At 61.6% G+C, this 56,614-nt stretch carries 52 protein-coding genes (1 of these 52 cut by a window edge); 25 read left to right on the top strand and 27 right to left on the bottom strand.

The features are described 5' to 3' along the window. The 4 genes from B1722_RS23020 to B1722_RS23005 all read left to right on the top strand — a co-directional run. Window positions 1-511: the 3' portion of a methyltransferase gene (locus B1722_RS23020; protein WP_041068058.1), read on the top strand. Its footprint begins 239 nt before the window's first position; the window shows 511 of its 750 coding nt (coding positions 240-750); its start codon lies beyond the left edge, outside the window; it ends in the stop codon at window positions 509-511. A gap of 12 nt (window positions 512-523) precedes the next feature. Next, window positions 524-1,135 (top strand): DUF4136 domain-containing protein, encoded by a 612-nt coding sequence (locus tag B1722_RS23015; protein WP_086794455.1) that lies wholly within the window; start codon window positions 524-526, stop codon window positions 1,133-1,135. Window positions 1,136-1,186: 51 nt separating this feature from the next. After that, on the top strand, window positions 1,187-1,744 hold the full coding sequence (locus tag B1722_RS23010) for a DUF4136 domain-containing protein (RefSeq protein ID WP_007963018.1): 558 nt from the start codon (window positions 1,187-1,189) through the stop codon (window positions 1,742-1,744). A gap of 253 nt (window positions 1,745-1,997) precedes the next feature. Beyond that, window positions 1,998-4,001, top strand: a complete 2,004-nt coding sequence (locus B1722_RS23005; protein ID WP_086794453.1) for a pilus assembly protein TadG-related protein — start codon at window positions 1,998-2,000, stop codon at window positions 3,999-4,001. Here the strand turns inward: B1722_RS23005 and B1722_RS23000 are convergent. Beyond that, window positions 3,998-6,745: a PAS domain-containing protein gene (locus B1722_RS23000; protein WP_086794451.1), complete on the bottom strand. Its 2,748-nt coding sequence runs from the start codon at window positions 6,743-6,745 to the stop codon at window positions 3,998-4,000. The two genes, B1722_RS23005 and B1722_RS23000, sit on opposite strands and share 4 nt — an antisense overlap. Beyond that, on the bottom strand, window positions 6,742-7,188 hold the full coding sequence (locus tag B1722_RS22995; protein ID WP_041068044.1) for a TadE/TadG family type IV pilus assembly protein: 447 nt from the start codon (window positions 7,186-7,188) through the stop codon (window positions 6,742-6,744). The genes B1722_RS23000 and B1722_RS22995 overlap by 4 nt, the downstream gene beginning before the upstream one ends. Before the next feature lie 76 nt (window positions 7,189-7,264). Between B1722_RS22995 and B1722_RS22990 the strand changes: the two genes are divergently transcribed. Together B1722_RS22990 and B1722_RS22985 are read left to right on the top strand one after the other, a co-directional pair. Then, entirely contained in the window at window positions 7,265-7,735 is a 471-nt protein-coding gene (locus B1722_RS22990; protein ID WP_086794449.1) for a prepilin peptidase, read from the top strand. A 118-nt stretch (window positions 7,736-7,853) separates the two neighbouring features. Further along, the gene (locus B1722_RS22985; protein WP_041068038.1) at window positions 7,854-8,639 is read left to right on the top strand and encodes a response regulator transcription factor; all 786 of its coding nucleotides are present in this window, start codon (window positions 7,854-7,856) and stop codon (window positions 8,637-8,639) included. Window positions 8,640-8,700: 61 nt separating this feature from the next. On the opposite strand, the gene B1722_RS22980 is transcribed toward B1722_RS22985, so the two are convergent. The 3 genes from B1722_RS22980 to B1722_RS22970 all read right to left on the bottom strand — a co-directional run bounded on the left by B1722_RS22980 (window position 8,701) and on the right by B1722_RS22970 (window position 9,722). Continuing rightward, the gene (locus tag B1722_RS22980; RefSeq protein ID WP_025111740.1) at window positions 8,701-9,108 is read right to left on the bottom strand and encodes a response regulator; all 408 of its coding nucleotides are present in this window, start codon (window positions 9,106-9,108) and stop codon (window positions 8,701-8,703) included. Window positions 9,109-9,174: 66 nt separating this feature from the next. After that, window positions 9,175-9,387: a Flp family type IVb pilin gene (locus tag B1722_RS22975; RefSeq protein ID WP_086794447.1), complete on the bottom strand. Its 213-nt coding sequence runs from the start codon at window positions 9,385-9,387 to the stop codon at window positions 9,175-9,177. Between the two features lie 119 nt (window positions 9,388-9,506). Continuing rightward, a complete protein-coding gene (locus tag B1722_RS22970) occupies window positions 9,507-9,722 on the bottom strand; it encodes a Flp family type IVb pilin (RefSeq protein WP_371260371.1) in 216 nt (71 codons plus the stop codon). Window positions 9,723-10,057: 335 nt separating this feature from the next. On the opposite strand from B1722_RS22970, the gene cpaB reads away from it, so the two are divergent. Genes cpaB through B1722_RS22930 form a run of 8 tightly spaced genes read left to right on the top strand, consistent with a single transcriptional unit; the run spans window position 10,058 to window position 17,511 of the window. Continuing rightward, the gene (gene cpaB, locus B1722_RS22965) at window positions 10,058-10,990 is read left to right on the top strand and encodes a Flp pilus assembly protein CpaB (RefSeq protein ID WP_041068030.1); all 933 of its coding nucleotides are present in this window, start codon (window positions 10,058-10,060) and stop codon (window positions 10,988-10,990) included. 20 nt (window positions 10,991-11,010) lie between these two features. Next, window positions 11,011-12,234 (top strand): type II and III secretion system protein family protein, encoded by a 1,224-nt coding sequence (locus B1722_RS22960; protein ID WP_086794445.1) that lies wholly within the window; start codon window positions 11,011-11,013, stop codon window positions 12,232-12,234. Continuing rightward, on the top strand, window positions 12,231-13,421 hold the full coding sequence (locus B1722_RS22955; RefSeq protein ID WP_041068023.1) for a pilus assembly protein: 1,191 nt from the start codon (window positions 12,231-12,233) through the stop codon (window positions 13,419-13,421). Before B1722_RS22960 ends, B1722_RS22955 begins: the two co-directional genes overlap by 4 nt. Continuing rightward, window positions 13,418-14,686, top strand: a complete 1,269-nt coding sequence (locus B1722_RS22950) for a CpaF family protein (protein ID WP_041068020.1) — start codon at window positions 13,418-13,420, stop codon at window positions 14,684-14,686. The genes B1722_RS22955 and B1722_RS22950 overlap by 4 nt, the downstream gene beginning before the upstream one ends. Window positions 14,687-14,704: 18 nt before the next feature. Beyond that, the gene (locus tag B1722_RS22945) at window positions 14,705-15,589 is read left to right on the top strand and encodes a type II secretion system F family protein (protein WP_086794443.1); all 885 of its coding nucleotides are present in this window, start codon (window positions 14,705-14,707) and stop codon (window positions 15,587-15,589) included. A 1-nt stretch (window position 15,590) separates the two neighbouring features. Then, window positions 15,591-16,475, top strand: a complete 885-nt coding sequence (locus tag B1722_RS22940; RefSeq protein WP_086794441.1) for a type II secretion system F family protein — start codon at window positions 15,591-15,593, stop codon at window positions 16,473-16,475. Window positions 16,476-16,498: 23 nt separating this feature from the next. Continuing rightward, entirely contained in the window at window positions 16,499-17,221 is a 723-nt protein-coding gene (locus B1722_RS22935) for a tetratricopeptide repeat protein (protein ID WP_086794427.1), read from the top strand. 17 nt (window positions 17,222-17,238) lie between these two features. Continuing rightward, the gene (locus tag B1722_RS22930) at window positions 17,239-17,511 is read left to right on the top strand and encodes a DUF3613 domain-containing protein (RefSeq protein ID WP_041068008.1); all 273 of its coding nucleotides are present in this window, start codon (window positions 17,239-17,241) and stop codon (window positions 17,509-17,511) included. Between the two features lie 66 nt (window positions 17,512-17,577). Here the strand turns inward: B1722_RS22930 and B1722_RS22925 are convergent, their stop codons facing one another. From B1722_RS22925 to B1722_RS22910, 4 genes are all read right to left on the bottom strand, one after another. Next, window positions 17,578-19,248: a ShlB/FhaC/HecB family hemolysin secretion/activation protein gene (locus B1722_RS22925; protein WP_041068005.1), complete on the bottom strand. Its 1,671-nt coding sequence runs from the start codon at window positions 19,246-19,248 to the stop codon at window positions 17,578-17,580. 134 nt (window positions 19,249-19,382) lie between these two features. Then, entirely contained in the window at window positions 19,383-21,125 is a 1,743-nt protein-coding gene (locus tag B1722_RS22920) for a collagen-like triple helix repeat-containing protein (protein WP_086794421.1), read from the bottom strand. Between the two features lie 300 nt (window positions 21,126-21,425). After that, a complete protein-coding gene (locus B1722_RS22915; RefSeq protein ID WP_086794418.1) occupies window positions 21,426-22,280 on the bottom strand; it encodes a MaoC/PaaZ C-terminal domain-containing protein in 855 nt (284 codons plus the stop codon). Between the two features lie 2 nt (window positions 22,281-22,282). Further along, the gene (locus B1722_RS22910; protein WP_086794416.1) at window positions 22,283-23,635 is read right to left on the bottom strand and encodes a 3-oxoacyl-ACP reductase; all 1,353 of its coding nucleotides are present in this window, start codon (window positions 23,633-23,635) and stop codon (window positions 22,283-22,285) included. A 236-nt stretch (window positions 23,636-23,871) separates the two neighbouring features. Here B1722_RS22910 and B1722_RS22905 point away from each other — a divergent pair, with 236 nt between their 5' ends. The 3 genes from B1722_RS22905 to B1722_RS22895 all read left to right on the top strand — a co-directional run bounded on the left by B1722_RS22905 (window position 23,872) and on the right by B1722_RS22895 (window position 27,714). After that, entirely contained in the window at window positions 23,872-25,149 is a 1,278-nt protein-coding gene (locus B1722_RS22905) for an acetyl-CoA C-acetyltransferase (protein WP_041067993.1), read from the top strand. Window positions 25,150-25,383: 234 nt separating this feature from the next. Beyond that, window positions 25,384-26,280, top strand: a complete 897-nt coding sequence (locus B1722_RS22900; RefSeq protein ID WP_041067990.1) for a PA4780 family RIO1-like protein kinase — start codon at window positions 25,384-25,386, stop codon at window positions 26,278-26,280. Between the two features lie 231 nt (window positions 26,281-26,511). After that, window positions 26,512-27,714, top strand: a complete 1,203-nt coding sequence (locus B1722_RS22895; protein ID WP_086794413.1) for an MFS transporter — start codon at window positions 26,512-26,514, stop codon at window positions 27,712-27,714. Here the strand turns inward: B1722_RS22895 and cueR are convergent. The 3 genes from cueR to B1722_RS22880 form a co-directional block, all read right to left on the bottom strand. Then, window positions 27,668-28,081, bottom strand: a complete 414-nt coding sequence (cueR, locus tag B1722_RS22890; RefSeq protein ID WP_041067985.1) for a Cu(I)-responsive transcriptional regulator — start codon at window positions 28,079-28,081, stop codon at window positions 27,668-27,670. The genes B1722_RS22895 and cueR overlap by 47 nt on opposite strands. Continuing rightward, window positions 28,078-30,471, bottom strand: coding sequence for a heavy metal translocating P-type ATPase (locus tag B1722_RS22885; protein WP_086794409.1), 2,394 nt, complete (start codon window positions 30,469-30,471; stop codon window positions 28,078-28,080). The genes cueR and B1722_RS22885 overlap by 4 nt, the downstream gene beginning before the upstream one ends. A gap of 163 nt (window positions 30,472-30,634) precedes the next feature. Continuing rightward, window positions 30,635-31,018, bottom strand: a complete 384-nt coding sequence (locus tag B1722_RS22880) for a hypothetical protein (protein WP_041067979.1) — start codon at window positions 31,016-31,018, stop codon at window positions 30,635-30,637. Between the two features lie 148 nt (window positions 31,019-31,166). On the opposite strand from B1722_RS22880, the gene B1722_RS22875 reads away from it, so the two are divergent. Together B1722_RS22875 and B1722_RS22870 are read left to right on the top strand one after the other, a co-directional pair. Then, window positions 31,167-31,367, top strand: a complete 201-nt coding sequence (locus B1722_RS22875; protein WP_086794406.1) for a heavy-metal-associated domain-containing protein — start codon at window positions 31,167-31,169, stop codon at window positions 31,365-31,367. A gap of 232 nt (window positions 31,368-31,599) precedes the next feature. Further along, window positions 31,600-32,802, top strand: coding sequence for a multidrug effflux MFS transporter (locus B1722_RS22870; RefSeq protein ID WP_086794404.1), 1,203 nt, complete (start codon window positions 31,600-31,602; stop codon window positions 32,800-32,802). 3 nt (window positions 32,803-32,805) lie between these two features. Here B1722_RS22870 and B1722_RS29620 read toward each other — a convergent pair whose 3' ends face one another. The 3 genes from B1722_RS29620 to B1722_RS22860 form a co-directional block, all read right to left on the bottom strand. Continuing rightward, window positions 32,806-32,979 (bottom strand): hypothetical protein, encoded by a 174-nt coding sequence (locus B1722_RS29620; protein ID WP_169842458.1) that lies wholly within the window; start codon window positions 32,977-32,979, stop codon window positions 32,806-32,808. A 153-nt stretch (window positions 32,980-33,132) separates the two neighbouring features. Further along, complete coding sequence (locus B1722_RS22865) at window positions 33,133-34,146, bottom strand: zinc-binding alcohol dehydrogenase family protein (protein WP_086794401.1); 1,014 nt, start codon at window positions 34,144-34,146, stop codon at window positions 33,133-33,135. Between the two features lie 32 nt (window positions 34,147-34,178). Continuing rightward, window positions 34,179-34,472 carry a putative quinol monooxygenase gene (locus B1722_RS22860; RefSeq protein ID WP_086794397.1) on the bottom strand — a complete coding sequence of 98 codons (294 nt, stop codon included), beginning with the start codon at window positions 34,470-34,472 and terminating at the stop codon, window positions 34,179-34,181. Between the two features lie 118 nt (window positions 34,473-34,590). Here B1722_RS22860 and B1722_RS22855 point away from each other — a divergent pair, with 118 nt between their 5' ends. The 3 genes from B1722_RS22855 (at window position 34,591) to B1722_RS22845 (ending at window position 38,077) form a co-directional block, all read left to right on the top strand. Continuing rightward, window positions 34,591-35,520 carry a LysR family transcriptional regulator gene (locus B1722_RS22855; RefSeq protein ID WP_086794394.1) on the top strand — a complete coding sequence of 310 codons (930 nt, stop codon included), beginning with the start codon at window positions 34,591-34,593 and terminating at the stop codon, window positions 35,518-35,520. Window positions 35,521-35,836: 316 nt separating this feature from the next. Continuing rightward, window positions 35,837-36,568 carry a helix-turn-helix transcriptional regulator gene (locus tag B1722_RS22850; protein ID WP_041067961.1) on the top strand — a complete coding sequence of 244 codons (732 nt, stop codon included), beginning with the start codon at window positions 35,837-35,839 and terminating at the stop codon, window positions 36,566-36,568. Between the two features lie 129 nt (window positions 36,569-36,697). After that, window positions 36,698-38,077 (top strand): MFS transporter, encoded by a 1,380-nt coding sequence (locus B1722_RS22845; protein WP_041067958.1) that lies wholly within the window; start codon window positions 36,698-36,700, stop codon window positions 38,075-38,077. 108 nt (window positions 38,078-38,185) lie between these two features. On the opposite strand, the gene B1722_RS22840 is transcribed toward B1722_RS22845, so the two are convergent. The 3 genes from B1722_RS22840 to B1722_RS22830 form a co-directional block, all read right to left on the bottom strand. Further along, window positions 38,186-39,139 carry an adenosine deaminase gene (locus B1722_RS22840; RefSeq protein ID WP_003221371.1) on the bottom strand — a complete coding sequence of 318 codons (954 nt, stop codon included), beginning with the start codon at window positions 39,137-39,139 and terminating at the stop codon, window positions 38,186-38,188. Window positions 39,140-39,221: 82 nt separating this feature from the next. After that, window positions 39,222-40,187: a 2-oxoglutarate and iron-dependent oxygenase domain-containing protein gene (locus B1722_RS22835; protein ID WP_041067955.1), complete on the bottom strand. Its 966-nt coding sequence runs from the start codon at window positions 40,185-40,187 to the stop codon at window positions 39,222-39,224. 143 nt (window positions 40,188-40,330) lie between these two features. Then, window positions 40,331-41,404: a BMP family ABC transporter substrate-binding protein gene (locus tag B1722_RS22830; protein ID WP_047600450.1), complete on the bottom strand. Its 1,074-nt coding sequence runs from the start codon at window positions 41,402-41,404 to the stop codon at window positions 40,331-40,333. A 274-nt stretch (window positions 41,405-41,678) separates the two neighbouring features. Between B1722_RS22830 and B1722_RS22825 the strand changes: the two genes are divergently transcribed. Then, a complete protein-coding gene (locus B1722_RS22825) occupies window positions 41,679-42,770 on the top strand; it encodes a calcium:proton antiporter (RefSeq protein ID WP_041067949.1) in 1,092 nt (363 codons plus the stop codon). Window positions 42,771-42,895: 125 nt separating this feature from the next. On the opposite strand, the gene B1722_RS22820 is transcribed toward B1722_RS22825, so the two are convergent. From B1722_RS22820 to B1722_RS22780, 9 genes are all read right to left on the bottom strand, one after another. Then, a complete protein-coding gene (locus B1722_RS22820; RefSeq protein ID WP_086794391.1) occupies window positions 42,896-44,254 on the bottom strand; it encodes an 8-oxoguanine deaminase in 1,359 nt (452 codons plus the stop codon). Window positions 44,255-44,501: 247 nt separating this feature from the next. Next, entirely contained in the window at window positions 44,502-45,188 is a 687-nt protein-coding gene (locus B1722_RS22815; RefSeq protein WP_041067945.1) for an SDR family oxidoreductase, read from the bottom strand. Window positions 45,189-45,436: 248 nt separating this feature from the next. Then, complete coding sequence (locus B1722_RS22810) at window positions 45,437-46,363, bottom strand: ABC transporter permease (RefSeq protein ID WP_041067942.1); 927 nt, start codon at window positions 46,361-46,363, stop codon at window positions 45,437-45,439. Next, complete coding sequence (locus B1722_RS22805) at window positions 46,363-47,469, bottom strand: ABC transporter permease (RefSeq protein ID WP_041067939.1); 1,107 nt, start codon at window positions 47,467-47,469, stop codon at window positions 46,363-46,365. The genes B1722_RS22810 and B1722_RS22805 overlap by 1 nt, the downstream gene beginning before the upstream one ends. Before the next feature lie 14 nt (window positions 47,470-47,483). Beyond that, complete coding sequence (locus B1722_RS22800; protein ID WP_041067936.1) at window positions 47,484-49,031, bottom strand: ABC transporter ATP-binding protein; 1,548 nt, start codon at window positions 49,029-49,031, stop codon at window positions 47,484-47,486. A 606-nt stretch (window positions 49,032-49,637) separates the two neighbouring features. After that, window positions 49,638-50,219, bottom strand: a complete 582-nt coding sequence (locus B1722_RS22795; protein ID WP_086794373.1) for a YigZ family protein — start codon at window positions 50,217-50,219, stop codon at window positions 49,638-49,640. Window positions 50,220-50,226: 7 nt separating this feature from the next. Then, complete coding sequence (locus B1722_RS22790) at window positions 50,227-50,877, bottom strand: TetR/AcrR family transcriptional regulator (protein WP_027613646.1); 651 nt, start codon at window positions 50,875-50,877, stop codon at window positions 50,227-50,229. 87 nt (window positions 50,878-50,964) lie between these two features. After that, complete coding sequence (locus tag B1722_RS22785) at window positions 50,965-52,353, bottom strand: uracil-xanthine permease family protein (RefSeq protein ID WP_086794371.1); 1,389 nt, start codon at window positions 52,351-52,353, stop codon at window positions 50,965-50,967. A gap of 129 nt (window positions 52,354-52,482) precedes the next feature. Beyond that, on the bottom strand, window positions 52,483-53,403 hold the full coding sequence (locus tag B1722_RS22780; RefSeq protein ID WP_041067925.1) for a LysR family transcriptional regulator: 921 nt from the start codon (window positions 53,401-53,403) through the stop codon (window positions 52,483-52,485). A 138-nt stretch (window positions 53,404-53,541) separates the two neighbouring features. On the opposite strand from B1722_RS22780, the gene B1722_RS22775 reads away from it, so the two are divergent. Both B1722_RS22775 and B1722_RS22770 read left to right on the top strand, forming a co-directional pair. Beyond that, window positions 53,542-54,891, top strand: coding sequence for an aspartate aminotransferase family protein (locus tag B1722_RS22775; RefSeq protein ID WP_086794369.1), 1,350 nt, complete (start codon window positions 53,542-53,544; stop codon window positions 54,889-54,891). Between the two features lie 76 nt (window positions 54,892-54,967). After that, window positions 54,968-56,461 (top strand): CoA-acylating methylmalonate-semialdehyde dehydrogenase, encoded by a 1,494-nt coding sequence (locus B1722_RS22770; protein WP_041067919.1) that lies wholly within the window; start codon window positions 54,968-54,970, stop codon window positions 56,459-56,461. The last annotated feature ends 153 nt before the right edge of the window (window positions 56,462-56,614 follow it).

Below are 56,614 nucleotides of genomic sequence, written 5' to 3'. Positions count from 1 at the left end.
TCAACGCTTCGCCGAAGCCGGGCAGAGCGCGACGTTCATCCAGGCGCCGTGGCAGGAGCTGCTCGGTCAGCTCACCGAACCCTACGATCTGGTGATCTGCCACGCCGTACTCGAATGGCTGGCCGAACCCCATGCGATCCTGCCGGTGCTGCATCAGTTGACCAGCCCCGGCGGCTGGCTGTCGCTGGCGTTCTACAACCGGGATGCGCTGATTTATCGCAACCTGCTCAAAGGCCATTTCAAGAAAATGCGCAAAAACACCATGGCCGGTGAAAAGCAAAGCCTGACCCCGCAGCAGCCGCTTGATCCGCGGGAGCTGGCAACGCAACTCGAAGGGTTGTGGCAGGTCGAAACCCAGAGCGGGATCCGGGTTTTTCACGACTACATGCCCGTGGAATTCCAGGCCCGCGCCGAACTCGTGGATTTGCTGGAGATGGAGCTCGCTCACCGTCGCCACCCAAGCTTCGCCGGGCTTGGGCGTTACTTGCACTGGATCTGCCGGCCGATCTGATCGGAGCACCGCATGAAAGCTCAATCCGGTTTATTGCTGATCTGCCTGGGGCTGGCCGCCTGCCAGGGCAGCAACCCGTACGTCGCGCAGTCACGGCCGTTGCCGCCGGCACCGCCGCAAGCGGCCAACACCTTCGATCGCAGTGCTTATCCGGCACCGCCACGCGATTACGGGCGCTATCGCAGTTGGGCCTGGCTCAACGGCCAGTTGCCGCCGGGCACAGCCTGGGCCGACTCGGCGCAAGTGGCCGAAGCGGTGAGCAATGCGCTGGATCAGCGCGGATTGCGGCCTTTGCACGACAACCACCCGGCCGACCTGTTGGTCAGCGCCAACCTGCGTCTGGAAACCCGCTTGCGTCAGGTGCAGGACGACTACGGCTACTACGGCGGATACGGTGGCTATGATCGCTACGGACACGGTTACGGCATGTACAACAGCGTGCCGATCGTTCGCACCTATCAGGAGCAGGTCGTGGTAGTGCAGGTCAATCTGTTCGACGCCGGCACCGGGCAACCGGTGTGGAGCGCCAGCGCCGAAACCGCCAACCAGGGCAGCCAGCTGGTGCGCACCGATGCCATTCGCGAGGCTCTGGAAAAAGCCCTGTCGGCCTATCCGCCGAGCTAGACTTCATATGAGAACGCTTCGCAGGTTCAGGCCTTCAACCGGAGAAAAATCATGTTCCGCCGTCTCGCTTTATTGGCCATGGCCGCGCTGCTCAGTGCCTGCGCCGCCAATCAGGTCAACCATGACTTCGATGCCAGCCGCGACTTCGCCGCCTATCGCAGTTGGAGCTGGAAAGAACCCGCGCTGCAATATCGCCCGGATGATCCACGGATCAAAAGCGACCTGACCGAGCAACGCATCCGCCAGGCCGTCAGTGATCAGCTCGACCAGCGCGGTTTGCGTCCCGCCGCTGCGGGAGCCAAGGGCGACCTGAGCGTGCAGACCTACCTGATTGTCGAGGATCGCCAGCAGCAAGTGACCACCAACTACGGCGGCGGTTGGGGTGGCCCGTGGAACGGTTACTGGGGCGCGCCGATGTACAACGAAACGCGCAACATCACCTACAAGGTGGCAACGATCCAGATCGACCTGCTCGACGGCAAGGACGGCAAACTGGTGTGGCGCGGCAGCGACGAGCAGATGCTCAGCAGCACGCCGAATCCGCAGGATCGCAGCAACGCGGTGCGCGAAACTGTCAGCCGGATATTGGCCAACTATCCACCGCGCTAGTGCGCTGTAAAAAAAACGGGAGCCCAGGAGGCTCCCGTTTTTTTGCCCCGCCACAAATCCCCTGTGGGAGCGAGCTTGCTCGCGAAGACGGCGTGTCAGCCACATCCATGTTGAATGACACCGCGCATTCGCGAGCAGGCGAGGTCTGCAGGGTTTTGTGCGGCATCAAATGGCGCGTTGCCACTAGCGCCGTCTACACTCAAACCCACCATCGGAGGTAGCGCTCGGCAACGCGCCAGCAAAGGAGTGCGCCATGTCGCCTCGTACGCAGTTCAATGGCAAGGCCCGGCAACGCGGGGCGATCGGCTTGATGGCGGCTGCGACCCTCAGTCTGGCGCTGGTGTTGATGCTGTTGGTGGTCGACACCGGTCGGCTGTACATGGAGCAGCGCAAGTTGCAGCGGGTGGTCGACAGTGCGGCGCTGGAAGCCGTCAGTCGCGGCGGCAACTGCCAGTCCGGTCTCAGCGCCGCGACTTACGCCGGGCAAAGCGCGGTGCGTAATGGCTACACCGTCGATGGCAACAACACGCTGGTGACCACTTGCGGCAGCGTACAGACCGCCGCCACCGGACTGCGCGCGTTCACTGCCGATGCGACGCAGTCGACGGCGGTGAAAGTCGCTGCCAGTCGCACAGTGACCACCAGTTTTGCCGGTGGGGTACAAGCGCTGTTCACGGGCTCGGCGGTCAGTCTGAACACCACGCTGAATGCTTCGGCTGTCGCCGCCCAGCCGACGCCGACGGTCGCGCAACTGAACATCCGCAGCAACCTTGCGAGCATCAACACAGCACAATCGAACATCCTCAATCCGCTGTTCTCCGGGCTGCTCGGCGGCAACGTCAACCTCACGGCACTGGGCTGGGATGGCCTGCTCAATACCGACATCAACCTGCTCAGCTACCTCAACCAACTGGCAATCAACCTCAACGTCGCGGCCGGTAACTACACGCAACTGCTCAACACCCAGGCCACGGTCACCCAACTGATTCAGGCGGCCGCGACGGTGGTGCAGCTCAATGGTGCGACCGCCACGGTGATCACTGCGCTGGGTCAGTTGCAGGTTGCGGCGATCAATGCGGCGCCGGTCAAGCTCGGCGACATCCTGCAGTTACAGACCGGTACCACGGCAGCCGGGCTGGATGCCAACCTGCAACTGCTGCAATTGATTCAGGGCGTGGTGCAACTGGCCAACAGCAAAAGCGCGGTGGCTGCGACCTTGCCGATCAGCGTGCTGGGGCTGGCGAATGTCACGGTGCGGGTCAAGGTCATCGAGCCGCCGCAGTTCTCGGCCATTGGCGATCCGGCGCGGGCCAAGGCCAATCCGTTGGGGCCGGACCGGATTTATGTGCGTACGGCGCAGATTCGCACGCTGCTCTCGGTGAATCTGCCGGTGCTGACCGGGGTGACCGGGTTGACCAATGCCGTATTGGGGCTGGTCGGTACTTTGACCCCGACCCTCAATGCGCTGTTGAGTCTGAATCTGGTGGCGACCCTCAACTCGGTCGGTTGTCTGCTGGGTGCCGGTTGCGAACAGCTTGATCCGCTGCTGTTGCCATCGCCGCAAATCGACATCGCCCTGGATGCCGGTGGGGCGGTCAGCTACGTCACCGATTACAGCTGCCCGGCAGGCCAGGGCACTGCGGGCACGAAAAGCCTGACCGCCCACACGATCACCTCGATCGCTGACCTCAAGGTCGGCAAGATCGACCCGACCAATGCTTTTTCCTCGCTCGCCGAACCGACGGTTACACCGTTGCCACTGGTCGATCTTGGCACCGTGACTTGCCACAAAATCCTCGGCATTGGCAGTTGCGACGAGAGCACCCACGTGCAGTACGGGGCGGGCGGTATTGCGATCATGGTCAACACCAGTGTCGCGCAAAACGCTCAGGATCTGCTGTATTCCAGCAGCACGCCGTTCGCCACGCCGGCCAACCTCAAACTGCCGCCAAGCGTGATTTCGGCGGCGCCGTCGAGCAATATCGTCAACAGCCTGGCGAACACGTTGGCGGGGATCAATCTGATCGTCTACAAACCACAGGGCAGCAATCCACTGGGCGCCATCGTCACTGGCGTGGCCAGCCTGATCAGTGATGTCACGGCGATTTTGCAGCCACTGATTACCAACCTCGTCAGCCCGTTGCTCGACCCCTTGCTCAACAACCTGCTGAAAAGCCTGGGTATCAACCTGATGGACGTCGACGTCGGTGCCAACATGACTTGCGGCCAGACCGGCAAGGCTTATCTGGTGATCTAGACGCCCGGCGCTATCGGCAACTCGATGCAGAAACGTGCGCCCTCCAGCGAGTTGCGCACGCTCAAATGGCCGCCCATGTTTTCAATGATGCCGTAGCTCACCGACAGCCCCAGACCGGTGCCGACGCCCACCGGTTTGGTGGTGAAGAACGGTTCGAATATGCGCTCCAGCAAACGCGGGTCGATGCCGCCACCGTTGTCCTCAACCCACAGCCGCACCTTGCTTTCATCGCGCTCGGCGTAAATCGAAATCCAGGGTTTGAATGACGCGTCCTTCTCGCGTTTGCCGAGCAGCGCATCGCGGGCATTGACCATCAGGTTGATCAGCACCTGTTCCAGTTGATCGACATAACCGCGCACCTGCACGCTGAAAGCGGTTTCGCTGATCCGCAGGTCGACACCTTTGCCGCGCATGCCTTCGGCGAGCAACGACAGCGTCCCTTCGATGGCCGAGGCCGGGTTGAACAGTTGCTGCTCGACCTCCGAGCGGCGGCCGAACACGCGCATGTGATCGACCACTTTCGCCGCACGCTGCACTTGAGCGTCGATGCGATTGAGTTTGTCGGTCAGGTAGTCGATCTGCACATCGCCGTTGCCCAGACGCTTGAGCACGTTGACGATGGCCATGCGCATCACGTTCAGCGGCTGGTTGATTTCGTGGGCCAGGCCGGTGGCCATTTCGCCGAGGGTGGCCATTTTCGCGCTTTGTGTGAGTTGCTGTTGCGAGCGGCGCACCTCGGTGTTGTCGCGGCCCACGGCCTGCACTTCGAGCAGGCGCCCGTGTTCATCGAACACCCCGCGATCGGACCACACCCACCAGGCATGCTCGCGTCCGGGCAGTTGCAGGCTGATTTCGGCGGTGCTCACCGGCAGCTCTGGAGTCAGCAGCGCCAGGCGTTGCACGAAGGCGGCGCGTTGTTCGTCGGACATCCAGCTGCCCAGATCCACCCCCGGCAATTGCTCCGGCGAGCATTCCAGATAAGTCGCCAGTGGCCGGTTGCCGAAGGTCAGGGTCAGGTCCGGACGATAACGGCAAATCATCGCCGGCGAGTCTTCCACCAGAATCCGGTAGCGCTCTTCGCTCTGTTTGACCTGTTCGGCGGCGAGGGTCGCTTCGGTGACGTCCAGCCACAGGCCGACGGCTTCGACCGGCAGGCCCAGGTCATTGCGCAGCAGCTTGGCTTCATCGAGCAGCCAGTGGTATTCGCCGCGCGCGTCGCGTAAACGAAAGCGCCCGCGCACCGAGCCTTCGCGCAGCAGTTGGCGGGTACGGGCGAAATACAGATCGCGGTCTTCAGGATGAATCAATTGCACCCAGTCAGTGCCAATGCCCTCGTCCGGCGTCCAGCCCAGCAGCGGCTGCAAACTGGCGCTGAAGAAATTGGGACGTAGCGCGCCCTCGACGTAACGCTGCACATAAATCACCGCTGGCGAACTGGCGATCAGGTTGTCCAGTCGCGCGTGCGCAGCTTCGGCTCGCTGCTGCTGGTTCCGGATGTCGCTGATGTCGAGCATGAACCCCACCAGTCGCCGCTGTTCACCACTGCCGGCGACCTGACCTTGCACGCGATACCACTGCGGTGTTTGTCCTGATTCGCTGCGGTGCAGACGAACGCTCAGGCTCAGGGCTTCGCCGTGCAGTTGCAGGGCGTGCAGACGGCTGCGCAGTTCTTCGCGGTCGGCCGGATGAATCAGCGCCAGCCAGTCTTGCAGCGAGATTCGCGCGCTGTCCGCCGGCAGCGCAGCGAGCAGCGACGGCGCCAGCAACACGTCGTCCCCGAGCATTTCCCACCAGCCGGTACCCAGCAGGGTTTGCAGCGACTCGAGGCGCTCGGTGTAGTGATGATGTTGCTGATCCCGCAGACGGCTGAGCAGCGGGCCGGCGAGGGCGCCGGTCAGTGACATCCAGTCGCGGTCGCTCAGGTGTGGCGCGACAACGTCCACGGTGTAGAAACCACAGAGCAGCCATGCCGCCACCCCGCGATCATCGCTGTAGGGCACGGCGAAACCATCGGCGTTGCCGAAGATCGCTGCAACGCGCGAGTGTTCGAACAAACCGTGATGCGCGCCGAGACGCTGCGGTGCACTGCCGTTGAGGCTGTCGAGCGGCGTGCCCAGACGCTGGCCGTCCTGCCACAGCATGGGGGCATCGTGGGCGCGATAGTGTTGAAAAATCTGCCAGCCCTGTGCCTGTTCGTCGAGCAGGGCGATGGCCAGGCACGGGATTCGCCAGCGCTGGGCGATGGCCTGCAACTGCTCGCTGAGCACCACCGGCAGGCGCATCAGGCTGCAGGTGCGCAGGTGGTCGCTGATCTGCCCGGCAAGGGCCTGACAGGATTCGCGGTGGCGCGATTGCTGGCGCTCCAGCAGCAGGTCGCCGATGTCCATCAGTTGCAATACCCAACCCGCCGCCGAAGGCTGCACCCAGCCGCGCAAATGCAGGGTCTGGTCACTGAGCCCGGGGAAATCCAGGTCGAGCATTTGCCCTTGCCAGTCCTGCGGCCGGCCTTCGATCGCCAGCGTACTGTGGGCGAGTAAATACGCCGCCAACGGTAGCGGCGAATCGTGGGGCGGCTGTTGCGCCAACAGATGACGCAACGGCCCGGCCATCTGCAGTACGCCGCCGTCGTGATCCAGGTGCAGGTGCAAACCCTGCGGCGGTGAGCCGAGGTGGTCGGGCAGTTCACTGGCGGGCGCCGGCGCGCGTTTGAGCAGGCGTCCGAACAGATGGTCGCCGGAGGTCAAAATTTCAGGCTCGACGCGGCGGAGAGGGTGGCGGGCAGGCTCGGCACGGCACCCACGCCCGGCAGCACCAGAAACGGAATGACCTGATTGAGCTTGCTGGTGGGGTAATCGACTCTGACCGTCAGCGTACCTTGAGTGGCGTCATACACCGCTGAGGTGTCGACGCCGACCACCAGGTTCAGCGCGGGTGGCACCCACTGCAACTGCTGGGTCAACGCGGTGTTGGCAGTGCTCACCACCACGGAGGCATAACCAGGCGTGTTGGGGTCGACTCCGACGCTGCGGCGCACCGCTTCGGATGTCGCCTCGTTGAAGGTCTGCATCAATACAAACGGCAGGCTGTAACTGACCAGCGCGTAAAACACGGCGAAAAAAATCACGAATACCAGGGCGAATTCGATCGCCACTGCGCCTGCCTGTGATTTTGCGAAGCCGGTTTTCATGACTGCGTCTACCCTGACGTTCACTGCGTAGTATCAGCATAGAATCAATCAGCAAAATCGGACGGGATTTAACCGGATGCAGAGTTTCGTTCTCCTGATCTGGCTGGCGGTTTGCGCCGCCCAGGATGCCCGACACCGGCGTATCGCCAATGCACTGACATTCGGCGCGGGAGCTCTGGCGCTGATCTATCTGCTGGTGACTGGCACGACCTGGCTCGGTGCCGAAGCGCAGCAGGGACTGTGGGCGGGCGTGATCGCTCTGGTGTTGACCCTGCCGGGTTATTTCATGGGGCGCATGGGGGCCGGCGATGTGAAACTAATGACAGCCATGGGCCTTGCGACGAACGGTTTATTCATTCTTTGTGCGTTTATCGGCGCCGGCGTCGCCAGTCTGATCTGGCTGCTTGTTGCGCCAAGAGTCTGGCTTCATATGAGTCAACGACTTAGAGAACATCTTCGATATATGGAGCCTGGAGTGTCAAAGAAGCTGCCATTTGCACCGTTCGTGCTGCTGGGCGTACTGGCTTCGATTCATTGGATCCATTAGTCGCCAGGTGCCACTAGTTCTATGTACATAGTCGGAAAGTGCGTCTACTTTCAAATGAAGTCGTTACATTGCCAAAGTGCAGAAAAAGTCAGCTTTGGCCCGAGCAATGGAGTGGTTCGTGAACAAGCTTACGTCGGCGGTAAAAGTGCTCGTGGTCGATGATCAGCCGTTGATCGTCGAAGAGTTGTGCGAGTTTCTCGAAAGCAGCGGGTACCGCTGTGTGCCGTGTGAATCCAGTGCGCAGGCGATCGAGCGTTTCAGCGAAGACGCGGAAATCGGCCTGGTGCTGAGCGATCTGCACATGCCGGACATGGACGGCATTCAGCTGGTGCAGGAACTGCAACGAATCTGCGGCAAACACCGGGTGTTCGAAGCGATCATGCTCACCGGCCGCGCCGATAAACAGGACGTGATCAAGGCCCTGCGCGCGGGGATCGCCGATTACTATCAGAAGCCGATCGAGCTGGATGAACTGCTTGAAGGCGTGAAGCGTCAGGAAGCGGCTCTGCAGGAGCGGCACAAGAATGTGCAGTTGGGCCACCTGAACCAGAAGCTGCAGTTTCTTTCCGAATCCATCGATGATCTTTACCAGGACCTGGACAAGGTCCGGCGTAACCCGGCGGCGGTGGTCAAAGACATGCTCGGTGGCGACAGCGCCGAAGCCGAGCAGGAGATTCCGGCGATCTTCAATCAGTTGTCGCCACGGCAACTGGATGTGGCGCGGCTGGTGGGCAAAGGGCAGACCAACTATCAGATTGCCTGCGAGTTGGGCATCACTGAAAACACCGTGAAGCTGTACGTTTCCCAGGTGTTGCGCCTGACCCACATGCACAACCGCACGCAGTTGGCATTGGCCCTTTCACCCAGTGCTTCGGCCGCCCGTCAGCGTGTAACCGCACACTGATTCTGTTTGCCTGCCCCTTCCCGGGCAGGCAGTCAATTCTGCCAAAAAACCTTCGCCTGTATTACCCGGCCTGTGTCTTGGGTTTGGGGAACAGATTGTCCAGGGTTTCCAGCAGCCGCACGTGGTAGATCGGCTTGCGAAACAGGTCCAGAACCTGCAGGCGCAGCATGTCGCTGACGTCCTCCATGTCGGCATGTCCGGAGGTCACGATCACCGGCAGATGCTGGCGCGACGTGTGCTCGCGCAGGCGCTTGATCAGCGACATGCCGGACTCCTCCGGCATACGCAGATCGGTGATGACCAGGGCAATATCCGGATGGCGGGTGAGGTGATGCAGGGCGAGTTTCACCGACGTGGCGGTGTGGCAGACAAAGCCCTCGCCCTCCAGTAGCTCGGCCAGCTCAAGCAACGCGTCCTCTTCGTCGTCAACCAGAAGCAACTGTTGGCGGGGGAGTGAGGAAGCAGTCATGGGCAGTCCCTGAAAAGCTGAAAGTGCAATCGAGTGTAGCGCGACATTCGCCAGACGCGACTCACATCAGGGGGTTTGCACCGGAGCGGTCTGCGCGGTGCCGCCGAGGGATACCAGGACGCTGTTGAAAATCGCAAAGATTTTCGCGCCCAGTGGTGTGATGAACACCACCACAACGACCGCTACCATCGCCACCACGATGGCGTACTCGATGGCGGATGCAGCCTCTGTACTTGTCAGAAACGACCTCAGGCGCAATAGCAGATATTCGAGGATCATTGACATTCTCCTTCGTAACGGCGGGTGATCGGACTTGTGAAATCCGAAGATTTGCCAGTGCCTGAGCGCTGCTGCTGGTCAGCCTGGACCCGGACACTGGACGACGGGAGGGATGTTGATCAAGGCGTCGTTCTGACCTGTGCCGTGCCACCGAGCTTGGTCAGCACCACGTTGAAAATGGCCAGCACCTTGTCGCCGATGGGCGACACAAACACCACGACCACCACCGCCACCATTGCCACCACGATCGCGTATTCGATGGCCGACGCACCTTCTTCACTTCTGCACAGCAGCCTGGCCCTGGCCAGTAGATAGTCGATGATCATCCGAAACATACGTCCACTCCTTCGCGCCTCTGGCGCCGATCCAACGCTACAGCGGCATGCTTTCACCGTGCTATCAGAGCATTGTCAACAAACCCCCGGTCAACAACTGTAAGAACGGATTAATCACAAAGGATTAACCGGATTGTTAATTGAGCCAATCCCTACAGTTAATTGGCCATGACTCATACTTTAGTGAGTTATTTTCCTGTCACTAATGGCGTTTTGGCTCGTATCAGCTAGCTTGGAAATAGCGAAATCGTTGCATGTTCATAGCTGCCTGATCGCGAAAAATTCTCTCGGCAGGAAGTACAGGCTGTCGGTGCAGCAGGAAAGGGAGAGCCGTCATGAACAGTCGCGTCACCATGGGCCTTGCAGCCGTGCTGCTGTTGGGCGCAATCATCGTCGGTTACTGGGGCCTGGTGCTCAGTCGGCAACCGGCTCCGGTTGCCCAGGCGCCTGTCGCTACGCCCGTCGTGGTGGAAAAAACCGTCGCTGCCGCCGAAGATCAGACCCGTCAGCCCGTGGTCGTGTTGTTGCACGATGTTCCGCCGTTCACTCCGCTGACCGCTGCCGATGTGACCGTGGAAAAATTGCGCAATGCGCCGGCCGGCAGCCTTGCCAGTGTTGATCAGGCAGTGGGCCGTACCCCGTGGCGGCATTTGAGCGCCGGCACCTGGCTCAACGATGAAAGCTTCGAGGCGGGCGGCTCACTGGCGCGGATGATCCACAGCGACGAGCGCGCTCTGACGGTGGCCGTGGATGAAGTGATCGGCGCTGCCGGGCAACTGCTCCCCGGCGACTATGTCGATGTGCTGCTCTACCTGCGCCAGGATGCGAGCAATCTGCAGCAGTCGGCGCAAATCGTCCTGCCGGCCATGCGCGTGCTTGGCGTGGGTGAACAATACGGCCTGACCAACGACGGCCAGCCCGCCAGCCCGGCCCTCAGCGCCGACGACAAACTCAAACAGGATCAACGCCGGATCGCAGCGCGCACCGTGGTCCTGGCCGTACCTGAACAATTGCTCAGCCGGATGATGCTCGCCACCCAGGTCGGCACCTTGCGTCTGGCCGTGCGCAGCAGCGAAGAGCAGCGGCTGGCGAAATACTGGGCCGGTGAACAGCAGGCGCCGGCGCACCTGGATAACGCCAACAGCCAACTCTTCCAGTTCACGCAACTGGCCTTGGGCGCCGCGCCGAAAGCGCCGTCCTCAGGTGGTCATGAACGCAAGCCGATGGAAGTGATCCGCGGCAATCAGCTTTCCCAACAAGCCCCATGACTGAGCAAGGATCCACGTGCATGCAGAGTCGATTCAGGCCGTTATTAAAACCGGTAGTCCCGGCCTTGATACTGATGGGACTGACGATGAACGCGGCCATCGCGGCCACCGGCAATTGCTCGGCGCTCGGTCGCCTGCCAGCGGTGATCGAGATCGGCGAAGGGTTCCAGCAGGACATCCAGTCGCCCGTGGCAATCACCCGGGTGGCCATCGGTGATCCGAAGATCGCCGATGTGCATGACACCGGCAGCGCTTCTTTTTTGCTCACTGGCGTGGCCCCCGGCGCCACCAGCCTGATGGTCTGGACCTCGTGCTCCAGTGAGCCGCGTCAGAGCATGGTGTTCGTGCAAGGCAGCGCCACAGCGGCGTTGACCAGCACCAGCAGACTGCCTTCCGATGACCCGACGCTGCCTTCGCAAGTGCAGACCGACATTCGCTTCGTCGAAGTCAGCCGCACCAAACTCAAGGAAGCCACGGCCTCTTTGATCGGCGTGCGCGGCAATTTTCTGTTTGGCTCGCCCGGTACGCTGCCCGATGTCGGTGGTGTGCCGACACCGAAGTTGCCGGTGAATAACGGCCAGTTCAATTTTTCCTGGATCGGCGGCAAGACCATGGCGATCATCAACGCGCTGGAAGGCAGCGGCTTTGCCTACACCCTCGCGCGGCCGAGTCTGGTCGCGCTGAGCGGGCAGAGCGCAAGCTTTCTGGCCGGTGGCGAAATCCCGATTCCGGTGCCCAGTTCCGGCAGCGATACGGTGACCATCGAGTACAAGGAGTTTGGCATCCGCCTGACCCTGACGCCGACCGTGATCGACCGCAATCGCGTGGCGCTGAAGGTCGCGCCGGAAGTCAGCGAACTGGATTACGCCAACGCCATCAATATCGCCGGCACCCCGGTGCCGGCCCTGACCGTACGCCGTACCGATACCAGCGTATCGCTGGCCGACGGCGAAAGTTTCGTCATCAGTGGCTTGATCAGCACCAGCAACACCTCGCAAGTGAACAAGTTTCCGGGATTGGGTGATATCCCGGTGCTCGGCGCGTTTTTCCGTGATTCGCAGATCAAGCGCGAGGAGCGCGAACTGCTGATGATCGTCACCCCGCACCTGGTGCAGCCATTGGCGGCCGATGCGCAGCTGCCGTCGCTGCCGGGCGAAAAATTGCGCAACTACGACCCGAATTTCTACCGCATGTTCTTCCTCGAAAACGGCAACTTCGACAAGCGCAGTGGGTTGTCCCAATGAACCAGAACCTGAGCCAGACCTTTCTTGCGATCACCCGTAACAGCACCGATCTGGAGTGGCTGCAAGGCGCTCTCGCGCCGCTGGGCCAGGTGGTCAGCGCCGGGGCCGGGAGCCTGGACGAGTTGCTGGCGCTGGTCGATGTCACCTTCGCCAGCCTGGTGTTCGTCGGCCTCGACCGTGACCACGTGGTGGCGCAGAGTGCGTTGATCGAAGGTGCGCTGGAAGCCAAACCCATGCTCGCCATCGTTGCTCTGGGTGATGGCATGGACAACCAACTGGTGCTCAATGCGATGCGTGCCGGCGCCCGGGATTTCGTCGCGTACGGTTCGCGGGCCAGTGAGGTCGCCGGGCTGGTGCGGCGCCTGAACAAACGTCTGCCACCGGTGACCACCAACACCCAACTGGGTGGCCTCACCGTGTTGTACGGCACCCAGAGCAATTCCGACGGTGCGCTGCTGGCCAATCACATGGCGCTGGTGGTGCAAAAGAGCGGTCAGCAAACCTTGCTGCTGGATCTGGGCCTGCCCCGGGGCGACAGTCTGGCGCTGCTCGGGCTCGAGAGTTCGTTTCACTTCGGCGATGCCCTGCGCCACTTGCGCAGGCTCGATGCGACGTTGATCGACAGTGCCTTCACCAGCACGGAAGCCGGCCTGCGGATTCTGGCGTACGCCAGCAGCGACGAGCCGCTGGACAGTACCAGTGCCGCCGAGCTGTACATGTTGCTCAGCGCCTTGCGTCAACACTTCCAGCACATCGTCGTGAACCTCACCGGGCAGTCCGACAGTGAAGCCTTGCGCACGTTTGTCAGCCATTGCGACAAGCTGATCTGGTACACCGATCAGAACGTGCTCAACTGCCGTCGCAACCTTGCCGTGCTCAACCAGTGGCGCGAGAAAGGCATGAAACTCGACCACGCACGCTTGCTGGTGGACGGTTACTTGAGCAGCGTCGCCCCGGACGCCGAAACCCTTGGCAAGACCTTCAACCTGGAAGTGATCGCGGTGTTGGCAGCCAACGCCGAAGTGCGTTTGAACGCCAAGAACCAGGGCGTCAGCCTGTTCGAACTGGCCCCGCGGGAAAAACTCACACAAAGCCTGCGCACCCTCGGCGAACGCCTGGCCAAGCGTTCAGAGGGCCTGGCCAAACCGAAGGTCACCTGGTTCGACCGCTTGCGAGGCACCTCATGAGCGCGGAAAAACTGTTCGGCGCGGTGCAGCACGGCGCGACCGGCAACACCGATCACGAAGGCCTGAAACTGGTCCTGCATCGCTACATCATTGACGCCATCGAAGAGTCGGGGAAAAACCTGCTGGAAGGTTCGCGCCAGTTGCTGGCGCAATTTGTCACCGACAAGGTCGCCGAATACATCGCCCGTCTGCACCTGGCGATTTCCCGCTACGAGATGGAGCGCCTGGCCGAAGAAATCGTCGACGAACTCACCGGTTTCGGCCCGCTGGAGGTGCTGCTGCGCGATCCGTCGGTGACCGAGATTCTGGTCAACGGCCCGCACCGGGTGTTCATCGAGCGCGACGGCGTGCTGCATCAAAGTGACCTGCGCTTTATCGATGCGCATCACGTCGAGCGGGTCATGCAACGGATTCTCGCGCCGCTCGGGCGACGCCTCGACGAGTCCTCGCCGATGGTCGATGCACGCCTGCCGGATGGCAGTCGGGTCAACGCGATCATCCCGCCGATCGCTCTCGATGGCCCGTGCCTGTCGATTCGCAAGTTTCGCAAGGACATGCTCAAAAGCAGTGACCTGATGGCGATGCAGACCATCGATCTGGCGATTTTCGAGTTTCTTCAAGAGGCGGTGGGCAAGCGCTGCAACGTGCTCATCAGCGGCGGTACCGGCACCGGCAAGACCACGCTGCTGAACATCCTCAGCCAATTGATCAACCCCCACGAACGGCTGGTGACCATCGAAGACGTCGCCGAATTGCAGCTTGGCCACCCGCACGTCGTGCGCCTGGAAACCCGCCCGCCAAATGCCGAGGGTCACGGCGAAGTCAAGGCCAGCGACCTGATCCGCAACGCCCTGCGCATGCGTCCCGACCGGATCATCCTCGGCGAGATTCGTGGGGTCGAGGTGGTCGATGTACTGACCGCGATGAACACCGGCCACGACGGCTCGATGAGCACCGTGCACGCCAACAATGCGCAGGATGCGCTGCTGCGCCTGGAGACGCTGGTGGGGCTGACCGGACGCTCGATCGCCGAGCGTACCCTACGCCAGATGATCTGCGCCGCCCTCGACGTGATTATCCAGCTGACCCGCATGCCGGACGGCCGCCGCTGTGTCAGCGAGGTGGTGGAAGTGGTCGGCATCCGCGAAGACGTCTACGTCACCAACACCTTGTTTCGCCTTGATCGGCGTACCGGTTTCGGCTTCCTGCGCGAAGCGGTCAATCCGGCGGGCGACAAGTTGCGCCACGAGATGAACCTGAGCTGAGAGCATGGGACGCACATCATGATCGGACCGGCCATTCTCATCCTGCTTTGTCTGATTCTGCTCGGGCTGTCGATCTGGCTGTTCGTGCACGGCATCCACAAGAGCGGCAACGAACGGGTGCTCAATCGCCTTGCGGCAGGGCAGCCACAACTCGTTGCCCAGAAACCGGCGTGGGTCGGGTTCGAACGCATGTTCCTGCGCGCGGGGCTGGGCCGTCCCAACGAACGATTCGGCCTGTGGCTGACCTTGTGGGGCGTGGCCATTGCCCTCGGGTATCTGCTGGCGAGCTGGATCGGTCTGCTGACGATGCTGTTGGCACCGCCGCTGATTCTGCGTCTGTACATGTCCTGGCGGTACCACCGGCGGATCAAACGCATGATCGAGCAGTTACCGCAGTTGCTCGACTACACCGTGCGCAGTCTCAAGTCCGGCCGCACCCTGAGTGACGCGGTCATGGGCGGCATCGAGTCGAATGACGATCCGCTGAAAGAAGCCATGGGCCGGGTGCAGCGCAACGTGCAACTGGGCGTCAATCTGCCGGATGCGGTGAGTGACTTTGCCGAGCTTTATGAACAGGACGAATTGCGCATGTTCGCCCTCGGCCTGAAGGTCAATCATCGCTATGGCGGCAATGCCAGCGAGTTGCTGGAGAACCTGATCAAGTTGATCCGCGAGCGTGACCAGGGTGCCCGGCAACTGCGCGCGCTCACCGGCGAAACGCGTATGACGGCCTGGGTGCTGGGTTCGCTGCCGGTGATCCTGGTGGGCTACTTCATGCTGACCAATCCCGGTTACATGCTTGGCATGTGGCACGACGGCGGTGGGCGGACCATGTTGATCATCGCCGTGGTGTTGCAAGTGACCGGCTGCCTGGCGCTGTGGCGCATGTTGCGGAGTGTTTGACATGGTCTATCTCGCCGCTCTGATGCTGCTGCTCGGCGCGCTGTTGCTGGTGGTCAATCACCTGCTGACGGAGCGGCGTCGGGTGCGCCAGGTCAACCAGCGGTTGCAGGGGCAACTGGTGCGCGAGAACCGTTTCGGCAACTGGCTGCGAGCGCTGGGCAACAGCAAGTTCGGCCAGCGTTCGGTGAGCATCGACAGTGAAACCCAGACCCTGCTCAGCCGGCTCGGCTGGCGCCGCGCCAGTGAGCGTTCGCTGTACGCCGCGTGCCAGATCGGCACACCGCTGTTGGCGCTGGGGCTGGCGCTGTTTCTGCAGGAAGTGTTTTTTCCGCACGCGGCCAACGGCTGGCTGGTGCCCATGCTGGCCACCGGTGCCGGCTATTTGCTGCCCAAGCGAGTGCTGGCGTACGCCGCCGGGCGTCGACAGAAAGCCATCGCCGTGGAAATCTCCACGTTCATCCCGTTGCTGCGCATCCTGTTCGAGTCGGGCATGGCGGTCGAACAAGCCCTGCGCGTGCTCAGCAGCGAAGGACAGAAACTGCTGCCGGAACTGACCCGCGAACTGCGCCTGATTCTGGCCAGGGTCGATTCGGGACTGGAGTTGGGGCAGGAACTGAACAAGGCCTCGGTGATGCTCGCCGTCGATGAATTCACCGACACCTGCGTGATCTTGCAACAGCTGATTCAGCAGGGCGGCGGGGCGATGAAATCGTTGCTGGCGCTCAAACAATTGCTCGACGACCGGCGCCTGACCCGACTGCAGGAATACATCTCGAAAATGTCGGCGAAGATGTCGGTGGTGATGATGCTGTTTCTGTTTCCTGCCTTGCTGATCGTACTGGCCGGCCCGGGGTTCACCGCGATTACCCGGGCGTTTGCAAACTGACGTGGGCTCATGGAGAGCGTTTGATGAAAGCACTGATTGTCGTGGCAAGTCTGTTGATGCTCGGTGGCTGTGCCACTGACGGCCAGGCACCGTGGTCGGCAATGCTGGCGCCGAGCAGTTGCAGCAAGCTCGACTCCGAACAGGAACTGGCCCTGAACCTGGCGGATGATCTGGCCAACGACGGCAAGCTGCACGCCAGCCTGGCCAACCTGCAAAGCCTGCCCGACAACCTGGTCGAGGTGCGCTTGCGCAAGGCCAGGGTTTACCGCTTGCTCGGGCGCAACGAGGCCGAGCCGCTGTATCGCGGCCTGCTCGGCACGTGCCTGACGGCGGACGCCGAACATGGCCTGGGGCAAATCTATGCCGCCCGTGGCGATAACGGTCAGGCCCAGGCGCACCTGCAGCGCGCGGTGCGTCTGGCGCCAACCAATGACAAGATCCGCAACGACCTCGGCGTGGTCTACCTCAACCAGTTGCGTCTTGAGGACGCGCGCTTCGAATTCCTTACCGCTATTGAACTCAAGCAGAACGATCAACTGGCTCCGCTGAATCTGGTGACCTTGCTGCTCTACCAGAACAACTGGCAGCAAGCCGCCGAAGTCGTCAGCCGCGCGCACCTGACGCCGGAGCAATTCTCCGAAGCCCGGGCCCGTGCGGAAAAACTCAAGGTGCCGGCCAAGGCCCCGACCGCGGCCGGTAATCAAGTGGCGGTGGTGGCTGACCCACAACCGTCGACGCTCAAGTGACATTCCGGGAGATCACCATGAACACCGTGCACCGCCTAAGCTGCCTGATACTGCTGAGCCTGCCGCTAGCAGCCCAGGCCATCGACGCCGGCCCGGCCTCGGCGCAGCAACAGGAAACCGAAGGCTGGCTGGTGCTGCAAAGCCGTAACCAGGCGGCCTCGACGAAACCGCAAACCGCTACGGCGGCCGAGCGGGAACAGGCGATGCAGCGCTGGCTGAAGAAGTACAAGTATGAGATCCCGGACTTCTACGACCCGGACGCGGGCGGCAAGATCGAGACCAAGAACTAGGTTGCTGGCGAGGCTCAATCCATTGCGCCATCGCCGCTAAAGCGGCGTTGACGCAATGGCTGTGGTCTACAACTGATAGCTGAAACTGATGCTGTAGCGCGCCCGCCGATTGAACGTATCCAGCGCCTCATCGGACATCGGCTTGGCGGCCTCCAATGCAATGTTGTAGTACTTGGCATCGCCAAAGCGCAGCCCCACTGCCGCCGATGACAGATCGTTGCTCTGTACCGCGAGCTTGTTGAACCAGGTTTTCGAACGGTCCAGCACCACATACGGCTGCAGGATGCGCACCCAGTTGCCGTCGCGGTTGAAGCTGTAGTTGACCTCGTAGGCCGCGCCCCAGCCTTTATCCCCCGACGCCTGATCGTCCGGGTAACCACGGCCGAAATTCTGCCCGCCGAACACGGCGCGTTCGCTGTCGGGCAAGGTGTCATCGCTCCAGTACAACGCGGCCGACAGCACGCCTTGCCAGTTGTCGAAGAACTTGTCGCTCTGCACGCCGGAGAGGCGCAGGCGCAGGAAGTTCAGGTCCAGCGCCGGGTTGTTGCTGTGGGCGCCCATGCTGTCCAGCCCCTGATACAAGCCGCCACTGACAATCCGCAGTTGGCGGGCGTCGCTCTTGCGCCAGTCGCTTTCGAACGCGAGAGCGCGTACGTCAGTTCGCTCCTCGATGCTCAACGGGTAGCCAACCACCTTGTAGCGGTTGGTGCTATCGACCGCATACAGCCGCGCGCCGGCATTGAGCAGTTCGTTGGCCGCTGCGATGAACGGGTGACTGACACCGATGGAGTAACGGTCGTCTTCCTTGTGCGGCTTGAGTTCGAAGCCATCGCTGGTGAGCACATTGGTGCCCGGATCGGCCCGGTAGCGTGAGGCAAACAGGCTCAATTGCGTGCCTTCGCTGTTGAGGAACTGGTTGTAGTCCAGTCGGTAGTAATGCTCGTGGTCATCCCCCGGCGGAAACAGCCCGCTGAGGGTCAATTGCTCGCCCATGGCGGTCTGCGAGTTGCTGCTGACCCCGAGCAACGCCTGGGTGCCATTGCGGTTGTCTTCGGTGGTGCTCATGGTGCTGGTGAACGGTTTGCGGCTGGCCTGGGCCACCAGCGTCGTGGCGCCGTCGGTGGTGCCGGGCGGCGGCACTTGCGCCTGGATGGTCACGCCGGGGATGCGGGTCATCAAGGTGGTGTAGCGTTCGAAGGTCTTGCGGGTCAGCGGACGTTCGGCCTGGATTTTGGCTGCCAGTTCGTCGAGCAGGCCTTTGACCCGGCCGACATCGCCTTGTACCTGCACATCGCGCACATAACCCTCCACTAGCACGACCCGCGCCACGCCATCGTCGAAACGCTGTTGCGGCAGGAACGCATAGGACAGCAAGTAGCCGTGCTGCTGATAGCGGCGAGTGATGTTGCGTGTGGCTTCGATCAGATCGGCGAGGCTGATCTGGTGGCCGATCAGGGGTTTGTAGACTTCGGCCAGTTCGTTGAGCGGGTAGATCGTGCCGCCTTCGATCTGCACGGTTTTCAGATTGATCCTGGTCTCCATCAACAACGGTTGCGCAGCCGCAGCGCCCGGGTCGGGTACTTGCAGGGGCGTGGCGGCGGGGCGATAGGCATCGGCCGGCAGGTTCGGCACGGGCAGGTTACGCGTGGTTTCGTTGCTGTTGAGAAAACTGGGCAGGGTGTCGGCGAGGGCGGCGGAACTGAGACTGAGGAACAGCAGGGATGCCATTACGCGCATAGGACACTCCATGGTCAGATCACAGCGCTGGGCTGAATTTTTCCTAAGAAAAAAGCGGAAGACTCGTGGGAATCTTCCGCCCTCAACCAAGCGTAGGCGCTGTAGGTGAGGCCGTCGAATCGGCCAGGTGCAATTTAGCGTTTGGTGCCTCCAAGGGTGCCGGTCAGGCCACCGAGTACACCGCCCAGGCCACCGGTTGCGGTGCCGCCAGTGGCGGTAGTGGCGGTAGTGGCAGTGCCGCCATTGAGCAGGCCGCCAACTGTGGATACGACGCCGCCGACTCCACCGGTAGTGCCGCTGGTACCTCCGTTAAGCAGGCCGCCGACCGAGGCGACAGTGGCGCCAACATTGTTGACCACGCCGCCGACGGCGGTTGTAACCGGGTTATTGGTGGCTGCAATGGTGGTGCCGATGCTGCTGACAGCGCCGCCGACCTGGCCGGTGAGGCCTGCGACCGGTGCGCCCAGACCTGTCGTGGCTCCGACTTGTTGGGTCACGCTGGTCACGGCGCTTGTGACCGGATTCAGCCCTGCACCCACAGTGGCTCCCACTGTCGCGAGCGGCGAGGTGGTGGCGGTGATCGGCGTGCCCGATCCGCCGAGAACAGTGTTGACCGAGGCGATGGTGTTGCCCACGGACGCGGTGGTGACGCCCGCGGCGCTGACTGCGCCGTTGGTGTTGCCGGCGTTCAAACCGGCACCGACGTTAACCACGGCACCGCCTACGGTTTGCAGCAGGCCGGTGCCGCCGAGGCCGCCGCCCAATCCACCACCAGAGCCGGTGCCATTGTCCACCAGCCCGCCGGCCTTGGCGACTGTGGTGCCGACGTTGCTCAGCGCGCCGCCGACCGTGCTGGTCAGTGCGTTACCGTTACCGGCCCCGGTGACTTGACCGCCCAACCCTTTCACTGCACCACCCACTTGGCCGATGACACCGTTGAGCGGAGCACCGAGTCCGGTCGCGCTGCCCACTTTGTCGGTGGTGCTTTCAACCATCGCGATGACCGGGACAAGGCTGTTACCGACATTTTTGGTCACCGAACCTAGCGGTCCGGTGGTAGTAGCCAGGCTCAGGGTGTCGCCGAGCATGGTGACTTTCTCACCGACACCGTCGAGTACCGGTGCAACTTTGGTGACCACGCCGCCGACTACCGGGACACTGCCGGTAGCGGTCGACAGCTTGCCGCTCAGGTCCGAGACGCCGTCGCCGACATCGGCGACCACTCCGCCGACCGATGACGCGGTAACGCCCAGACCATTGTCGACCTTGCCCAATTTGCCAATGCCGTTGGTCACGCCATCACCCAGGGTGCTGACGACATTGCCGGCGGTATTCGCTGCGCTTTGCACGACGCCACCGACCACCGGAACAGTGCTCAGCGAGTCACCAACCGTACCGACGCCATCGCCAACGCCGCTGACCGTTTTACCGACATCCTGTAACAGGGTGGTGGTCACCAGCGGGTTAGTCGTCGGGGTGGTCGGGCCGGTCGGGTCAGTTCCACCTGTTCCGCCGGTGCCGCCAGTGCCGCCAGTGCCGCCGGTACCCCCGGTTCCTCCAGTGCCACCGGTGCCACCGGTGCCGGTGCCGCCAGTTCCACCGGTACCGCCTGTACCACCAGTGCCGGCGGTATCAGTCCCACCGGTTCCTCCCGTTCCGCCGGTGCCTGCGGTTCCACCGGTCCCGGTATCCGAACCACCGGTACCTCCCGTACCGCTCGTGCCACCACTGCCACCCGCGCCTGCTGCCGCGCTGTCTGGGGACGAACTGCCGGAACTGCTGTGATGGCCGCCACCGCCGCTGCTGCAGCCCGCGAGGCCAAGGGAGAGGATCAATGCCAGAGCTGTTGCCGATTTGCACCACACTTGAGTTTTCATGATTGAGATTCCTTGCACCTGTAACAACATTCGTCGTTTTCGATGGCTCACCCGTCTGTCGCCGGTGATGCCTCGTCCGTGGTGTCAATCTCGATCGCGTCGCGGGTTACCGCCATTCTCAAGTTGGTATTAACGCCTTTATATATAAGGCGCCGCGCAGTGCCTAAGGACTAATACCCAGGATATAAACGCGCAAAAAAAAGCCTTGAAAATCAAGGCTGGGAGTTTTTCAGGCGCCGCTTGAAGGGCGGAAAAACTTAAGTGATATATACACAATTTACAGGCTTGCCCGGGGTGGAATCAGGCAACCGGTTGCCACTGACCAACCATATGCTCCAGATCGCCAGCACCGATCAGGCGTAATTCGCCACTCGACCCTGCCGCACTCGCCAGCAACGAAACCTCGCTGGGCAAACGCACCGGTTTGCGAAAGTGCACGACGATTTCCAGGTTGGCCTTTGGCAAGTGATCGGCCAGTGCCGCAAGGGTTCGTGCCTTGTTCCACAAGCCGTGAGCAATCGCCGTGGGAAAACCGAACAGCCTGGCACTGGCGGCGCTCAGGTGAATCGGGTTGTAGTCGCCCGAGACCTTGGCGTACTGCCGACCGATATCGGCCGGCGCTTTCCACTGCGCCACCTGGGTCAGGGCCTGCGCAGGTTCCCACTGTTGTTCGACCGGTTCGCCGTCGAGTTTCACGCCACGACAAAGCATCTGGCTTTCGGCTTCCCACAGCGGCCCGAGTTGATCATCGAGGGTGGTCAACATATCGAAGGTTGCCCCTTTGGGATGTGGCTGCAGGTTGTGCACGCAGACGCTGACTTGTGCGCGACTGATTCCGCCCATCGGCCGCAATACACGGATGCGGTTGCTCAGATGAATCAACCCCAGCAGCGGGAACGGAAAATCCTTCTGCGTGAGCAATTGCATTTGCAGGGCGAACGCGAGGATGTGTGGATAAGTCGGCGGCAGCAGGCCGTCATCGGCAAAGCCGCAGACCTTGCGATAGGCCGCCAGCTTCTGGCCGTCGACATCGATCCAGCAGCGCAAGCCGCTGTCGGGCAGTCGGGTGCCGGTGATCTTGCGTCGGGTCGCGGCCCGCGCATACAGGCCGGGCAGGCTCGGTTCGCGGTCGAGGGTGTGCCATTCAATGCTCATGTCTACGCCCCCAGAACACTTTGTCCACAGACCCGCAGCGCCTGTCCAGTGAACGCGCCAGTGCCCGGTTGGGCCAGCCACGCGACGGCTTCGGCGACGTCTTGCGGCAAACCGCCCTGGCCCAACGAACTCATGCGTCGCCCGGCCTCACGCAGGCCGAACGGAATGTGCGCGGTCATCTGGGTTTCGATGAAGCCCGGGGCCACGGCGTTGATGCTGATGCCGCGTTCAAGCAGTGTCGGCGCCCAGGCCTGGGCCAGGCCGATCAGGCCGGCCTTGCTCGCGGCGTAGTTGGTCTGTCCGCGATTGCCGGCGATGCCGCTGATCGACGCCAGCAGAATGACCCGCGCGTTGTCGTGCAAGTTGCCGCTGTCGAGCAGGGCCTTGGTCAGCACCTGCGGCGCATTGAGGTTGACCGCCAGCACCGCATCCCAGAATTCCGGGGTCATGTTGGCCAGGGTCTTGTCGCGGGTGATCCCGGCGTTGTGCACCAGAATGTCGAGACCGTCCGGCAGTTGTTCGATCAATTGCGCAGCGGCGTCTTCAGCGCAAATGTCGAGGGTGATAGCGCGGCCGCCTAGCCGTGCGGCGAGGGCTTCCAGATCGGTCTTGGCCGGCGGCACGTCGAGCAGAATCACCTCGGCGCCATCGCGGGCCAGGGTTTCGGCGATGGATGCGCCGATCCCGCGAGCTGCCCCGGTGACCAACGCCTTGCGTCCGGCCAATGGCCGGGTCCAGTCTGTGACGTGCGTGGCGCACACGGTCAGGCGAATCACCTGCCCGGAGATGAAGGCACTTTTCGGCGAGAGGAAAAACCGCAGCGGGCCTTCCAGTTGCTCTTCGGCGCCCTCACCGACATAAATCAGTTGCAGCGTACCGCCGCTGCGCAGCTCCTTGGCCAGCGAGCGCGAGAAACCTTCAAGTGCCCGTTGTGCGCTGGAGGCAAAGGGATCGCGCAGGGTTTCCGGAGCGCGGCCGAGAATCACCAGGTGCGCACTGTGGTCGAGGTTTTTCATCAGCGGCTGGAAGAATTCACGCAGCTGTTTGAGCTGGTCGGTGTGCTGCAGATCGCTGGCGTCGAACACCACGGCCTTGAGCTTCGGCCCGTGCCCGGGAATCCACGCGGTGGCCAGCGACGGTTCGGTGCCGTAGCTGTAGATCGCATCGGTCAGGCGGTTGGCGAATGCAATGACCCGCTCGGCCAGCGGCCCGCCGCCGATCAGCAGCGCGCCGTCTACCGGACGCAGGCGCCCGGCTTGCCAGCGTTCCAGCCGCACCGGCGACGGCAGGCCCAACGCCCCGACCAGACGGTGGCCGATGGATGAGTTGGCGAAGTCGATATAGCGGTCAGACATGGAACGCTCTCCAAAAGTTGGGGTTCAAAGTGTGGACTACCAACGGCAATCAATCGTTCGATCCACGCAATAAGGCCTACGCTAGAACAGCAGAGTAGACCACCGTCCCTGTGGGAGCTGGCTTGCCAGCGATGGCGGAGTGTCAGCCACTGGAAATGCTGGAGGTGCCGGCCCTATCGCTGGCAAGCCAGCTCCCACAGGGATTTCCATGAATTCGGATCAACAAGGAGCTTTTCATGAGTCAGCTGCGCCGCGTCGCCATCATCGGTGGTAACCGTATTCCTTTCGCCCGCTCCAACGGGCCGTACGCCACCGCCAGCAATCAGGTGATGCTCACTGCCGCGCTTGAAGGCCTGATCGAACGCTACAACCTGCACGGCCAGCGCATTGGCGAAGTGGTGGCCGGTGCGGTGCTTAAATTGTCACGGGATATGAATCTGACTCGCGAATGTGTGCTCGGCTCGCGGCTGTCACCGGCCACCCCGGCCTATGACATCCAGCAAGCCTGCGGCACCGGGCTGGAGGCGGCGCTGCTGGTGGCGAACAAAATCGCCCTCGGCCAGATCGATTGCGGCATCGCTGGCGGCGTCGATACCACGTCGGACGCGCCGATCAGCGTCAGCGAAGGCTTGCGCAAAATCCTCTTGCAGGCCAACCGCGCCAAGACCACCGGCGACAAACTGAAAACCTTGCTGCAACTGCGCCCACGGCACCTGATTCCGGAATTTCCGCGTAATGGCGAGCCACGCACCGGCCTGTCGATGGGCCAGCACTGCGAACTGATGGCGCAGACCTGGAACATTCCTCGTGAAGAGCAGGATCAACTGGCCCTCGAAAGCCATCACAAACTCGCCGCGTCCTACAGCGAAGGCTGGCACAACGACCTGATGACGCCGTTTCTCGGCCTGACCCGCGACAACAACCTGCGCCCGGACCTGACCCTGGAAAAACTCGCCACGCTCAAACCGGCCTTCGAAAAAAGCGCGAAGGGGACGCTGACGGCGGGCAACTCCACGCCGCTCACCGACGGTGCCTCGGTGGTGCTGCTGGGCAGTGAAGAATGGGCGAAAGAGCGTGGTTTGCCGATCCTTGCCTATCTGCGTGACGGTGAAGCGGCGGCCGTGGATTTCGTCAACGGCGCCGAAGGGCTGTTAATGGCGCCGGTGTATGCGGTGCCGCGTCTGCTGGCGCGCAATGGCCTGACCTTGCAGGACTTCGACTACTACGAAATTCACGAAGCGTTCGCCGCGCAGGTGCTGTGCACGCTCAAGGCCTGGGAAGACCCCGAATACTGCAAGACCCGTCTTGGACTGGATGCGCCGCTCGGTTCGATCGATCGCATCCGCTTGAATGTCAAAGGCAGCTCGCTGGCGGCGGGGCATCCGTTTGCCGCGACGGGCGGGCGGATTGTCGCCAATCTGGCGAAATTGCTGGATGCGGCGGGCAAAGGCAGAGGACTGATCTCGATCTGCGCTGCCGGGGGCCAGGGTGTCACCGCAATCATCGAACGCTGAGCGCAATTCCCCGGGGGAAATGCAGGCGATGTCAGATTCTGTCGCAAATGCCCTCGACGCCCGATCACTACAAGTCCGGTGGGCTCGGCTATGATCGGCAGCGGTCGATTATTTCGGCACAGTGTGTGCATCCACAGGGTTCACAGGTCGGCAACCCCTCCCCGTAGCGCGAGGATTGCCGTATAACGAGTGACATTCGCGTGTTTGGTAATAAAGGACCCACAATAAAAGCTGATGAAGACTCCAAAACGCATTGAACCCCTGATCGAAGACGGTCTGGTCGACGAAGTGCTGCGCCCACTCATGAGTGGTAAAGAAGCAGCTGTTTATGTGGTGCGCTGCGGTAACCAGTTACGTTGCGCGAAGGTCTACAAGGAGGCGAACAAACGCAGTTTCCGCCAGGCAGCCGAGTATCAGGAAGGGCGCAAGGTGCGTAACAGCCGGCAGGCGCGGGCGATGGCCAAGGGTTCTAAATTCGGTCGCAAGGAGACCGAGGACGCCTGGCAGAACGCCGAAGTCGCGGCGCTGTTCCGCTTGGCCGGAGCTGGCGTTCGAGTGCCCAAGCCGTATGATTTCCTCGATGGCGTGCTGCTGATGGAGCTGGTGGCCGACGAATACGGTGATGCCGCGCCGCGTCTGAATGACGTGGTGCTGGAGCCGGATCAGGCCCGCGAATATCACGCGTTCCTGATCTCGCAGATCGTGCTGATGTTGTGTACCGGTCTGGTGCACGGTGACCTCTCGGAGTTCAACGTGCTGCTGACCCCGACAGGTCCTGTGATCATCGACCTGCCGCAGGCGGTGGATGCCGCCGGTAACAACCACGCGTTCAGCATGCTGGAGCGTGATGTGGGCAACATGGCTTCGTACTTCGGGCGCTTTGCCCCGGAGCTGAAGAAAACCCGTTATGCGAAAGAAATGTGGGCGCTGTACGAAGCCGGCACCTTGCACCCCAACAGTGTGCTGACCGGCGAGTTCGACGATCCTGAAGACCTGGCCGACGTTGGCGGAGTGTTGCGCGAGATCGAAGCGGCGCGTCTGGATGAAGAGCGCAAGCAGGCGATCCGTGCCGCCGACGATGCGCCCAAAGGCAAGTCCGACGAACCACCGCCACCACCGTGGATGCAGTAAGCGCATGAACAGAAACCCGGCTTCGGCCGGGTTTTTTTGTGCCTGCCGCATTTCCAGAACCACCGCAGATCCCCTGTGGGAGCGGGCTTGCTCGCGAAGGGGCCGTATCAGCCGCCATCCTTGTTGGCTGACACACCGCCTTCGCGGGCAAGCCCGCTCCCACAGGGATTTGTGGTGTTCCTGGAATGTGTGTGGGAATCTTGTCGCCCCTCGCACACTCAAGGATTGAATGTGAACGCCCGCCTCATCATCAGCGCCCGTTTGATCTCCGACTTCGGCGCTTTCCTCAACATGGTCGCGCTGGCGACGTACGTCTACCTGCTGAGCAACAGCGCCATGAGCGTCGGAGTGTTTCTCGCCAGTCGGGTTGGCGGAGGGATTTTTGCCAGTCTGATTGGCACGCGGTTCTATCGGCGCTGGAACGGCCGGATGCCGTTGATTGCCTTCGACCTGCTGCGCGCGGCGCTGCTCGGTCTACTGTTGATCCTGCCGGTGAGCCAGCAGGCGTTGCTGTTGCCGGTAATCGCGTTCGGCCTGGGCTTTGGTAACTCGATGTTCGCCATCGGCCTCAACAGTCAATTGCCGAGGCTGATCGAAGCCGCGCAGCTACTGAAAACCAATGCCTGGCTCACGTCGGCTTCATCGGCGGCAATGGTTGGTGGCAGCCTGGTGTCCGGTTTGCTGGTGGCGGCGTTCGGTTTTGAAACGGTATTCGCGCTCAACGCACTGACCTACTTGTTGGCGGCGCTGTTGATTGCGCCGTTGCGCTTCGCCGCTGCAGACGTCAGCGAACAATCGACCAACGAACGCGGCGAGTGGTCAGCCCTGAAACAAGGCCTGCGCAGCGCTCCGGTGATTGCGGCGATGCTCGCCGTGACCATGGCCGACACCTTGGGCAGTGCCGCGCACAACGTCGGCTTCCCGATCATCTCCAGACTGCTGACACCCGATTCGGCCAGCACCACGCTCGGCCTGATGCTGGCGGTGTGGGCCAGCGGCAAACTGCTGGGTGCGCGGATTGCCAGTCGCCTCAAAGGCACGGATAACCGTGATCTGGAGCGACGGTATTTCTTCGGCGTGGCGTTGATGTCCTGCGGTTTTATCCTGATGTTCCAGCAGCACAGCCTTCTCGGGCTGCTGCTGTTTTCCCTGCCAGCGGGGTTGGGTGACGGTATTTCCGAGGTCGGCCTGATGTCGCGCCTGCAACGCGAACCGGAGCATTTGCGCTTGCCGGTTTTCAGCTTCCTGACCTTGCTGCAAATGACCGGGTTCGGTGTCGGCATGTTGATCGCCGCGCCGTTCTACGGCTGGTGGACGCCGGGTGCCGTGGTGCTGCTGTTCCACGGCATCCCGCTTGGTACGTTGTTGACCGTTAAGCTGTTGGCGCTCAGGCGCGGGCGGGTTGCGCGCAGCAGCCCGACGCCAGTTCCTTGAGGATCGGGCAGTCGGGGCGATGGTCGCCATGACAGTGCTCGACCAGGTCCTGCAGGGTGTCGCGCAACTCGCCGAGTTCGCGGATCTTCTGATTCAGCTCGTCAATATGCTGCCGTGCCAGGGCTTTCACATCGGCGCTGGCGCGCTGGCGATCCTGCCACAAGGTCAGCAGCTTGCCGACTTCTTCCAGAGAAAATCCCAGGTCCCGCGACCGCTTGATGAACGCCAGCGTGTGCAGGTCATCATCGCTGTAGACACGGTAGCCGCTGTCGGTGCGATGGGCGGCCTTGAGCAGGCCGATCGACTCGTAATAGCGGATCATCTTTGCGCTCAGGCCACTGTGCCGGGCCGCTTGGCCGATGTTCATCGGTGCTCCTCCAGATCCTTCGGTTTCCAGGTTTTCAACAGTAGCGCATTGCTCACCACGCTGACGCTCGACAGTGCCATTGCCGCGCCGGCCAGCACCGGGTTGAGAAAACCGAACGCCGCCAGCGGAATGCCGATCAGGTTGTAGACGAAGGCCCAGAACAGATTCTGGCGGATCTTCGCGTAGGTCTTGCGGCTGATCTCCAGCGCGGCGGGCACCAGTCGTGGATCGCCGCGCATCAAAGTAATGCCGGCCGCGTGCATGGCCACGTCGGTGCCGCCGCCCATGGCGATACCGATGTCGGCAGCGGCCAGTGCGGGGGCGTCGTTGATGCCGTCGCCGACCATTGCCACCACGCCGGTTTTCTTCAGTTCGGCGACGGTGGCGGCTTTGTCGGCGGGCAGCACTTCGGCGTGCACGTTCTCGATGCCCAAAGCCTCGGCGACGACTTTCGCGCTGCCGCGGTTGTCGCCGGTCAGCAGATGGCTGTGGATACGCCGGGCGGCCAGTTGTTGCACCGCTTGCAGTGCGCCGGCCTTGAGTGTGTCACCGAAGGCGAACAACCCGAGCACCCGTGGCTGCGGGCTTTGTTCGATCAGCCACGACAGGGTCCGGCCTTCCTCTTCCCAGGCCCGGGCGGACCCGGCGAGATCACCCGCGTTGAGGCCGTTTTCCTCCAGCAAGCGCTGGTTGCCCAGCGCCAGGCGCCGCCCGTCAAGATGGCCGGCGATGCCGCGCCCGGTCAGGGACTGGCTGTCGCTGACATCGGGCACGCTCAGCCCGCGCTCGGCGGCCGCGTCCAGCACGGCTTTGGCCAGCGGATGCTCGCTGCCGCGTTGCAGGGCGCCGGCCAGTGTCAGCAGGGTATTTTCATCGCTATCCAGCGCACTGAAATGGGCGATGCGCGGCGTACCGGACGTCAGCGTGCCGGTCTTGTCGAAGACCACGTTGTCGACCTCATGGGCTCGCTCCAGCGCTTCGGCGTCCTTGATCAGAATGCCGTGACGCGCAGCCACGCCGGTGCCGGCCATGATCGCCGTCGGGGTGGCGAGACCGAGGGCGCACGGGCAGGCGATCACCAGCACGGCGACAGCGTTGATCAACGCGGTTTCCATGGGCGCGCCGTACAGCCACCAGCCAATCAACGTGACGAGGGCAATCAGCAACACGGTGGGCACGAACACCTGGCTGACTTTATCCACCAGTTTCTGGATCGGCGCTTTCGCCGCTTGGGCGTCCTCGACCAGACGGATGATCCGCGCCAGTACGCTTTCAGCGCCGAGAGCGGTGGTGCGCACCAGCAGGCGACCTTCACCGTTGATCGCACCGCCAGTGACCTGATCGCCCGGCTGTTTCGGCACCGGCAGGCTTTCCCCGCTGATCAAGGCTTCATCGGCGTGGCTCTGGCCTTCGAGCACTTCGCCGTCCACCGGGAAGCGTTCGCCAGGTTTGACCAGCACCTGATCATTAAGGCGCAGGGCGCTGATCGGGACGTCTTGTTCGCGACCATCGATGACTTGAATCGCCCGTTCCGGGCGCAAGGCTTCGAGGGCACGGATGGCGCTGGCGGTCTGGCGCTTGGCGCGGCTTTCCAGATATTTGCCGAGCAGCACCAGGGCGATCACCACGGCTGAGGCTTCGAAATACAGATGCGGCATGCGCCCGGCGGCGGTGGCCCATTCGTACAGGCTCAGGCCATATCCGGCGCTGGTGCCGAGGGCGACCAGCAAGTCCATGTTGCCGGCGCCGGCACGCACGGCTTTCCACGCGGCCACATAAAATCGCGCGCCGAAAATGAATTGCACCGGCGTGGCAAGGGCAAATTGCGCCCAGGCCGGAAGCATCCAGTGAATGCCGAATGGTTGCAGCAGCATCGGCAGCACCAGCGGCAAGGCCAGAGCGATGGCGCAGATCAGCGCCCAGCGTTCATGTTGCAGGCGCTGTTGCTGGTTATCAGTTGCAGGATGTTCGGCTTGCCAGACGCTGGCCGAGTAACCGGCCTTGCTCACGGCGTCGAGCAGCAATTGCGGATCGATCTGACCGAGCAGTTCGAGGTGGGCGCGTTCGTTGGCGAGGTTGACGCTGACGCTCCTCACCCCGGGGACTTTGTTCAGGGCGCGCTCGACGCGACCGACGCACGAGGCGCAGGTCATGCCGTCGATGCTCAGTTCCACGGTTTGTTGGGGGACGCTGTAACCGGCGCGTTCAACCGCCTCCATCAACGCCGGCAAACGGTCACCGGGTGCCTGGACGCGGGCCTGTTCGGTGGCGAGATTGACGCTGACGCCACTGGCGCCGCTGACGTTGCGCAACGCCCGCTCGACACGCCCGGCGCAACTGGCGCAGGTCATGCCGGCAATCGGCAGATCGAAAGTGATGGAATCGGACATCGGTCTTACTCCCTGTAGAAGATGTCTACAAGGATCAACCTTGCCATGCGGGCAAGGTCAAGCGCCAATCTGAAAAGCAAAAGATCGCAGCCTTCGGTAGCTCCTACAGGTGGATTGCATTCCAATGCAGGAGCTACCGAAGGCTGCGATCTTTTTCGTTGACTCAATATTCGAGGGCGGCAGGTCGCAGGTACAGCCCTTTGGCGTTGGCCGCGATCCGGTACTTGAGCACATCGCCGGCCTTGAGCGAGATCTGCTGCGCGGGCGGCGCGAGCATGCCTGCCTGGCAACCCGGCACCTGGCCAGGCAATTGTTTCAGACGAATGGACAGCGTGCCGTGGGGCAGGTTAAAGGAAGTCGTCTGTTCCTGCAGCAGACGCCCAGCGAGTTGATCATTGACGTAAACGCCAATCTCGCAGGAAGTCGGCACTTCCAGGCGCTCGCGCGAGATGATCAGAACCGCATAGTCTTCGCCGGTCGCATTGGCCTGAGGCAGGGCGGCAAAGAGGCTGAGCAAGCCAAACAGGCTGAAAGCTGACCAGCGCATGGCTGAATCTCCTGAATTTGAGTCATTGATGCACGCAGCTTGGCTGAGCGCAGCGCCGATTGCCAGCCCGGCAGTTTTACGCAGAACTTGACCTTGCCATGGTGGCAAGCTCGACACTGCCGGCAACCTCATTCAAAGGAGTCCCTCCATGCAAGTGTTCAGCGTTCAAGGCATGTCCTGCGGCCACTGTGTCAAAGCCATCACCAACGCCGTGCAGGCGAAAGATCCGGCAGCCAGCGTGCGGGTCGATCTGGCAGCCAAAGAAGTCGGCGTCGAGAGTTCGCTCAGCCCCGAGCAGGTGATTGACGTCATCAGCGAAGAGGGCTACCCGGTAAAACTCGCCGGATGACGATGAATCCCCTGTGGCGAGGGAGCTTGCTCCCGCCGGGTCGCGAAGCGGCCCTTTTTTTCCAATTGAAAACACTGGGCCTGCTGCGCAGTCCAGCGGGAGCCAGCTCCCTCGCCACAGGTCAGGTGTAAATCACCTGATTTTTAATAGTTAGCGAGCTATCGGAATGTTCAAGGTGTCTCAGCGCGGCTAGACTGTCGGGCTGCCGACTCCAATCCAACCTGGATGCCTGATGAACTTCCGTACCATTCTGATTCTCGGTGCCTTGAGCGCCTTCGGTCCGCTGGCGATCGACTTCTATCTGCCGGCGTTCCCGTCAATGGCGCTGGCCTTTGGCACCGATGAAAAGCACGTCCAGCTGACACTGGCAGCGTATTTCGCCGGTCTGTCGATCGGGCAGTTGTTGTATGGCCCGGTGGCCGACCGGTTTGGTCGGCGCCTGCCGCTGCTGGTCGGTGTCGGCCTGTTCACGCTGGCCTCGTTGGCCTGCGCCTATGCGCCGAATCTGCAATGGCTGATCGGGGCCCGCTTCGTCCAGGCCTTGGGCGGCTGCGCGGGGATGGTGATTTCCCGGGCGGTGGTCAGCGACAAATGCGATGCCGTTGGTTCGGCGAAAGTCTTCTCGCAGTTGATGCTGGTGATGGGTTTGGCGCCAATCCTCGCACCATTGCTCGGCGGTCTGCTGGTCAACACCACGGGCTGGCAGTCGATCTTCCTCGTGCTGACTGGCTTTAGTGCACTGGCCGGCCTCGCTGTGGCGCTGGGGTTACCGGAAAGCCTGCCGGCCTACGTGCCGCGCCAGCCGCTGTCCGGTGCGTTGCGTCAATACGGCCGGTTGTTCGGTGACCGGGTGTTTCTCGGCCACGCACTGACCGGCGGTATCGCGGTCGCCGGGATGTTTTCCTACATCGCCGGTTCACCATTTGTCTTCATCAAACTGTACGGCGTACCCGCCGAGCATTTCGGCTGGCTGTTCGGCACCAATGCAGCGGGTTTCATTCTGGTGGCTCAGGTCAACGCGCGGCTGTTGGCCAAGCGCGGTCCGTCCTTCCTGCTGGCGCGAGCGGTGTGGGTATACCTGTTGGCCGGCGTTTCGCTGCTCGCGGTCAGCGCGATGCACACCGAAGCATTGTGGCCGCTGTTGATTCCGTTGTTCGTGTGCATTGCCAGCCTCGGCTGCATCCTGCCCAATGCTGCGGCATGCGCGATGAACGGCCAGGGCGCGCGCGCCGGGAGTGCCTCGGCGCTGATGGGCTGCCTGCAATTCAGCGTGGCCTCCGGCGCGGCCTCGCTGGTGGGTGTCCTGCACGATGGCAGCGCCATGCCGATGGCCATGGTCATCAGCCTGTGCGGACTGCTGGTGGTGAGCATTGCGATGTACACCCGGCGTTTGCAGAATGCCCGGACACTGGCGCAAGCACAGGCCGAAGCCTGAACCTCAGCCGACGGCGCGTTGTTGTCCGGGCTGGGGAATCTGATGGGGCGCGTGCAGGCGCGCTTCGAGGGTGCGGGTGAAGGCGAGCGCCTCGGCTTCACTGCGAAAGGTCACGGCGTGCTGGTCCAGACGAACTTGCCATTGAGACTTTGCCACTTCTTTTATCAGGATCTTCATTGCTGACCTCCCTTGTGTAAAAGATGCATCGCAGAGGTTTCGAGTGTAGACCTGAATACGATCGCATTTGTGACAACGGAGAAGCATCTGACTGACGGCAAGAAACAGCGCCAGCCCTTAACGGGTCTGGCGCTGATTGCGGCCTTCGGATTCTCAGAAACTTTCTAAAACAATTTTGCCCTTGGCTTTGCCGCTTTCCAGCAACTCGTGCGCGCGTCGCAGGTTCGCCGCATTGATCGTGCCGAAATGCTCGCCCACCGTAGTCTTCAAGGTCCCCGCATCAATCAGCTCGGCCACGCGGTTGAGCAGTTTGTGCTGCTCGATCATGTCCGGGGTTTCGAACAGCGAGCGGGTGTACATGAATTCCCAGTGCAGCGACAGGCTCTTGCGCTTGAGTTTGCTCACGTCCAGTGACTTAGGATCGTCGATCAGCGCCAGTTTGCCTTGCGGCGCCAAGGCCTCGACCAGTTGATCGAGGTGCAGATCGGTCTGGGTCAGGCTGGCGACGTGGCTCACGTGATCGATGCCGGCGCGCTTTAGCTCTTCGCTCAACGGCTGGCTGTGATCGATCACCAGATCGGCGCCCAGCTCAGTCACCCAGTCGCGCGTCTGTGCGCGGGACGCGGTGCCGATCACCTTCAGGCCGGTCAACTGGCGGGCCAGTTGGGTGAGGATCGAACCGACGCCGCCAGCGGCGCCGACGATCAGCAGGCTTTGACCTTCATCGGTCTTGCCCTCACGGATCTGCAGGCGTTCGAACAGCAATTCCCACGCGGTGATCGCGGTCAGCGGCAGGGCAGCGGCTTCGGCGAAACCCAGGGACTTGGGCATGTGGCCGACAATCCGCTCATCCACCACGTGCAGTTCGCTGTTGCCACCGGCACGGGCGATGGAACCGGCGTAGAACACCTTGTCGCCGGCCTTGAACAGCGTCACTTCACTGCCGACGGCTTTGACCACGCCGGCGACGTCCCAGCCCAGCACTTTTGCCGCGCCGTTTTCCGGCGCCACGTTCTGCCGCACCTTGGTGTCGACCGGGTTGACCGAGATGGCTTTGACTTCCACCAACAGGTCGCGCGGGCCGGCAACCGGCTCCGGCAGTTCGATGTCTTGCAGGGACTTTTCGTCGCTGATCGGCAGGGAAGCGTAATAGGCGATGGCTTTCATGACTTGCTCCGTAGCGGTAATAGAAGAAGGGCTCAGGCGATGCTGCCCAGGCGTTTCAATTGGAAGTGTTCGATACAGTGGCCGGCTGTGGCCTGGAAATTCTGGAAGTGCGCGCTGGCGTTGTGCGCCTGGAGGATTTCTTCGCTGGCCCAGTGTTCGATCACATAGAAAGTCAGCGGGTCGGCGAGGTCGCGGTGCAGGTCGTACTGGCCGCAGCCTTCCTCGGCGCGGCTCGGCTCAACCAGTGCGCGCAGAGCGTTTTCGAGGGTGTCCTGCTGACCGGGTTTAGCGATCAGGGTGGCGATGGCGGTGAATGCTTGGGACATGTTTGGCTCCAGTCGCGGGATAAATGGGCTTGGGCCAATCATTGGCTATTTCTCGGCGCGATAAAACCGGCTAAAAGAGCAGTCTCTTTCAATTTTATTTTGATAATCGAGGCTGAGAATGCTGCGTTTCGACGATTTACAGTTGTTCGTTCGCGCTGCGGACCTGGGCAGTCTGTCGGCAGCCGCGCGGGTGATGGACATGTCTGCCGCGGTGGCCAGCGCCGCGCTCAAGCGTATCGAACAGCAACTGGGCGTGCGCTTGCTGGCGCGTTCGACCCGCAGCCTGCGCCTGACCGCCGAGGGCGAAGGCTTTCTCGAATATGCCCGGGCCGCGCTCGGTTCGCTGGACGAGGGCCGGCGCTTTCTCTCCAGCGCGCAGGATCAGGTCAGCGGCATCCTGCAGTTATCGGCGCCTTCGGATTTCGGGCGCAACCTGCTGTTGCCGTGGCTCGACGAGTTTCAGCGCGAGCACCCGAAGCTGACCGTGCGCCTGTTGCTCGGTGACCGTATCGCCGACCTGTTCCGCCAGCCAGTGGACATCGCCCTGCGCTATGGCGAACCGGAAGATTCGAGCCTGGTGGCCCTGCCCATCGCCCCGGACAATCGCCGCGTGCTCTGCGCCTCGCCGGCCTACCTGGCGCGCCACGGCGAGCCGCGTCAGCTCGAACAATTGGCGCAGCACAATTGCCTGCTGTACATGCTCGGCAGCCGCGTGCATGACCATTGGAGTTTTCATGACGGCAAGCGCGAAGTCGGTCTGACGGTCAGTGGTGATCGCTTCAGTGATGACGCCGACGTCGTACGGTTGTGGGCGGTGGCGGGGGCGGGCATTGCTTATAAATCGTGGCTCGATGTCGGCACCGATGTCCTCGCCGGACGCCTCAAAGTATTGCTGCCGGAGCTTCTCTGCGAGCGTGCTCCGCTGAATCTGTTGTGCGCCCATCGCGCGCAATTGAGTAAGCCGGTAAACCTTTTAAGGGAAATGCTCGCCAGCCGATGCGTCGAATTGAGTAGTCAATTTCCCAATTTCCCGAAACTTGATCATTAGTCGCAGGCAATTAGCGAAATTTCACTCAGGAACTATCACCATTCGCGTCAGCTACGGCGCAGGAAGCAGCGTGCATCCCGCTTATACTAGCGACCGCCTCAAACCTGCACCGACAACTGGCCAGGGCAGAATCAGGCCGGTTTTTCCAGGGCCGTGCCTGCGCCATACAAACGCTGTGAACACGCCATCGACGGGTGTGGCAGCGCTGACCTGGCTTGCACCGGCTCATGGCGTTTTACCCGTCTTGGCCGACGACACATTACTGGTCAAGATGTCTTCGAGCAGTAGACGATACGATTCAACAGGGAGTGAATACATGGAACATGCACCTTGCATCAGCCAGATCGCCACGCTGCTGGCCGACCCCAAGCGCAGCGCGATGATGTGGGCGTTGATGGATGGCTCGGCCCGCCAGACCGAGGAGCTGGCGCTGCTGGCAGGGCTGTCGCCGTCGTCGGCCAGTGCGCATCTGGGGCGTTTGTCCGCGGGTGGCCTGTTGAAAGTCGAGGTCCGTGGACGCAAGCGCTTCTTCCGTCTGGCGGCTCCGGAAATCGCAGCTGCCATTGAAGCCCTGGCCAGTGCCACGATTGCCAGTGCGCCGCGGGACGTCCCTCACGTATTCAAACGCTCGACGCCGATCAACAATCCACGAACCGCGCCGTCCTCGCTGCTGCGTGCGCGCTTTTGCGATGATCATTTGGGCGGCACGCTGGCCGCCGATCTGTACCAGCGTTTGCTTGATGCCGGTTGGATCGAACAGATCGAGCAGCGGGTCGTGGTGACGCTCAAAGGCTCGACGCAGCTGGCGAATCGCGGGGTGTTCATTCAGGCCCTGGCTCATCGCAAGGCCCAGGTGGCGTGTGCCTGTCCGGACTGGAGCGAACGCCGTCCGCATCTGGGCGGTTCACTGGGCGCCGCGTTGCTGCAATTGTTCATGCAGTCCGGCTGGCTGGTGCTGCCCAAGGATTCTCGCGCATTGCAAGTCACGCCGGCCGGACAGCGGGAAATCCACTGTTTCGCCAAGGAAGTCGAGCTGGAACTGGCGTAATAGAGCGTTCGCCGATCAATACTTCGTGGCTTGCGTCGCCTGTGACTGCGAACAGGTCGTATCCAGAAAAAGCGTTGAGGCGTTATCGCGCACACTCGGTCCGCACACTTCGTGGATGGGGGATGAGGTATGGATACGCGAAACTTCAGCGCGGCAGAACGCCTGGAACGGCTGCCGCTCAGCGGTTATCACCGGGTCATTTTCATCATCATCGCCTTGGCGTTCTTTTTCGATTCCATGGACCTGGCCATGATGACGTTCCTGCTCGGCTCGATCAAAAGCGAGTTTGGCCTGAGCAGTGCACAAGCCGGCCTGCTCGCCAGTTCGAGTTTTTTCGGGATGGTGCTGGGGGCATCGCTGTCGGGCATGCTCGCCGACCGCTTCGGACGCAAACCGGTGTTTCAGTGGAGCATCGTGCTATGGGGCGTGGCCAGTTATCTGTGTTCGACCGCACAAACGGTCGAGAGCCTGACGCTGTTCCGCATCCTGCTGGGGATCGGCATGGGCATGGAGTTTCCCATTGCGCAGTCGATGCTCTCGGAGCTGATCCCGGCGCAACGGCGCGGTCGCTACATCGCGTTGATGGACGGTTTCTGGCCATTGGGTTTTGTCGCTGCCGGCGTACTGTCTTACTTCCTGCTGCCATTGATTGGCTGGCGCGACATCTTCCTGGTGTTGGCGGTACCGGCGGTGTTTGTGCTGGCGATCCGTTTTTTCATTCCCGAATCACCGCGCTGGCTGGAGCAGGCCGGACGTCACGCAGCGGCGGACAAAGTCCTCGGCGCCATCGAGGCACGGGTGCGCACGTCTCTTGGCGTTGCGACATTGCCTGAGCCGGTGCGCCTGCCAAGGACAGTGACGCCGCCGGGCAACTTCTTCTCGGCCCTGCAGCAGATCTGGTCGCCGCAATACCGCCAGCGCACGACGATGATCTGGAGCCTGTGGTTTTTCGCCTTGCTCGGTTTTTACGGGCTGACGTCGTGGCTCAGTGCCTTGTTGCAGCAGTCGGGTTTCGCCGTGACCCAGTCGGTGTATTACACCGTGCTGATTTCACTGGGCGGGATTCCCGGGTTTCTGATGGCGGCGTGGCTGGTGGAACGCTGGGGGCGTAAACCGGTGTGTATCGTCACGCTGCTGGGCGGCGGGGTGATGGCGTTCATCTACGGCCAGAGTGCGGTGTTTGGGGGCAATGTCGCGCTGCTGATCGGCTCGGGATTGTTGATGCAGTTTTTCCTGTTCGGCATGTGGGCGGTGCTTTACACCTATACGCCGGAGTTGTACCCGACTTCGGCGCGCGCCACAGGTTCGGGCTTTGCCTCGGCGATTGGGCGTGTCGGTTCGCTGCTCGGGCCGTTGGTGACCGGATTGGTGTTCCCGATTACCGGGCAGGGCGGAGTGTTTGCACTGGGGGCGCTGTGCTTTGCGATTGCGGCGGGGGTGGTGTGGCTGTTCGGAATGGAGACGCGGGGCAAGACGCTGGAAGAGCTTACAGAGTCGACACCGGTGTAAATGTGGGAGCGAGCCTGCTCGCGAAAGGCGTGTGTCAGACAACTCAAACTGTGACTGACACGAAGCCTTCGCGAGCAGGCTCGCTCCCACATTGGAACTTCAGCGTTTTTACGGTTTTACCAGACGCGCATCCAGGCTGTTCTGCGCCAGGCGCTTGGCCTGATCCTGGGTCATGCCCAGGTGTTCATGCAGCGCATGGAAGTTCTCGGTGACGTAGCCGCCGAAATACGCCGGGTCATCGGAGTTGACGGTGACCTTCACCCCACGCTCGAGCATGTCGAGGATGTTGTGCTGCGACATGTGATCGAACACGCAGAGCTTGGTGTTCGACAGCGGGCACACAGTCAACGGGATCTGCTCGTCGATGATCCGCTGCATCAGGCGCTCGTCTTCGATGGCGCGTACGCCATGGTCGATGCGCTGGATCTTCAGCAGGTCGATGGCTTCCCAGATGTACTCCGGCGGGCCTTCTTCACCGGCGTGGGCGACTGTCAGGAAACCCTCGTGGCGGGCGCGGTCGAACACACGCTGGAACTTGCTTGGCGGGTGACCCATCTCGGAGCTGTCGAGGCCGACGGCGACAAACGCATCACGGAACGGCAGCGCCTGATCGAGGGTTTTCTGTGCTTCGTCTTCGCTCAGGTGGCGCAGGAAGCTCAGGATCAAACCGCTGGTGATGCCCAGTTGCTGCTCGCCATCCTTGAGTGCCGCGGCGATGCCGTTGAGCACCACTTCGAACGGGATGCCACGGTCGGTGTGGGTCTGCGGGTCGAAGAATGGTTCGGTGTGAATCACGTTCTGCGCTTTGCAGCGCAGCAGGTAGGCCCAGGTCAGGTCGTAGAAGTCCTGCGAGGTGCGCAGCACATCGGCGCCCTGGTAATACAGGTCGAGGAATTCCTGCAGGTTGTTGAAGGCGTAGGCCTTGCGCAGGGTTTCGACATCGCTCCACGGCAGGGCGATCTTGTTGCGTTCGGCCAGGGCGAACAGCAACTCAGGCTCCAGCGAGCCTTCCAGATGCAGGTGCAGTTCGGCCTTGGGCAGGGCGTTGAGCCAATCGTACATATTCTTTTCTCATCAGGTGCAGATGGCGGCCATTCTACAGATGCGCGCCGAAACAATTGGCAAAACCTGACCAAGCGATCCATCACACCGCTTGCGGCTCGCGCCGATAGGCGTAGGTATCGGCGAAGCGCGACAGCAGGAATTCGGCGCAGGTGGTGGTCGGATATTTCGCCGGATGCTGTGCGTCCTGGCAACCGGGCAGGCATTCGATACGTGTGTCCGGGTGCGGCTCGGCGAAGAACGGCATCGAATAGCGATCCACTCCCAGCGGACTGATGACCCGGTGCGGCGTCGAGCGATAACGGTCGTTGCTCCAGCGTGCCATCATGTCGCCGAGGTTGACCACGAAGGTGCCGTCAATCGGTGGCGCGTCGATCCATTCACCGTTGATGTTCTTCACTTGCAGGCCGCCGGCGCTGTCCTGGTAGAGCAGGGTGATGCAGCCGTAATCGGTGTGCGCTCCGGCGCCTTGCTGTGCGGCGCTGCTGGCGGTGTGGCGTGGTGGGTAGTGGATCATCCGCAGTACGCTGACCGGCTCAACGAAGCGCGAATCGAAGAAGTCGCGTTCGATCCCCAGCGCAATCGTCATCGCCCGCAGCAGGGTTTGCGCGAGCGCCTGCATGTCGAGGTAGTGCTGCTCCATCAGCGCTTCCCAGCCTGCTTGTGCAGGATGACGATTCGGCCCGCGCAGCGGTTTTCCCGCGAGCACGTCGGGATGATCCGCCGGCAAGTGCAGGCCCATGTCGAAGGTTTCCTTGAGGTCGCTGGGTTTGTCCGGGTCGAGCTGTTCGGTGGCGATGGCGCCGTAGCCGCGATGGTGGCGGGTCTGCGTGATGTCGATCCGCAGTTTTTCTTCTGCCGGTTGCGCAAAAAAACGCTGGGCGTGGTCGAGCAGCGAGTCGATGCGCTGCGCGGAAATCGGGTGGCCCTTGATGTAGAAAAAGCCCCATTCGCGGCAGGCCTGGTCGATCTGCGCGGCGACGGCGGGCCAAGCGTTTTGGTCGGTGGAATAGAGCGGGCTGATGTCGATGACCGGAAGCTGATCCATACACAATCCTTGAGAACGCCGAAGATCAAATGTGGGAGCTGGCTTGCCAGCGATAGCGGTCTGACAGGCAACAATGATGTTGAATGTGAGGGCCCCATCGCTGGCAAGCCAGCTCCCACAGGGACGATGCAAGTTTGAAGAGATTACTTCGGCATCTCGGCCTTCATGCCTTCAACGTAGTAGTTCATCGACGCCAGTTCGGCATTGGTTGCGCTCACACCGGCCGGGATTTTCTCGACGCCGGCCTGATCCTTGATCGGCCCGGTGAACGGTTGCAGGGCACCGCTCTTGATGTCGGCGATGATCTGTTCGGCCTCGGCTTTCACCGGTGCCGGTACCAGATCACTGATCGGCAGTTCAACCGTGCCTTCCTTCAGCCCGCCCCAGTAGTCCTGGGATTTCCAGCTGTGGTCGATCACGCTTTGCGTGGCTTGAATGTAGTGCGGCGCCCAGTCGTTGACGATCGAAGTCAGCACCGCTTTCGGGCCGAAGTGCGCCATGTCCGAGGCGTAACCCACGGCGTACACGCCACGCCGTTCGGCGGCCTGAATCGGCGCCGGGCTGTCGGTGTGCTGGAACACTACGTCCACACCCTGATCGATCAGCGCGTTGGCGGCATCGGCTTCCTTGCCCGGGTCGAACCAAGAGTTGACCCACACCACCTTGATCTCGGTGCCAGGGTTGTACTTGTTCAGCGCCAGCTGGATGGCGTTGATGTCGCGGATCACTTCCGGAATCGGGAACGAAGCGACGTAGCCGATCTTCTTGCTCTTGGTCATCTTCGCCGCGAGAAAACCGCCGACATAACGACCCTCGTAGGTGCGCGCCAGATAGGTGCCGAGGTTCTTGTCCTGCTTGTAGCCGGTGGCGTGTTCGAAGGTCACCTTGGGAAACTGTTTGGCGACTTTCAGCGTCGGGTTCATGTAGCCGAAGGAGGTGGTGAAAATCAGGTCGTAGTTGTCCTTGGCCATGTTGCGGATCACCCGCTCGGCGTCGGCGCCCTCGGCCACGTTCTCGACGTAATTGGTGCTGATCTGCGCGCCGAATTTCTCCGCCAGTGCCTTGCGCCCCTGTTCATGCTGATACGTCCAGCCGTGGTCGCCGATCGGGCCGATGTAGACGAAACCGACCTTCAGCGGATCGGCAGCGCTGGCGCTCAGGCTGATCCCCAGACCGATGGCGGCGCACAGCAGTTTGTGCAGCGGACGTATTTGCATGAATTGGAGCTCCATTTTGTTGTGTGTGGTCAGGGGCAATGCAAATTGCTGACCAACAGGACAACAAAGCAAAAGATCGCAGCCTGCGGCAGCTCCTACAGGGGAATGGGAAACCTGTAGGAGCTGCCGCAGACTGCGATCTTTTCAGCGCCGGAACCAACGCAGTGCAAGTCAGCGGATTCACGCTATCGGCTGGTGCGCTAAGGTGTAACGAAACGTTAGCGCCGCGCCGCAGTCAGTAGCTCATTCGAACCTCTCGGCAAAAAGGCCCGCCATGCTCACGATCCTCAAGCAAGAAAGCTTTCTGCTGCTGGCGGTGATTGCCGCGTGCATCGCCTATCCGCTGGAACACTGGATGCTGCACAGCGGCCAGATCGTTGCGCTGATCTGCGGTCTGGTGCTGATCGCTTTCATCGTCGCGGCTTCGATGCGCGTTGCCCATCATGCTGAACTGCTCGCCGAAAAAGTCGGCGACCCCTATGGCACGATGATCCTGACCCTCGCTGCGGTGCTGGTGGAAGTGGTGATCCTGGCGATCATGATGAGCAACGAGGCGTCCGCCACGCTGGTGCGTGACACCATCTATTCGGCGGTGATGCTCGACATCAACGGCATCCTCGGCCTTGCCGCGCTGATGGGTGGACTCAAGCATGGCGAGCAGTCGTACAACGATGATTCGGCGCGCAGCTATAGCGTGATGATCCTCACCGCCATGGGCGTGTCGATGGTGGTGCCGGAGTTTATTCCGGCGGCCAACTGGAAGGTTTATTCAGCGTTCACCATCGGTGCGATGGTGGTGCTTTACGCGCTGTTCCTGCGCATGCAGGTCGGGCCGCACAGTTATTTTTTCAGCTACAGCTACCCGGACAAACGCCGCAAGAAAGAGCCGGTGGAAGATGAACCGAAACCGCTGAGCCTGACCTGGTCGATCGGCATTCTGGTGTTCGGCGTGGTGGTGATCGGCGCACTGGCCGAAGTGATGTCCAAGACCCTCGATCTGGGTCTGGAAGGTACGGGCGCACCGCCGGTGATCACGGCGATTCTGGTGGCGGCGATTTCCGCAGCGCCGGAGATTCTGACGGCGTTGCGTGCCGCGTTGGCCAACCGCATGCAATCGGTGGTGAACATTGCGATGGGCGCGTCACTGTCGACGGTGATTTTGACCGTGCCGGTGATGGAAGCGATGGCACTGTACACCGGCCAGCCATTTCAAATGGCGATGACCCCGGTGCAGACGGTGATGATCTTCATCACGCTGATCGTCAGTGCGATCAACCTGAATGACGGCGAGACCAATGCCATCGAAGGCATGACTCACTTTGTGCTGTTTGCGACGTTTATCATGCTGTCTCTGCTCGGCCTTTAAGAACCTACACAAATCCAAATGTGGGAGCGAGCTTGCTCGCGAAAGCGGAGTATCAGTCAACTCAAGTACTGACTGACACGACGCCTTCGCGAGCAAGCTCGCTCCCACAGGGATTGGTGATCGGATCAGGTGCCGGCGATCAACTGCCGAGCCGCCTGGCTGTGATCGGCGATCAGGCCCTTCAGATCCAGCCCCTCAACCTGACCGTCCACCACGCGCCACTTGCCGCCAATCATCACCCGATCCGCACGATCGGCACCGCACAACAGCAGCGCCGAAATCGGATCATGGCTGCCCGAGAAACGCAGCTCATCGAGCTTGAACAACGCCAGATCCGCCTGCTTGCCCACCGCCAGCTCGCCAATGTCGGTACGCCCCAACAGGCTCGCCGAGCCTTTGGTTGCCCAGCCGAGCACGCGTTCCGGGGTGATCTTCTCGGCGCCGTAACGTAGGCGCTGGATGTACAACGCCTGCCGCGCTTCGAGAATCATGTTCGACGCATCGTTGGAGGCGGAACCGTCCACGCCCAGACCGAACAGCGCGCCGGCATCGGTCAGATCGATGCTCGGGCAGATGCCGGAGGCCAGGCGCATGTTCGAACTCGGGCAATGGCAGATACCGGTGCCGGCCTGGCCGAGGCGGGCGATTTCGTCCGGGTTGAAGTGAATGCCGTGGGCCAGCCAGGTGCGCGGGCCGAGCCAGCCGACGCTGTCCAGATAATCCACGGTGCGCAGGCCGAAACGCTGCAGGCAGAAATCCTCTTCGTCGAGGGTTTCGGCCAGATGGGTGTGCAGACGCACGTCGAGTTTATTCGCCAGTTCGGCGCTGGCCGACATGATTTCCGGGGTCACCGAAAAGGGCGAGCAAGGCGCCAGAGCGATCTGGATTTGTGCGCCATCGCCGCGCTCGTGGTACTCGTGAATCAGACGCTGACTGTCGTCGAGAATCACCTGACCTTCCTGCACGGTCTGCTGCGGCGGCAGGCCGCCGTCCTTCTCGCCGAGGCTCATCGAACCGCGCGTGAGCATGGCGCGCATGCCCAGTTCACGCACGGTGTCGACTTGCACGTCGATGGCGTTTTCCAGGCCGTCCGGGAACAGGTAATGATGGTCGGCGGCGGTGGTGCAACCCGACAGCAGCAATTCAGCCAAAGCCACTTTCGTCGCGAGGGCGAGTTTTTCCGGAGTCAGCCGCGCCCACACCGGATACAGGGTTTTCAACCACGGGAACAATGGCTGATTGACCACCGGCGCCCAGGCGCGGGTCAGGGTTTGATAGAAATGGTGGTGGGTGTTGATCAGGCCAGGCAGGATCACATGCTCGCGGGCATCGAACACTTCATTGCACGGCGCGGACGGTTGCTGACCGGCTGCCAGCACTTCGACGATCACGCCGCCTTGCAGCACCAGGCCGCCACGGGCGTCGAGCGCGTTGGCCGTGAAAATGGCGAGGGGATTTTTTAACCAGGTACGGGTCGCAGGCATTGTGGCCGGCTCCTCTGAAAGTGGGGTTCAGGGTTGCCAGCTCAGTGTTGCCCTGTCTGCTGATCCAGGGTCGCCGCGATGGACGAGGTGCGGAGTTTCAAACAAATCGCGACAGCGGGCAAGCCCAACCTGACAAGCCAACACATCACCCTCTGTAGGAGCTGCCGAAGGCTGCGATCTTTTGATCTTGTTTTTTACAATCAAAAGATCGCAGCCTGCGGCAGCTCCTACAGGTGGTTTTCAGTGTTTACCAGGGGATCGTTTCACCCTTGTAGTTGATGAAATGATGCCCACCCTTGCCGGTGTACGCATTCACCTGATCAATCAGCCCACGGGTGCTGGTCTCGACATCCAGGTCAGCCCCTTCACCGCCCATGTCCGTCTTTACCCAGCCCGGATGCAGCGACAGCACGGTGAGTTTCTGCTCGCCCAACTGGGTGACAAAACTGTTGGTCATCGAGTTCAGCGCGGCCTTGCTGGCCTTGTACAGCGCCAGCTCCGGCGCGTCCGGTACGGTCACGCTGCCCAGACCGGAACTCATGAACGCCAGCACGCCGCTGCCGTCGCGGATCTGCCCGACGAAGCGCTGCGCCAGGTTGATCGGCGCCACGGCGTTGGTGAAGAACAACTGGCCGACTTCGGCCAGGGTCGCGCCGCCCGGGGTTTGCACCTCCGGACCTTTGACCCCGGCGTTGACGAACAGCAGGTCGAAAGTCTCGCCCTTGAGCTGTTGGCTCAGGGCGATCACCGCTTGTTGATCGTCCATGTCGAGTTTCTCGATCCGCACCTTGCCCAGCGCTTGCAGCGCCTCGGCCTTTTGCGGATTGCGCACGGTAGCGGTCACTTGCCAGCCGTCGGCCAGCAGGGTTTTCACCAGCCCGAGGCCCAAGCCGCGGGAGGCGCCGATGATCAGTGCGTGTTTTGCCTGGGACATGACGGAATTCCTTGAAAGTTACGGTTCACGGATTCAATGGACACGCCTGACCGAGTCGTTGTAGCAACGCTCGTCGCAGCACATCGAACCGGCTCTCAAAAGAGCTGTTGACCCCGGAGCATACTCCAGGCTTTAGCATGCTTGCTTCTCAAATTCGCGGGCCGCTCATCGGTGTCCGCAAGTCATGTAGACAACACTGCCACTGTGCGAGCTGGCTTGCCAGCGATGAGGCCAGTGACATCACCACCCTAATGCCCGGCCTGCCACGGCTGCCCCAACGACACCGGCGCATACAATCGAGTCCGAGCGGCATCCCGTGACAGCAGCACCAACACCACAATCGTCGCCACATACGGCAGCATCGCCAGCAGACTCGACGGAATCGCCAGCCCCAACCCCTGCGCCACCAGGTGCAGGATGCTGGCGAGTCCGAACAGGTAAGCCCCGAGCAACAGCCGCCACACCCGCCAACTGGCAAATACCACCAGCGCCAAGGCGATCCAGCCGCGTCCGGCGGTCATGTTCTCGGCCCACATCGGCGTGTAAGCCAGGGACAGATAGGCACCGGCCAGACCGGCCATCGCCCCGCCGAACAGCACCGCCAGGGTGCGCACGGTCAGCACCGGCAGGCCCATTGCACTGGCCGCGTCCGGGTTCTCGCCGACTGCCTGAATGATCAAGCCGACACGGCTTTTAATGATCACCCACGCCACCAGCGCAAACAGCGCGAACGACAGATACACCAGCAGATCCTGGGCAAACAGCATGCGGCCGATCAGTGGAATCTCACTCAAGTAAGGAATCGCCAACGGTTCGAATCCAACCAGTGGCTTGCCGACCCATGCAGCGCCAACGAAGGTCGACAGGCCCACGCCGAAGATCGTCAGCGCCAGCCCGGTCGCCACCTGATTGGCATTGAACACCAGCGCCACCAAGGCAAACAGCGACGACAGCAGCATCCCCGCAAGCATCGCCAACAACACGCCGAGCCACAGGTTGCCGCTGTTGAGGGCGACGATAAAACCGATCACCGCGCCAAACAGCATCATCCCTTCCTGGCCGAGGTTGAGCACGCCGCTCTTTTCGCAGATCAACTCACCCAGTGCCACCAACAGCAGTGGCGTGCCGCAGCGCACCATGGCGTAGAAAATATTGCTCAGCAGATCGATATCCATCACAGCGCTCCGGCGGTTACGGCGGTGGTCGAGGTGCGCCGTGCCCAGCGCAGTTTCAGGCGTGGCCGATAAAGAATCAGCACGTCGCAGGCCAGCAGGAAAAACAGCATCATTCCCTGAAACAATTGGGTGATGGCTTGCGGCAGGTTGAGGGTCATTTGCGCGCTTTCGCCGCCGATGTACAGCAGCGCCATCAGCAAGCTTGAGAACAGAATCCCGATCGGGTTCAACCGCCCGAGAAACGCCACGGTAATCGCTGCATAGCCGTAACCGGGCGACACTTGCGGCACCAATTGCCCGATCGGCCCGGTCACTTCGCAGACCCCGGCCAGCCCGGCCAAACCGCCGCTGATCAACAGCGCGAGCCAGATCAGGCGTTTCTCGCGAAAGCCGACAAACCCCGCCGCACGTTTATCCAGACCGAGCACTTTGATCTGAAAACCGACGAAGCTTTTCTGCAACAACACCCACACCGCGACCAGCGCGAGCAAAGCAAAATACACCCCGGCATGCACCCGACCATCCTCCATCAGCAGCGGCAGGCGACTGGCGTCGCCGAACATCGCCGACTCGGGAAAGTTGTAGCCGGCCGGATCCTTCAGCGGCCCGTGCACGCAGAACAGCAACAGGTTCAGTGCGATGTAGTTGAGCATGATGCTGGTGAGGATTTCGTTGGCGTTGAAGCGCGTGCGCAACCACGCCGTCAACCCGGCCCAGGCGGCACCGGCGAAAGTGCCGGTGAGCAGGATCAGCACCAGTGCCCAATGGCTTTGCATATCGATGATGTTCACCGCCAACGCACTGCCGGCGAGCGCGCCGAACAGCAACTGACCTTCAGCGCCGATGTTCCAGATTCGCGCTTGATACGCCACGGCCAGACCGAGTGCGCAAAGCAGAATCGGCAGCGCCTTGACCAACCATTCGGAGACGCCATACAGGTCGCTGATCGGCGCGATCAACAGCGTGTGCAGGGTTTGCAGCGGGTCATGGCCGAGAGCGATGAACAGCAGCGAGCCGCAACCCAATGTCAGCAGCGCCGCCAGCAACGGCGAGCACCACAGCATCAGGCGCGATTGCTGGCCACGGGGTTCGAGGGAAAGCAACATAGGGGGAAACTCCGTCAAAGCGTGGCCGATGAAGGCGCGTCGTTGAATTGCCCGGCCATCCAGCCGCCGACGTCACTCAGCAGGGTGTCGGTGGTGTTTCGCAGCGGTGACAGAAACCCCGCGCACAGGGCGCCGAGGCGGTCGCTGATCTGGAACAGTTCGTCGAGGTCTTCGGAAATCACCAGAATCGCCGCGCCGGCATCGCGCAGGGCAATCAGCGCGCGGTGAATGGTCGCGGCGGCACCCACGTCCACGCCCCAGGTCGGGTGCGCGGCGATCAGCAGTTTCGGTTGCTGGAGGATTTCCCGGCCAAGAATGAATTTTTGCAGATTGCCGCCGGAGAGACTGCGCGCGGCGGTCTGGCTATCGGGCGTTTTCACCCCGAAACGCTGAATGATCTGCTGGGCGAGGGCTTCGACTTTGCCGCGCTCAATCAAACCGTTGCTGACCAGCCCTTGTTGAAAAGCCGTGAGCAAGGCGTTGTCGGCCAGGCTCAATTCCGGCACCGCGCCATGGCCCAGGCGTTCTGCCGGGACGAACGCCAGTCCGAGTTGGCGCCGCGCATCCGGGCGCAAAGCGGCGACCGCTTGCCCGGCAAAACAGATCGATGTCGCGCTGTCGCGGGGCAGGGTTTGCTCGCCGCTGAGCAGCGCAAGCAACTCATCCTGGCCATTGCCCGCGACCCCGGCGATACCGACGATTTCGCCGCTGCGTACTTGCAGGCTGATGTCGTTCAACGAGCAGCCGAACGGATCGGGGTTGTGCCAACTCAAGCCGTTGACCTGCAAGTACGCCGCGCCACCGCTGACCTTCGGATATTCGCCAATCAGTGCCGCCGCTTCGCCGACCATCATTTGCGCCAACTGCTGATCCGAGCATTCGGCCGGCACGCAATGCCCGGCGACCCGCCCGCCGCGCAAAACCGTGGCGCTATGGCACAGCGCGCGCACTTCCGCGAGCTTGTGGCTGATAAACAGGATGCTGCAGCCCTCGGCGGCGAGGCGGCGCAGGGTGATGAACAATTCCTCGGCCTCTTGCGGCGTCAGTACCGACGTCGGCTCGTCGAGAATCAGCAAGCGAATGTCCTGCATCAGGCAACGAATGATCTCCACCCGTTGCCGCTCGCCGATCGACAGGCTGTGGACAAGTCGCTCCGGCTCCAGCGCCATGCCGTAGCGGCGCGACACTTCGGCAATTGTCGGCTCCAGTTGTTTCGGCGTGCCGGCCCTGGCGCCCATCGCCAAGGCAATGTTCTGCGCGACGCTGAGGGTTTCGAACAGCGAGAAATGCTGGAACACCATGCCGATCCCCAACTGCCGGGCCTGCGCCGGATTACGAATGTTCACCCGCTGACCTTGCCAGAGCATTTCGCCGGCATCGGCCTGGGTCACGCCGTAGATGATCTTCATCAGCGTGCTTTTGCCCGCGCCGTTTTCACCGAGCAGGGCGTGGATTTCTCCGGGCGCGATGCTCAGGTCGATGGCGTCATTGGCCAGACAACCGGGGTAGCGTTTGCTGATCTGGCGCAGTTGCAGGCGCGGCGTTGAATCTGGGCTTGGCATGACAGGCTCGACTGGCTTGGAGTTGTGCCTGTGGATAAAGCAATTTCCTGGCCATTGAGTCAGGAACCTTGGCGGCCCTCGTACGGCAACGGTTACTGTAGAGCGTCGAAGGGCAAATGTTCGGGAGGTACGGCACCAATTGAGAGCAAAGCCGTTGATCAGGCTCCAGTTTTGCCCGTAGGCAACTGATCAAAAAACGAGCAAATGCGTGGGGCCTATGCAGCCCCTGCGACTGCGCCAGCCATGAACGGGTTATCCACAGGTTGCTCCACAGTATTTGTGTGCAATTGGGAATCCTTGGCATAAGCGCAGCGGTGCTATCTTCCATTGGTGATAAACAGCGCTAACTATTTGTTTTTACGCGGGATTAATCTTTTTTCAGGTGGAGTGGACGAAAAGTGAGCAAATCGCGCAAAGCCACGTGACAGAAGGGTTACAGCCAGATGTGCTCAGGTTATCCACAGTCGGGTGCACAGCAGATGTGGGCAACTCCGTGGAATAAGCAGATTGTGGGCTGCCCTAAAAGATCGCAGCCTTCGGCAGCTCCTACAGGGGAAACGCAAAGTCCTGTGTAGGAGCTGCCGACGGCTGCGATCTTTTGCTCATCTAACGCTGCAGCACAATCCGCCCACGGCTCAAATCCGCCAATTGCGTTTGCAGCAAATCGATCTGCGCCTCACCCACCGCCAACTGCAATTCAACACCATTGGCGGTGAAGTTTTCTTCGACGACCAACCCACCCAGGTCCGCCACCCGCAGCTTCACCAGCGCCAGCTCGGCAAAGCCGCAGGCACAACTGAGCGGCACACGGCTGATCAACTCGATTTTCGCCGCCGCGTGCAGGCACTTGTTCGCGCCGCCGCCATAGGCCCGGGCCAAACCGCCAGTGCCCAGTTGAATGCCGCCGTACCAGCGGATCACCAGCACCGCGACTTGATCGCAATCCTGCGCCTCGATGGCTGCCAGAATCGGCCGTCCGGCAGTGCCGCCGGGCTCGCCATCGTCGTTGCTGCGGTATTGCGCCCCGAGTTTCCACGCCCAGCAGTTATGCGAGGCATTCAGGTCGCTGTGCTGTTCGAAGAACGCCTGCGCGTCGGCGGGGCTGGCGATCGGCGCGGCGAAGGTGATGAAGCGGCTTTTGCGAATCTCTTCGCGGTACTCGCAAAAACCGCTGAGGGTGAAAGGCATAAACGTCTTAAATAGTCGGGGTGAGGCCGCAGCCTTTGAGAATGATGCGGATCAGGTTGTTGCCGGCGTCTTCCATGTCCTGCTTGGTCAGTTTGCTGCGACCGCTGACGCGGCAGATCTGCGTGGCGAAGTCGGCGTAATGCTGGGTGCTGCCCCACAGCAGGAAAATCAGGTGCACCGGGTCCACCGGGTCCATTTTTCCGGCATCGATCCAGGCCTGAAACACGGCCGCGCGCCCCTGAAACCAGGCGCGGTAATCCTGGTTGAAATACTCGGTCAGGCATTCGCCGCCACTGATCACTTCCATCGCAAAGATCCGCGAGGCCTGCGGTTGGCGGCGGGAGAATTCCATCTTGGCGCGAATGTAGCGGGTCAGCGCTTCGGCGGGATCGTCCTCGGCGGTCAGGGTATTAAAGGTGCTGTCCCACAGCTCGATGATGTTGCTCAGCACCGCCACGTACAACCCAAGCTTGTTGGTGAAGTAGTAATGCAGGTTTGCCTTGGGCAGCCCGGCATTCTGCGCAATGGTGTTCATGCTGGTGCCTTTGTACCCGTGACGGGCGAACTCGTCTTCGGCGGCTTTGAGGATGGTCTCTTCGTTCTTCTGACGAATGCGGCTGGCGGGTTTGCCGCCATGGGCTGGGACTTCAAAGGTCATAGGCACTTCCGGTTTGTCTGTGGGTGCAACCAGTTGCGTTGATAACGCACCCACAGGCATCCGACAAGTCCTGATGCAATAAAACCGTTATGCCTGTTCGATCTTGTTCAACGATGCGCCGGATTCGACGGTCGAGGTTTTCGCCTCCGGCAGCAACAGGCAGAGGATGATCGCGGTCAGGCCACCGCTGGTAATTGCCGAGTCGAAGAGGTTCTGCACCAATTTCGGCAACAGGTGCAGCAGGTTCGGTTGCGCGGCGATGCCCAGGCCGACGCCGAGCGAGGTGGCGATGATCAGCATGCTGCGTCGGTCCAGCGGCGACTGCGCGAGAATCCGCACCCCGGCCGCCGCCACGCTGCCGAACATCACCAGGGTGGCGCCACCGAGCACCGGTTTGGGGATCTGCTGCAGCACCGCGCCGATCATGGGGAACAGGCCGAGACAAAACAGGATCGCACCAATGTATAAACCGACGTAGCGGCTGGCGACGCCGGTCAACTGGATCACGCCGTTGTTCTGCGCAAACGTGGTGTTGGGGAAGGCGCTGAAGGTGGCGGCGATCATGCAGCTGACGCCGTCACCGAGTACGCCACCGCGCAGTCGACTTATATAAGAAGGGCCGCTGATCGGCTGACGGGCGAGCATGCAATTGGCGGTGAGGTCGCCGACGGTTTCGATGGTGCTGATCAGATAAATCAGCGCGACCGGCAGGAACGCCGTCCAGTCGAAGCTGAATCCGAACTTGAACGGTGCAGGAAGACTCACCAGCGGCAAGTCAGGCAATGCCTGCGGAACCAGTTTCCCGCTGAACCACGCGGCCAGACTGCCGAGCAGCAGTCCGATAATGATTGCCGACAGCCGCACCCACGGCGTGTTCGAGCGGTTGAGCAGGATGATCGTCAGCAACACGAACACCCCCAGCGCGAGATTGCCCGGGGCGCCGAAGTCCGGCGCATTGAAGCCACCGCCCAGATCGGTAATGCCGACCTTGATCAGGCTGATGCCGATCAAAGTAATGACGATCCCGGTCACCAGCGGCGTGACAACCAGGCGCAACTGACCGATGAAGCGGCTGAGGACGATCTGTACCACGGCGCCGAAAAAGCACACGCCGAAAATCATCGCCAGAATGTCCTCCGGACTGCCGCCGCGCTGCTTGACCAGAAACCCGGCCGACAGCACTGCGCCGAGGAAGGCGAAACTGGTGCCCTGCAAACAGATCATCCCGGCGCCGATGCCGAACGGCCGCCGCGCCTGAATAAAGGTGCCGACCCCGGAAACCATCAACGCCATGCTGATGAGATACGGCAAGTGCGCGGTCAAGCCGAGAGCCGAGCCGATCACCAGCGGCGGGGTAATGATGCCGACGAAACTGGCGAGCACGTGTTGCAGGGCGGCGAGGATAGCTGCCGGTGGTTTTGGGCGGTCATCGAGGCCGTAGATCAGTTCGCTGGACGGTTCAGAATCTGGCTGCATGGATTTGGCTTCTTGTTCAGGGATCGAGTTCACCCTTCACTGCAAAAACCTGTCCACTTGCTCAGCTTTAAGGGATTGCGATTGCCAAATGTAGGAGCTGCCGGAGGCTGCGATCTGTTGATCTTGCTTTCAACGCGTCGCCGCCAGACTATCCAGAAAACTTTCCAGCACCAAATGAGGGCGCCGCCCCTTGCGCGTGACCGATGCCAGACTCAAATCATAAAAACGCGTCGTCGATTTCAGCGCACGCAAGCGCCCTTGCTGCACCCACAGACTGGCGTAGTGATCCGGCAGATAACCGATATAACGCCCGGTCAGAATCAGAAACGCCATGCCCTCACGGTCGGACGCACTGGCGGTGCAATTGAGCGCCTGGTAATGCGCCTGAATTTCCGCCGGCAAACGGAACGTCGGCGCAATCGCATCCTGGCTATTAAGGCGCTCGTCATCCAGTTGCTTGTCATCGACATAAAACAGCGGATGACCCACTGCGCAATAAAGCAGCGAGCGCTCGCTGTACAACGGCTGATACTCCAGCCCCGACAGTGCACTGGCCTGCGGCACCACGCCGACATGCAGGCGGCCGTCGAGCACGCCTTGTTCGACTTCATTGGGCGCGATCATGCGGATCTGGATCTGCACGTCCGGCCCGCGTTCCTTCAACTGTGCGAGGGCGTGGGTGATGCGCATGTGGGGCAGGGTGACGAGGTTGTCGGTCAGGCCGATGATCAACTCGCCACGCAGGTGTTGGTGCAGGCCGTTGACCTCGGTGCGGAAACTTTCCAGCGCACTTAACAGTTGCAGCGCTGACTGATAAACCTCGCGGCCCTCTTCGGTCAACGAGAATCCGGCGCGGCCACGCTGACACAAGCGCAGGCCGAGGCGCTGTTCCAGATCGCTCATCTGCTGGCTGATCGCCGAGCGCCCGATACCGAGCACGGTTTCCGCCGCCGAGAAGCCGCCGCACTCCACCACACTGCGGAAAATTCGCAGCAGGCGAATATCAAAATCACTGACCTGGGCCAGCGGATCGGGGCGACGACTGCTCATGCTGTTGTTCTCATTGTTTAGCAGGCTTCTAACTGAAGGTTAGAAAAGTTGGATTTCACCGACTTTATCCGCGTGGCAATTTAGCTGCAACAACGCTTTTTATCTCCCTGATGCTTATGCCCTGCGAGGTTTTGCCCGATGAACATGCCTGAAAACGCGCCGTCGCCACTGGCCAGCCAACTGAAGCTGGACGCGCACTGGATGCCGTACACCGCCAACCGCAACTTCCAGCGCGATCCGCGTTTGATCGTCGGTGCCGAGGGCAGCTGGCTGTTCGATGACAAGGGCCGCAGGATCTACGATTCGCTGTCCGGTCTGTGGACCTGCGGCGCCGGGCACACCCGCAAGGAAATTCAGGAAGCGGTCGCCAAGCAACTGGGCACCCTCGATTACTCGCCGGGCTTTCAGTACGGCCATCCGCTGTCATTCCAACTGGCGGAAAAAATCACTGATCTGACCCCGGGCAACCTGAACCACGTGTTCTTCACCGACTCCGGCTCCGAGTGTGCCGACACCGCGGTGAAAATGGTCCGTGCCTACTGGCGTCTGAAAGGTCAGTCGACCAAGACCAAAATGATCGGCCGTGCCCGCGGTTATCACGGCGTGAACATCGCCGGCACCAGCCTCGGCGGCGTCAACGGCAACCGCAAATTGTTCGGCCAGGCGATGATGGACGTCGATCACCTGCCGCACACGCTGCTGGCCAGCAACGCATTCTCCCGTGGCATGCCGGAGCAGGGCGGCATCGCCCTGGCCGATGAACTGTTGAAGCTGATCGAACTGCACGATGCATCGAACATCGCGGCGGTCTTCGTTGAGCCAATGGCCGGCTCCGCTGGTGTACTGGTTCCGCCTCAGGGTTACCTGAAGCGTCTGCGCGAGATCTGCGATCAACACAACATCCTGCTGGTGTTCGACGAAGTGATCACTGGTTTCGGCCGCACCGGATCGATGTTTGGCGCCGAGAGCTTTGGCGTCACCCCGGACCTGATGTGCATCGCCAAGCAAGTCACCAACGGCGCGATCCCGATGGGCGCGGTGATTGCCAGCTCCGAGATCTACCAGACCTTCATGAATCAGCCGACGCCGGAATACGCGGTGGAATTCCCCCACGGCTACACCTACTCGGCGCATCCAGTGGCGTGCGCCGCTGGCCTGGCGGCACTCGATCTGCTGCAAAAGGAAAACCTGGTGCAGAGCGTGGCCGAAGTCGCGCCGCATTTCGAAAATGCCCTGCACGGCCTGAAAGGTTCGAAGAACGTCATCGATATCCGTAACTACGGCCTGGCCGGTGCGATCCAGATTGCCGCCCGCGACGGCGACGCCATTGTGCGTCCGTTCGAGGCCGGCATGGCCCTGTGGAAAGCCGGGTTCTACGTGCGCTTCGGCGGCGACACCCTGCAGTTTGGCCCAACCTTTAACAGCAAGCCGCAAGACCTCGATCGTCTGTTTGACGCGGTTGGCGAAGTGCTGAACAAGCTCGACTGATTTTTCCCTCTATATATACCTGCGAATAACGGGCGCCCCATGCGGGCGTCTGTACACAAGAATTCAGGAGTTTTCGATGAGCGTTATCCCGCATTTGATCAATGGCGAACTGGTGACCGAGAACGGTCGCGCGGTTGATGTGTTCAACCCGTCTACCGGTCAGGCGATCCACAAGCTGCCGCTGGCCACCCGCGAAACCATTCAACACGCGATCGACGCCGCCAAGGCCGCGTTCCCGGCATGGCGCAACACCCCACCGGCCAAACGTGCCCAGGTGATGTTCCGCTTCAAGCAACTGCTGGAGCAGAACGAAGCGCGCATCTCGCAATTGATCAGCGAAGAACACGGCAAGACCCTCGAAGACGCCGCCGGTGAACTGAAGCGCGGTATCGAGAACGTCGAGTTCGCCTGCGCCGCGCCGGAAATCCTCAAGGGCGAGTACAGCCGCAACGTCGGCCCGAACATCGACGCCTGGTCGGACTTCCAGCCACTGGGTGTGGTTGCCGGTATCACGCCGTTCAACTTCCCGGCGATGGTGCCGCTGTGGATGTACCCGTTGGCGATCGTCTGCGGTAACTGCTTCATTTTGAAACCGTCCGAGCGTGACCCAAGCTCGACACTGTTGATCGCCCAACTGCTGCTGGAAGCCGGTCTGCCGAAAGGTGTGCTGAGTGTGGTGCATGGCGACAAGACCGCAGTGGACGCGCTGATTGAAGCGCCGGAAGTCAAAGCCTTGAGCTTCGTTGGCTCGACGCCGATTGCCGAATACATCTACGCCGAAGGTACCAAGCGTGGCAAGCGTGTACAGGCGCTGGGCGGGGCGAAGAACCATGCGGTGTTGATGCCGGATGCGGACCTGGACAATGCAGTCAGCGCATTGATGGGCGCGGCTTACGGTTCTTGCGGTGAGCGCTGCATGGCGATTTCGGTCGCGGTGTGTGTCGGCGATCAGGTGGCGGATGCGCTGGTGGCGAAACTGGTTCCACAGATCAAGGCGCTGAAAATCGGTGCCGGCACTTCGTGTGGGCTGGACATGGGACCACTGGTAACCGGTCAGGCGCGGGACAAGGTCAGCGGTTATGTCGATGACGGCGTAGCAGCGGGCGCGACCCTGGTGGTCGATGGTCGCGGCTTGAGCATTCCAGGTAACGAAGAGGGCTTCTTCCTCGGCGGCTGCCTGTTCGACAACGTCACCCCTGAAATGCGCATCTATAAGGAGGAGATCTTCGGGCCGGTGTTGTGCGTGGTTCGCGTGAACAGCCTGGAAGAGGCGATGAAGCTGATCAACGATCACGAATACGGTAATGGCACCTGTATCTTCACCCGTGACGGTGAAGCGGCGCGTCTGTTCTGTGACGAGATTGAAGTCGGCATGGTCGGCGTCAACGTACCACTGCCGGTACCGGTGGCTTACCACAGCTTCGGTGGCTGGAAGCGTTCGCTGTTCGGCGACCTTCATGCTTATGGTCCGGATGGTGTGCGCTTCTATACCCGTCGCAAGGCCATCACCCAGCGCTGGCCGCAGCGTGCGAGCCATGAGGCTTCGCAATTCGCTTTCCCTAGCTTGTAAGTAGCAGGGCATGACCAAGGCCGACCTCTAGAGGTCGGCCTTGGTGTTTTCGGGTGTTTTTGACCGATATGACAGAAATATGAAAAAAGCGGTTGACGGCAGATTCAGGAAGTCTATAATTCGCCCCACTTCCGGCGCAGTCGAAACGGAAAA

The organism is Pseudomonas sp. SCPG-7 (assembly GCF_002156405.1).
GTDB classification, from domain to species: Bacteria; Pseudomonadota; Gammaproteobacteria; order Pseudomonadales; family Pseudomonadaceae; genus Aquipseudomonas; species Aquipseudomonas parakoreensis.
This window is presented reverse-complemented; position numbering and strand designations above follow the sequence as displayed.

Coding starts and splice junctions, on each gene's coding strand:
- B1722_RS23015 (WP_086794455.1), top strand. CDS start 524: ATGAAAGCTCAATCCGGTTTATTGCTGATCTGCCTGGGGCTGGCCGCC.
- B1722_RS23010 (WP_007963018.1), top strand. CDS start 1,187: ATGTTCCGCCGTCTCGCTTTATTGGCCATGGCCGCGCTGCTCAGTGCC.
- B1722_RS23005 (WP_086794453.1), top strand. CDS start 1,998: ATGTCGCCTCGTACGCAGTTCAATGGCAAGGCCCGGCAACGCGGGGCG.
- B1722_RS22995 (WP_041068044.1), bottom strand. CDS start 7,188: ATGAAAACCGGCTTCGCAAAATCACAGGCAGGCGCAGTGGCGATCGAA.
- B1722_RS22990 (WP_086794449.1), top strand. CDS start 7,265: ATGCAGAGTTTCGTTCTCCTGATCTGGCTGGCGGTTTGCGCCGCCCAG.
- B1722_RS22980 (WP_025111740.1), bottom strand. CDS start 9,108: ATGACTGCTTCCTCACTCCCCCGCCAACAGTTGCTTCTGGTTGACGAC.
- B1722_RS22975 (WP_086794447.1), bottom strand. CDS start 9,387: ATGATCCTCGAATATCTGCTATTGCGCCTGAGGTCGTTTCTGACAAGT.
- B1722_RS22970 (WP_371260371.1), bottom strand. CDS start 9,722: ATGTTTCGGATGATCATCGACTATCTACTGGCCAGGGCCAGGCTGCTG.
- cpaB (WP_041068030.1), top strand. CDS start 10,058: ATGAACAGTCGCGTCACCATGGGCCTTGCAGCCGTGCTGCTGTTGGGC.
- B1722_RS22960 (WP_086794445.1), top strand. CDS start 11,011: ATGCAGAGTCGATTCAGGCCGTTATTAAAACCGGTAGTCCCGGCCTTG.
- B1722_RS22955 (WP_041068023.1), top strand. CDS start 12,231: ATGAACCAGAACCTGAGCCAGACCTTTCTTGCGATCACCCGTAACAGC.
- B1722_RS22950 (WP_041068020.1), top strand. CDS start 13,418: ATGAGCGCGGAAAAACTGTTCGGCGCGGTGCAGCACGGCGCGACCGGC.
- B1722_RS22945 (WP_086794443.1), top strand. CDS start 14,705: ATGATCGGACCGGCCATTCTCATCCTGCTTTGTCTGATTCTGCTCGGG.
- B1722_RS22940 (WP_086794441.1), top strand. CDS start 15,591: ATGGTCTATCTCGCCGCTCTGATGCTGCTGCTCGGCGCGCTGTTGCTG.
- B1722_RS22935 (WP_086794427.1), top strand. CDS start 16,499: ATGAAAGCACTGATTGTCGTGGCAAGTCTGTTGATGCTCGGTGGCTGT.
- B1722_RS22930 (WP_041068008.1), top strand. CDS start 17,239: ATGAACACCGTGCACCGCCTAAGCTGCCTGATACTGCTGAGCCTGCCG.
- B1722_RS22925 (WP_041068005.1), bottom strand. CDS start 19,248: ATGCGCGTAATGGCATCCCTGCTGTTCCTCAGTCTCAGTTCCGCCGCC.
- B1722_RS22920 (WP_086794421.1), bottom strand. CDS start 21,125: ATGAAAACTCAAGTGTGGTGCAAATCGGCAACAGCTCTGGCATTGATC.
- B1722_RS22915 (WP_086794418.1), bottom strand. CDS start 22,280: ATGAGCATTGAATGGCACACCCTCGACCGCGAACCGAGCCTGCCCGGC.
- B1722_RS22910 (WP_086794416.1), bottom strand. CDS start 23,635: ATGTCTGACCGCTATATCGACTTCGCCAACTCATCCATCGGCCACCGT.
- B1722_RS22905 (WP_041067993.1), top strand. CDS start 23,872: ATGAGTCAGCTGCGCCGCGTCGCCATCATCGGTGGTAACCGTATTCCT.
- B1722_RS22900 (WP_041067990.1), top strand. CDS start 25,384: ATGAAGACTCCAAAACGCATTGAACCCCTGATCGAAGACGGTCTGGTC.
- cueR (WP_041067985.1), bottom strand. CDS start 28,081: ATGAACATCGGCCAAGCGGCCCGGCACAGTGGCCTGAGCGCAAAGATG.
- B1722_RS22885 (WP_086794409.1), bottom strand. CDS start 30,471: ATGTCCGATTCCATCACTTTCGATCTGCCGATTGCCGGCATGACCTGC.
- B1722_RS22880 (WP_041067979.1), bottom strand. CDS start 31,018: ATGCGCTGGTCAGCTTTCAGCCTGTTTGGCTTGCTCAGCCTCTTTGCC.
- B1722_RS22875 (WP_086794406.1), top strand. CDS start 31,167: ATGCAAGTGTTCAGCGTTCAAGGCATGTCCTGCGGCCACTGTGTCAAA.
- B1722_RS22870 (WP_086794404.1), top strand. CDS start 31,600: ATGAACTTCCGTACCATTCTGATTCTCGGTGCCTTGAGCGCCTTCGGT.
- B1722_RS29620 (WP_169842458.1), bottom strand. CDS start 32,979: ATGAAGATCCTGATAAAAGAAGTGGCAAAGTCTCAATGGCAAGTTCGT.
- B1722_RS22865 (WP_086794401.1), bottom strand. CDS start 34,146: ATGAAAGCCATCGCCTATTACGCTTCCCTGCCGATCAGCGACGAAAAG.
- B1722_RS22860 (WP_086794397.1), bottom strand. CDS start 34,472: ATGTCCCAAGCATTCACCGCCATCGCCACCCTGATCGCTAAACCCGGT.
- B1722_RS22855 (WP_086794394.1), top strand. CDS start 34,591: ATGCTGCGTTTCGACGATTTACAGTTGTTCGTTCGCGCTGCGGACCTG.
- B1722_RS22850 (WP_041067961.1), top strand. CDS start 35,837: ATGGAACATGCACCTTGCATCAGCCAGATCGCCACGCTGCTGGCCGAC.
- B1722_RS22845 (WP_041067958.1), top strand. CDS start 36,698: ATGGATACGCGAAACTTCAGCGCGGCAGAACGCCTGGAACGGCTGCCG.
- B1722_RS22840 (WP_003221371.1), bottom strand. CDS start 39,139: ATGTACGATTGGCTCAACGCCCTGCCCAAGGCCGAACTGCACCTGCAT.
- B1722_RS22835 (WP_041067955.1), bottom strand. CDS start 40,187: ATGGATCAGCTTCCGGTCATCGACATCAGCCCGCTCTATTCCACCGAC.
- B1722_RS22830 (WP_047600450.1), bottom strand. CDS start 41,404: ATGCAAATACGTCCGCTGCACAAACTGCTGTGCGCCGCCATCGGTCTG.
- B1722_RS22825 (WP_041067949.1), top strand. CDS start 41,679: ATGCTCACGATCCTCAAGCAAGAAAGCTTTCTGCTGCTGGCGGTGATT.
- B1722_RS22820 (WP_086794391.1), bottom strand. CDS start 44,254: ATGCCTGCGACCCGTACCTGGTTAAAAAATCCCCTCGCCATTTTCACG.
- B1722_RS22815 (WP_041067945.1), bottom strand. CDS start 45,188: ATGTCCCAGGCAAAACACGCACTGATCATCGGCGCCTCCCGCGGCTTG.
- B1722_RS22810 (WP_041067942.1), bottom strand. CDS start 46,363: ATGGATATCGATCTGCTGAGCAATATTTTCTACGCCATGGTGCGCTGC.
- B1722_RS22805 (WP_041067939.1), bottom strand. CDS start 47,469: ATGTTGCTTTCCCTCGAACCCCGTGGCCAGCAATCGCGCCTGATGCTG.
- B1722_RS22800 (WP_041067936.1), bottom strand. CDS start 49,031: ATGCCAAGCCCAGATTCAACGCCGCGCCTGCAACTGCGCCAGATCAGC.
- B1722_RS22795 (WP_086794373.1), bottom strand. CDS start 50,219: ATGCCTTTCACCCTCAGCGGTTTTTGCGAGTACCGCGAAGAGATTCGC.
- B1722_RS22790 (WP_027613646.1), bottom strand. CDS start 50,877: ATGACCTTTGAAGTCCCAGCCCATGGCGGCAAACCCGCCAGCCGCATT.
- B1722_RS22785 (WP_086794371.1), bottom strand. CDS start 52,353: ATGCAGCCAGATTCTGAACCGTCCAGCGAACTGATCTACGGCCTCGAT.
- B1722_RS22780 (WP_041067925.1), bottom strand. CDS start 53,403: ATGAGCAGTCGTCGCCCCGATCCGCTGGCCCAGGTCAGTGATTTTGAT.
- B1722_RS22775 (WP_086794369.1), top strand. CDS start 53,542: ATGAACATGCCTGAAAACGCGCCGTCGCCACTGGCCAGCCAACTGAAG.
- B1722_RS22770 (WP_041067919.1), top strand. CDS start 54,968: ATGAGCGTTATCCCGCATTTGATCAATGGCGAACTGGTGACCGAGAAC.